This is a genomic window from Neobacillus cucumis (genome assembly GCF_023715505.1).
In genome coordinates this window covers 1-57671 of sequence record NZ_JAMBOH010000020.1, presented here as the reverse complement: position 1 = coordinate 57671, position 57671 = coordinate 1, and the positions used below count along the sequence as shown (strand labels likewise).

Annotated in this window: 55 protein-coding genes and 5 pseudogenes; 51 read left to right on the top strand and 9 right to left on the bottom strand. The window is 36.6% G+C overall.

The window, feature by feature from the left end:
* The first annotated feature begins 502 nt into the window (after positions 1 to 502).
* From M3226_RS22500 to ssuE, 5 genes are all read left to right on the top strand, one after another.
* Positions 503 to 1492, top strand: coding sequence for a sulfonate ABC transporter substrate-binding protein (locus M3226_RS22500; RefSeq protein ID WP_251570855.1), 990 nt, complete (start codon positions 503 to 505; stop codon positions 1490 to 1492).
* 17 nt (positions 1493 to 1509) lie between these two features.
* A complete protein-coding gene (gene ssuD, locus M3226_RS22495) occupies positions 1510 to 2649 on the top strand; it encodes an FMNH2-dependent alkanesulfonate monooxygenase (protein ID WP_251570854.1) in 1140 nt (379 codons plus the stop codon).
* A 13-nt stretch (positions 2650 to 2662) separates the two neighbouring features.
* Entirely contained in the window at positions 2663 to 3421 is a 759-nt protein-coding gene (ssuC, locus tag M3226_RS22490; protein WP_251570853.1) for an aliphatic sulfonate ABC transporter permease SsuC, read from the top strand.
* A 15-nt stretch (positions 3422 to 3436) separates the two neighbouring features.
* Complete coding sequence (locus M3226_RS22485; RefSeq protein WP_251570852.1) at positions 3437 to 4213, top strand: ATP-binding cassette domain-containing protein; 777 nt, start codon at positions 3437 to 3439, stop codon at positions 4211 to 4213.
* Between the two features lie 126 nt (positions 4214 to 4339).
* Entirely contained in the window at positions 4340 to 4897 is a 558-nt protein-coding gene (ssuE, locus tag M3226_RS22480) for an NADPH-dependent FMN reductase (RefSeq protein ID WP_251570851.1), read from the top strand.
* Between the two features lie 123 nt (positions 4898 to 5020).
* Here ssuE and M3226_RS22475 read toward each other — a convergent pair whose 3' ends face one another.
* The 3 genes from M3226_RS22475 to M3226_RS22465 all read right to left on the bottom strand — a co-directional run bounded on the left by M3226_RS22475 (position 5021) and on the right by M3226_RS22465 (position 8623).
* A complete protein-coding gene (locus tag M3226_RS22475; protein WP_251570850.1) occupies positions 5021 to 6259 on the bottom strand; it encodes an endo-1,4-beta-xylanase in 1239 nt (412 codons plus the stop codon).
* A 1149-nt stretch (positions 6260 to 7408) separates the two neighbouring features.
* A complete protein-coding gene (locus M3226_RS22470; protein WP_251570847.1) occupies positions 7409 to 8065 on the bottom strand; it encodes an NAD(P)H-binding protein in 657 nt (218 codons plus the stop codon).
* Positions 8066 to 8206: 141 nt separating this feature from the next.
* Complete coding sequence (locus tag M3226_RS22465; RefSeq protein ID WP_251570910.1) at positions 8207 to 8623, bottom strand: MerR family transcriptional regulator; 417 nt, start codon at positions 8621 to 8623, stop codon at positions 8207 to 8209.
* Between the two features lie 369 nt (positions 8624 to 8992).
* On the opposite strand from M3226_RS22465, the gene M3226_RS22460 reads away from it, so the two are divergent.
* The 4 genes from M3226_RS22460 to M3226_RS22445 all read left to right on the top strand — a co-directional run bounded on the left by M3226_RS22460 (position 8993) and on the right by M3226_RS22445 (position 13470).
* Positions 8993 to 10033: an NAD(P)-dependent alcohol dehydrogenase gene (locus M3226_RS22460; protein WP_251570845.1), complete on the top strand. Its 1041-nt coding sequence runs from the start codon at positions 8993 to 8995 to the stop codon at positions 10031 to 10033.
* 354 nt (positions 10034 to 10387) lie between these two features.
* On the top strand, positions 10388 to 11437 hold the full coding sequence (locus M3226_RS22455; protein WP_251570843.1) for an NAD(P)-dependent alcohol dehydrogenase: 1050 nt from the start codon (positions 10388 to 10390) through the stop codon (positions 11435 to 11437).
* An 86-nt stretch (positions 11438 to 11523) separates the two neighbouring features.
* Positions 11524 to 12231 (top strand): SDR family oxidoreductase, encoded by a 708-nt coding sequence (locus M3226_RS22450; protein ID WP_251570841.1) that lies wholly within the window; start codon positions 11524 to 11526, stop codon positions 12229 to 12231.
* 30 nt (positions 12232 to 12261) lie between these two features.
* On the top strand, positions 12262 to 13470 hold the full coding sequence (locus M3226_RS22445) for a multidrug effflux MFS transporter (RefSeq protein ID WP_251570839.1): 1209 nt from the start codon (positions 12262 to 12264) through the stop codon (positions 13468 to 13470).
* A 134-nt stretch (positions 13471 to 13604) separates the two neighbouring features.
* Here the strand turns inward: M3226_RS22445 and M3226_RS22440 are convergent, their stop codons facing one another.
* On the bottom strand, positions 13605 to 14153 hold the full coding sequence (locus M3226_RS22440; RefSeq protein WP_251570837.1) for a TetR/AcrR family transcriptional regulator: 549 nt from the start codon (positions 14151 to 14153) through the stop codon (positions 13605 to 13607).
* A 218-nt stretch (positions 14154 to 14371) separates the two neighbouring features.
* On the opposite strand from M3226_RS22440, the gene M3226_RS22435 reads away from it, so the two are divergent.
* The 7 genes and pseudogenes from M3226_RS22435 to M3226_RS22400 all read left to right on the top strand — a co-directional run bounded on the left by M3226_RS22435 (position 14372) and on the right by M3226_RS22400 (position 20299).
* Positions 14372 to 15127 (top strand): carboxymuconolactone decarboxylase family protein, encoded by a 756-nt coding sequence (locus tag M3226_RS22435; RefSeq protein ID WP_251570835.1) that lies wholly within the window; start codon positions 14372 to 14374, stop codon positions 15125 to 15127.
* A gap of 229 nt (positions 15128 to 15356) precedes the next feature.
* On the top strand, positions 15357 to 16220 hold the full coding sequence (locus tag M3226_RS22430; RefSeq protein WP_251570833.1) for an aldo/keto reductase: 864 nt from the start codon (positions 15357 to 15359) through the stop codon (positions 16218 to 16220).
* Positions 16221 to 16349: 129 nt separating this feature from the next.
* Positions 16350 to 17531, top strand: a complete 1182-nt coding sequence (locus M3226_RS22425) for an MFS transporter (RefSeq protein ID WP_251570832.1) — start codon at positions 16350 to 16352, stop codon at positions 17529 to 17531.
* A pseudogene (locus M3226_RS22415) lies at positions 17528 to 17967 on the top strand (cyclophilin-like fold protein). The gene M3226_RS22425 and the pseudogene M3226_RS22415 overlap by 4 nt, the downstream one beginning before the upstream one ends.
* Entirely contained in the window at positions 17954 to 18169 is a 216-nt protein-coding gene (locus M3226_RS22410) for a hypothetical protein (protein WP_251570826.1), read from the top strand. Before M3226_RS22415 ends, M3226_RS22410 begins: the two are co-directional and overlap by 14 nt.
* A gap of 89 nt (positions 18170 to 18258) precedes the next feature.
* The gene (locus M3226_RS22405) at positions 18259 to 19236 is read left to right on the top strand and encodes an aldo/keto reductase (protein WP_251570824.1); all 978 of its coding nucleotides are present in this window, start codon (positions 18259 to 18261) and stop codon (positions 19234 to 19236) included.
* 877 nt (positions 19237 to 20113) lie between these two features.
* Positions 20114 to 20299: a Fur-regulated basic protein FbpA gene (locus M3226_RS22400; RefSeq protein WP_251570822.1), complete on the top strand. Its 186-nt coding sequence runs from the start codon at positions 20114 to 20116 to the stop codon at positions 20297 to 20299.
* Between the two features lie 478 nt (positions 20300 to 20777).
* On the opposite strand, the gene M3226_RS22395 is transcribed toward M3226_RS22400, so the two are convergent.
* Positions 20778 to 22019, bottom strand: coding sequence for a helix-turn-helix domain-containing protein (locus M3226_RS22395; protein ID WP_251570819.1), 1242 nt, complete (start codon positions 22017 to 22019; stop codon positions 20778 to 20780).
* Between the two features lie 375 nt (positions 22020 to 22394).
* On the opposite strand from M3226_RS22395, the gene M3226_RS22390 reads away from it, so the two are divergent.
* The 19 genes and pseudogenes from M3226_RS22390 (at position 22395) to M3226_RS22310 (ending at position 38235) form a co-directional block, all read left to right on the top strand.
* Positions 22395 to 23768 (top strand): MFS transporter, encoded by a 1374-nt coding sequence (locus M3226_RS22390; protein ID WP_251570817.1) that lies wholly within the window; start codon positions 22395 to 22397, stop codon positions 23766 to 23768.
* A 132-nt stretch (positions 23769 to 23900) separates the two neighbouring features.
* Positions 23901 to 25688 carry a beta-glucuronidase gene (uidA, locus tag M3226_RS22385; RefSeq protein ID WP_251570815.1) on the top strand — a complete coding sequence of 596 codons (1788 nt, stop codon included), beginning with the start codon at positions 23901 to 23903 and terminating at the stop codon, positions 25686 to 25688.
* Between the two features lie 207 nt (positions 25689 to 25895).
* Positions 25896 to 26810, top strand: coding sequence for an ROK family protein (locus M3226_RS22380; RefSeq protein ID WP_251570813.1), 915 nt, complete (start codon positions 25896 to 25898; stop codon positions 26808 to 26810).
* A 427-nt stretch (positions 26811 to 27237) separates the two neighbouring features.
* Entirely contained in the window at positions 27238 to 27609 is a 372-nt protein-coding gene (locus tag M3226_RS22375) for a hypothetical protein (RefSeq protein WP_251570812.1), read from the top strand.
* Positions 27602 to 27877, top strand: coding sequence for a hypothetical protein (locus M3226_RS22370; RefSeq protein ID WP_251570810.1), 276 nt, complete (start codon positions 27602 to 27604; stop codon positions 27875 to 27877). The genes M3226_RS22375 and M3226_RS22370 overlap by 8 nt, the downstream gene beginning before the upstream one ends.
* A gap of 7 nt (positions 27878 to 27884) precedes the next feature.
* Positions 27885 to 28019 (top strand): hypothetical protein, encoded by a 135-nt coding sequence (locus tag M3226_RS32300; protein WP_285857948.1) that lies wholly within the window; start codon positions 27885 to 27887, stop codon positions 28017 to 28019.
* Entirely contained in the window at positions 28020 to 28187 is a 168-nt protein-coding gene (locus M3226_RS32815; protein WP_374110669.1) for a DAPG hydrolase family protein, read from the top strand.
* Positions 28188 to 29050: 863 nt separating this feature from the next.
* Positions 29051 to 30100 carry a DUF3231 family protein gene (locus tag M3226_RS22365; RefSeq protein WP_251570808.1) on the top strand — a complete coding sequence of 350 codons (1050 nt, stop codon included), beginning with the start codon at positions 29051 to 29053 and terminating at the stop codon, positions 30098 to 30100.
* A 506-nt stretch (positions 30101 to 30606) separates the two neighbouring features.
* Entirely contained in the window at positions 30607 to 31035 is a 429-nt protein-coding gene (locus M3226_RS22360) for a MarR family winged helix-turn-helix transcriptional regulator (protein WP_251570806.1), read from the top strand.
* A gap of 54 nt (positions 31036 to 31089) precedes the next feature.
* Positions 31090 to 31488 (top strand): DoxX family protein, encoded by a 399-nt coding sequence (locus tag M3226_RS22355; RefSeq protein WP_251570804.1) that lies wholly within the window; start codon positions 31090 to 31092, stop codon positions 31486 to 31488.
* Positions 31489 to 31615: 127 nt separating this feature from the next.
* A complete protein-coding gene (locus tag M3226_RS22350; RefSeq protein WP_251570802.1) occupies positions 31616 to 32554 on the top strand; it encodes a ring-cleaving dioxygenase in 939 nt (312 codons plus the stop codon).
* 23 nt (positions 32555 to 32577) lie between these two features.
* Positions 32578 to 33186 carry a flavin reductase family protein gene (locus tag M3226_RS22345; RefSeq protein WP_251570801.1) on the top strand — a complete coding sequence of 203 codons (609 nt, stop codon included), beginning with the start codon at positions 32578 to 32580 and terminating at the stop codon, positions 33184 to 33186.
* A 41-nt stretch (positions 33187 to 33227) separates the two neighbouring features.
* Positions 33228 to 34132 (top strand): annotated as a pseudogene (locus M3226_RS22340) (ring-cleaving dioxygenase); the annotation flags it as partial.
* Positions 34133 to 34567: pseudogene (locus M3226_RS22335) on the top strand (alpha/beta hydrolase); the annotation flags it as partial. It abuts the pseudogene before it with no gap.
* A gap of 30 nt (positions 34568 to 34597) precedes the next feature.
* Positions 34598 to 35023, top strand: a complete 426-nt coding sequence (locus M3226_RS22330; RefSeq protein ID WP_251570799.1) for a DoxX family protein — start codon at positions 34598 to 34600, stop codon at positions 35021 to 35023.
* 273 nt (positions 35024 to 35296) lie between these two features.
* A complete protein-coding gene (locus M3226_RS22325; protein WP_251570797.1) occupies positions 35297 to 36010 on the top strand; it encodes a pirin family protein in 714 nt (237 codons plus the stop codon).
* Positions 36010 to 36282 (top strand): hypothetical protein, encoded by a 273-nt coding sequence (locus M3226_RS22320; RefSeq protein WP_251570795.1) that lies wholly within the window; start codon positions 36010 to 36012, stop codon positions 36280 to 36282. The genes M3226_RS22325 and M3226_RS22320 overlap by 1 nt, the downstream gene beginning before the upstream one ends.
* A 205-nt stretch (positions 36283 to 36487) precedes the next feature.
* On the top strand, positions 36488 to 37087 hold the full coding sequence (locus M3226_RS22315; protein ID WP_251570794.1) for a nitroreductase family protein: 600 nt from the start codon (positions 36488 to 36490) through the stop codon (positions 37085 to 37087).
* Between the two features lie 659 nt (positions 37088 to 37746).
* Positions 37747 to 38235, top strand: coding sequence for a CBO0543 family protein (locus M3226_RS22310; RefSeq protein ID WP_251570792.1), 489 nt, complete (start codon positions 37747 to 37749; stop codon positions 38233 to 38235).
* A gap of 52 nt (positions 38236 to 38287) precedes the next feature.
* On the opposite strand, the gene M3226_RS22305 is transcribed toward M3226_RS22310, so the two are convergent.
* Positions 38288 to 38758, bottom strand: a complete 471-nt coding sequence (locus tag M3226_RS22305; RefSeq protein ID WP_251570790.1) for a DinB family protein — start codon at positions 38756 to 38758, stop codon at positions 38288 to 38290.
* Between the two features lie 174 nt (positions 38759 to 38932).
* On the opposite strand from M3226_RS22305, the gene M3226_RS22300 reads away from it, so the two are divergent.
* From M3226_RS22300 to M3226_RS22275, 7 genes are all read left to right on the top strand, one after another.
* On the top strand, positions 38933 to 40048 hold the full coding sequence (locus tag M3226_RS22300) for an IS4 family transposase (protein WP_251570788.1): 1116 nt from the start codon (positions 38933 to 38935) through the stop codon (positions 40046 to 40048).
* Positions 40049 to 40685: 637 nt separating this feature from the next.
* The gene (locus M3226_RS22295) at positions 40686 to 40955 is read left to right on the top strand and encodes a CD3324 family protein (RefSeq protein WP_251570786.1); all 270 of its coding nucleotides are present in this window, start codon (positions 40686 to 40688) and stop codon (positions 40953 to 40955) included.
* A gap of 139 nt (positions 40956 to 41094) precedes the next feature.
* Positions 41095 to 41745 carry a FusB/FusC family EF-G-binding protein gene (locus M3226_RS22290; protein ID WP_251570784.1) on the top strand — a complete coding sequence of 217 codons (651 nt, stop codon included), beginning with the start codon at positions 41095 to 41097 and terminating at the stop codon, positions 41743 to 41745.
* A 165-nt stretch (positions 41746 to 41910) separates the two neighbouring features.
* Positions 41911 to 42525 carry a nucleotidyltransferase family protein gene (locus M3226_RS22285; protein WP_251570783.1) on the top strand — a complete coding sequence of 205 codons (615 nt, stop codon included), beginning with the start codon at positions 41911 to 41913 and terminating at the stop codon, positions 42523 to 42525.
* A 219-nt stretch (positions 42526 to 42744) separates the two neighbouring features.
* Positions 42745 to 43218, top strand: coding sequence for a hypothetical protein (locus M3226_RS22280; protein ID WP_251570781.1), 474 nt, complete (start codon positions 42745 to 42747; stop codon positions 43216 to 43218).
* Between the two features lie 341 nt (positions 43219 to 43559).
* A complete protein-coding gene (locus M3226_RS32810) occupies positions 43560 to 43814 on the top strand; it encodes a helix-turn-helix domain-containing protein (protein ID WP_374110667.1) in 255 nt (84 codons plus the stop codon).
* A gap of 73 nt (positions 43815 to 43887) precedes the next feature.
* Positions 43888 to 44355, top strand: a complete 468-nt coding sequence (locus M3226_RS22275) for a UPF0158 family protein (protein ID WP_251570778.1) — start codon at positions 43888 to 43890, stop codon at positions 44353 to 44355.
* A gap of 206 nt (positions 44356 to 44561) precedes the next feature.
* Here M3226_RS22275 and M3226_RS22270 read toward each other — a convergent pair whose 3' ends face one another.
* Together M3226_RS22270 and M3226_RS22265 are read right to left on the bottom strand one after the other, a co-directional pair.
* Positions 44562 to 44963, bottom strand: a complete 402-nt coding sequence (locus tag M3226_RS22270) for a YkvA family protein (RefSeq protein ID WP_251570776.1) — start codon at positions 44961 to 44963, stop codon at positions 44562 to 44564.
* A gap of 183 nt (positions 44964 to 45146) precedes the next feature.
* Entirely contained in the window at positions 45147 to 48275 is a 3129-nt protein-coding gene (locus tag M3226_RS22265) for an efflux RND transporter permease subunit (RefSeq protein WP_251570773.1), read from the bottom strand.
* A 248-nt stretch (positions 48276 to 48523) separates the two neighbouring features.
* Here M3226_RS22265 and pssA point away from each other — a divergent pair, with 248 nt between their 5' ends.
* The 4 genes from pssA to M3226_RS22245 all read left to right on the top strand — a co-directional run bounded on the left by pssA (position 48524) and on the right by M3226_RS22245 (position 52601).
* Positions 48524 to 49015 (top strand): CDP-diacylglycerol--serine O-phosphatidyltransferase, encoded by a 492-nt coding sequence (gene pssA / locus M3226_RS22260; RefSeq protein WP_251570771.1) that lies wholly within the window; start codon positions 48524 to 48526, stop codon positions 49013 to 49015.
* 196 nt (positions 49016 to 49211) lie between these two features.
* On the top strand, positions 49212 to 50489 hold the full coding sequence (locus tag M3226_RS22255) for a DedA family protein (protein ID WP_251570769.1): 1278 nt from the start codon (positions 49212 to 49214) through the stop codon (positions 50487 to 50489).
* A gap of 47 nt (positions 50490 to 50536) precedes the next feature.
* Complete coding sequence (locus M3226_RS22250; protein ID WP_285857946.1) at positions 50537 to 51250, top strand: response regulator transcription factor; 714 nt, start codon at positions 50537 to 50539, stop codon at positions 51248 to 51250.
* Positions 51228 to 52601, top strand: coding sequence for a sensor histidine kinase (locus tag M3226_RS22245; protein WP_251570767.1), 1374 nt, complete (start codon positions 51228 to 51230; stop codon positions 52599 to 52601). The genes M3226_RS22250 and M3226_RS22245 overlap by 23 nt, the downstream gene beginning before the upstream one ends.
* A gap of 243 nt (positions 52602 to 52844) precedes the next feature.
* Here M3226_RS22245 and trmL read toward each other — a convergent pair whose 3' ends face one another.
* A complete protein-coding gene (trmL, locus tag M3226_RS22240; protein ID WP_251570765.1) occupies positions 52845 to 53315 on the bottom strand; it encodes a tRNA (uridine(34)/cytosine(34)/5-carboxymethylaminomethyluridine(34)-2'-O)-methyltransferase TrmL in 471 nt (156 codons plus the stop codon).
* Positions 53316 to 53554: 239 nt separating this feature from the next.
* On the opposite strand from trmL, the gene M3226_RS22235 reads away from it, so the two are divergent.
* From M3226_RS22235 to M3226_RS22215, 5 genes and pseudogenes are all read left to right on the top strand, one after another.
* Entirely contained in the window at positions 53555 to 54007 is a 453-nt protein-coding gene (locus M3226_RS22235) for a MarR family winged helix-turn-helix transcriptional regulator (protein ID WP_251570763.1), read from the top strand.
* A gap of 24 nt (positions 54008 to 54031) precedes the next feature.
* Positions 54032 to 54550, top strand: coding sequence for a GNAT family N-acetyltransferase (locus M3226_RS22230; RefSeq protein ID WP_251570761.1), 519 nt, complete (start codon positions 54032 to 54034; stop codon positions 54548 to 54550).
* A gap of 23 nt (positions 54551 to 54573) precedes the next feature.
* Positions 54574 to 55197: an FMN-binding negative transcriptional regulator gene (locus tag M3226_RS22225; protein WP_251570906.1), complete on the top strand. Its 624-nt coding sequence runs from the start codon at positions 54574 to 54576 to the stop codon at positions 55195 to 55197.
* Positions 55198 to 55376: 179 nt separating this feature from the next.
* A pseudogene (locus M3226_RS22220) lies at positions 55377 to 56761 on the top strand (aminotransferase-like domain-containing protein).
* Positions 56762 to 57232: 471 nt separating this feature from the next.
* A pseudogene (locus M3226_RS22215) lies at positions 57233 to 57671 on the top strand (group II intron reverse transcriptase/maturase); the annotation flags it as partial.

The following is a 57671-nucleotide window of genomic DNA, read 5'->3' as shown; positions in this document are numbered from 1 at the left end:
TAAAAATATTTTAAAAAATGAGTTGACAATTGGTTGGTGAGAATATAAAGTTTAGTCATAGTTTTAAAACCAAGTAAACATGTTGGTAAAGTTGGATAATTGTTTTATTCGATTTTCAAACCAGTTTGCTGTTTAGGTTTTAAGTTTGATATATGGAATAAACAGCAATATTTTATTATTTTTAAAGAAAATATTTTTTCTCACTTGACAGGTCGGAAAAGTATGAATAAAATGATATTAAAATTTTCAATTAATTGAACTGATTTAAAAAGTTAACGAAAAAAACAAAAAATAGCTGATCGGACTACCGAAGGCTCCTTTTCTCGAATATATGAGATCAGGGGCCTTTTTTATTCACTTATTCCGACTAAATAAATAGGTTTAATGTGTTTAAATTTACATATTCGCTTATCAGTCCACTGAAAGGAAGTGATTTATTGTGTGTTAGTGAAACAATATTTCAGAATTTACCAGAATAATAGAGAAAATGGAGGAGTCATACGTGATTAAAAAAAATAAAAATCAATGGTGGATGGCATTCATCTTACTTTTATCCTTTCTTGTAAGTGGATGCAGTTCTTCCACTTCAGTAGAAAGCAAAGAAACTGCCTCAAGCAGTAAGGAATCAAAGGTCATTAATATTGGTTATCAAAAGTTCGGTACCTTAAACATCTTAAAGGCAAAAGGAAACTTGGATAAAGACTTAAAAACCCTTGGATATACGGTGAAATGGACTGAGTTCCCTGGAGGTCCTCAGTTGCTTGAGGCACTGAATGTAGGCAGTTTAGACTTTGGTCATACAGGAGAAGCGCCGCCAATTTTTGCTCAAGCCGCAGGAGCCCCGCTCGTGTATTATGCCAATGCAACCGCAAATCCAAAAGGAGAAGCGATAATCGTACCTGAAAATTCTCCAATTAAAACGCTGAAAGACTTAAAAGGAAAAAAAGTTGTGTTAAATAAAGGTTCAAATGTCCATTTTTTATTAGTGAAAGCATTGGAAAAAGCAGGTATCCCATACAGTGATATTAAGACAATCTTTCTAGCTCCCGCAGATGCGCGGGCAGCATTTGAAAAAGGAGATGTTGATGCCTGGGTCATTTGGGATCCCTTCTTAGCAGATGCCCAGCTGGGTACGAAAGCAAGGATCTTAGCAGATGGTGAAGGATTAGTAAGCAATCGCGAATTTTTCTTAGCTTCTAAACAATTTGCAAAAGACAATCCTAAAGTATTAGACGTCATCTATAAGGAACTGGAAAAGACAGATAAATGGGTTCAAGAGAATCCAAAAGAAGCAGCCAAATTCCTTGCACCTCAAATTGGAATGAGTGTGGATACATTAGAATTAACACTCAATCGAAGAACATTTGGATTAGAAAAAGTAAGTGACCAAACAGCAAAAGATCAACAACAAATTGCTGATGCATTTTACAAGCTTAAATTAATTCCAGACGATATTGATGTACAAGAAGCACTTTTAAAAACTAATAATTAATAAAGGGGATTAAAAAAATGAATGTATTCTGGTTTATTCCAACACACGGTGATTCAAGGTATTTAGGAGTGACAACGGGAGGAAGAGCAGTTACCTTCCCTTACCTAAAACAGGTGGCTCAAGCAGTGGATGAGTTAGGTTTTACTGGGGCTTTACTTCCAACAGGAAGATCTTGCGAAGATTCATGGGTGGTAGCTTCAAGTTTACTTTCTGTTACCCAACGTATGAAATTTCTAGTCGCCGTACGGCCTGGTCTAAGTTCGCCATCACAAGCCGCCAGAATGGCATCCACATTTGATCGCTTATCAAATGGCCGGTTATTAATCAATGTGGTAACTGGCGGTGATCCTGTTGAACTTGCGGGAGATGGTCTTCATTTAAGCCATACCGAACGCTATGAATTAACGGATGAATTTTTAACCATATGGAGGGACTTGTTAGAAAAAGGTGAGGCCAACTTTTCTGGAGACTACTTAAAAATAGATAATGGAAAATTGCTATATCCACCTGTACAACAACCTTATCCGCCTCTTTATTTCGGAGGATCTTCTGAAATTGGGCAAGAAATAGCTGCGAAGCATGTGGATTACTACCTAACATGGGGAGAACCGCCTGCGAAAGTGGCAGAAAAAATAAATGAGGTGAAAAAATTAGCGGAGAAGCAGGGCCGGACCATTCGTTTTGGGATTCGAATGCATGTCATTGTGAGAGAAACAGAGCAGGAAGCCTGGGCGGCAGCGAATGATTTGATTAAGTATGTAGATGAAGACTTAATTGCCTCTTCCCAAAAGATCTTTTCACGGTTTGATTCGGTTGGACAACGGAGAATGTCGGAATTACACAATGGCAGTAAGGACCATTTAGAAATCAGCCCGAATTTATGGGCAGGAGTTGGGCTTGTAAGAGGAGGAGCGGGGACAGCCTTAGTAGGAGATCCTGAAACGGTCGCACAAAGAATGAAGGATTACGCTGACCTTGGCATTGAAACCTTTATCCTTTCGGGATATCCACACTTGGAAGAAGCTTACCGTGTATCTGAATTATTATTCCCGCATCTTCCATTAGCAAAGGATGCTGCTCAATCGGATTCAACTAGTATTATCAGTCCATTTGGAGAAATTGTGGCAAATACCGAATTGCCGAAAGTCTTAAAGTAAGGGGAGAATGAACATGAATAGAAAACAGATTGTTCCGTGGATTGTCCCCATTTTATTACTAGCTTCCTGGCAGCTTTCAAGCCAATTTGGGCTATTATCTTCACGTGTACTGCCAAACCCTGTAGATGTATTCAAGTCTGCGGTTGAGCTAACCCAATCCGGTCAGCTTTTTGAATACATTGGTGCAAGCAGTAAACGAGCTATCATCGGGTTTTTGATCGGTGGGGGAATAGGATTTGCTTTAGGTCTGTTGAACGGCCTGTCGAGAATTTCAGAAAGTCTATTGGATAGTTCCTTACAAATGATTCGGAATATTCCGCATCTTGCGTTGATTCCCATTGTGATTTTATGGTTCGGAATTGAAGAAGAGGCAAAGCTGTTTCTAGTTGCGTTAGGTACTTTTTTTCCAATTTACTTAAACACCTTTCACGGAATCCGTTCGATCGACAAATCTCTTATCGAAATGGGAAATGTTTATGGCCTTAAAGGATTTTCGTTATTCTGGAACATTATTTTGCCCGGTGCTCTTCCTTCTATTTTAGTGGGGGTTCGGTATGCAATAGGCATTACCTGGGTCACCCTTATTGTCGCTGAAACGATTGCATCGAATTCAGGTATAGGGTATATGGCCATGAACGCTAGAGAATTTATGAGGCTGGATATCGTTGTATTAAGTATTATCCTTTATGCACTTCTAGGAAAACTATCAGACCTTATAGCGAAAATAGCTGAGAAGAGATTCTTACAATGGAATCCGTCTTATCGAAAATAGGGAGGAGGAAAATCAATGACTGAAAAAAAAGAACGTGAATCAACTATATTAGAACTTTCTAACCTGCAAAAATCATTTGGCAATCAAAAAGTACTCCGAAACATTAATCTAAAGGTTAGAAAAGGAGAATTTATTGCGATTGTAGGGAAAAGCGGATGTGGTAAAAGTACGTTATTACGCTTACTTGCTGGATTAGAGCCGGCTAGTGATGGAGAGATCTATACTGATGGTGAGCGTTTAGAAGGTAGAAATCAATTAGCAAAAATTATGTTTCAGGATGGCAGACTCCTCCCTTGGAAAAGAGTGGTCCAAAACGTCGGTTTAGGTTTAAAAACAGACTGGCGGCAGCGTGCTGAAAAGGTATTGGAACAAGTCGGATTAGCTGACCGCGGAAATGATTGGCCATCTGTATTATCAGGAGGACAGCGCCAGAGAGTCGCACTTGCAAGAGCATTAGTTCATGAGCCAAATATACTTTTATTAGACGAACCACTTGGGGCACTTGATGCATTGACACGGATTGAAATGCATCAGCTCATTGAAGATTTATGGATGGATAAAAAATTTACTGCCGTTTTAGTGACGCATGATGTCGAAGAAGCGGTTGCTCTTGCGAATAGAGTCATCTTAATTGAAGATGGGGAAATTGTGATGAACCAGCCTATTAAACTACCATATCCCCGGCAGAGAGAACATCCTTTATTTTCTCCAACCGTCAGCCAAATATTGAATCGGATTTTGGGAAAAGACAAAATGTCAACGAGTGATTTAAGACTAACAAAAATTGATTAACGGTTTTCTAGGAATGGGGGAATGACCATTCAATTTACAGATAGATAAAGATAGTATAAGCCTAGTCTATATTATGAAAAAACCCGTGAAAGGATATAAAGTCCACTTAAGAAAGGGAGTTACATGATGAGTAAAATTACTATTATTTCTGGAAGTCCGTCTGAACATTCGAGATTAAATGGGGTATTGAAAGAAGTTGTAACGCATATAGAAGGTGTAAATATTAATCCCGAAATCATCCATGTTCGAAATCTTCCAGCTGAGGATTTAATTCAAGCGAAATTTGATAGTGAAAAAATTGTTAGGGCCAATAAAAAGGTCGAGGATTCAACCATCATTGTCATTCTGACACCTGTCTATAAAGCTTCTTTTACTGGTGTTTTAAAAACCTATCTAGATCTATTACCGCAAAATGGTCTCGAAGGGAAGACCGTTTTACCTATTGCGATTGGGGGAACCTTTGGCCATCTATTAATGCTAGATTATGCCTTGAAGCCAGTGCTATCTGCGCTTGGAGCAACCCATATATTAAAAGGTGCTTTTATTTTGGATAGTCAAATAAAGAAAATAGAAAATAATCAATATGAAATAGATGAAGCAGCTAAAAATCGCTTAGAAACTTCCTTGAATTTCTTAAAAAATTCTTTATCTCCAGAAATGAATGTGATCGGCTCTATCGGTTAAAAAAGGTTCATGGAAAAATGTACTTATGCTAAACAGAGAGCAAGTCTTTAAAAATATGATTTTACGCATGTGAAAGCTTCCGGTCAAAATTTGGCCGGAAGCTTTACAACTATACAGCCCCGATTAGATTACAAACTGTACAGTATCAGAATCTTTATCTAATTTAAAGCTTACCTTCTTATCTCCACAAACAAGATCATAATCACCAAGGTATCCTTCAAATGAAACCTTTCCGTTGTCATCTGTCAGGCATGTTACATTTGTATACCAGTCATTTTTAATTAGTTTCTTTACAACTTCATATGATGGTTTTGGGCTATTATCTGTTCTGATAAATCCAGCAGGAGCACCAAGCCATGCCCCATCATCACTGAAGGACCAGGCTGTAATGGCTTCTACCAGAGGATGTTTAAACAGAATAGAGTACATTTCTTCTACTTCTCTTGCCTGACGTTCTTCAAATTCTGGTGTTGATGGCCATTCGGGAATCTGATAATCGTTCAGGTCCTCAATTTGAGATGGCATAAGATGACCAGATGTTAATGTGTTCTCTTTCTCTGTAAAGTGAAGGGGAAGACCAAAGTGTGAGAAACGGTCTAAGACTTCTTCTAATTTCTCACGTCCCCAATATCCTTGATGCTGATGTGACTGTATACCAATCGCATCGATGGGAACACCTGCCTGTAAACAACCATCAATTAAGATTTCATAGTTAATAGATGTATTAAAGTCATTTAATAATAGGGTTGCACCAGGATTAAATTCACGTGTTTTTGCAAACATTTCTTTAATAATCCCAACACGGCCTAGCTCTTTACTAATTCTAGTAATACCATTGTCATATTTATCAAAGATAGGCATGATCACCACTTCATTGATCACATCCCACATATCGATTATTCCTTTAAAATCTGATACTTCCCGTTCAATTCTAGCAAATTGTGCGTTTAAAATTTCTTCATTACTCATTTCGAGAAGCCATGGAGCAGTTACGGTGTGCCAGCAAAGAGGATGCCCTTTCACGGTTACATTTCTTTCTTTTAACCACTTCGCAGCGGCCTTCAATTCTTTCGTCAGTGGTTTTCCTTTTTCAGGCTCGAATGTTCCCCAATAGAAAGGTAATGTTGCAGAGTTAAATACATCTAAGAACTTATCAAGTTTTTGCTCTAAAAAGGAAAGTCTGTCTGCTGTTACATTTTTATTGGCTACTTGGATTGCATCAAAAATACCGCAGCCAAATAAGAACTTATGGTTTGTCTGTTTAAGTGCTACTTCCTTTCCTGCAACAGGATTACCTGATACATCTACAAGTCTGATTGTCTTGTTGGCCATACGGTGTGCAAATTCATTTGTCTGTCCCATTAGATTGCCTCCGTTTCATAACCGTTTCGTATTGTTTTGTTAAAGAAAACGCTTTCGCGTATCTCAACTACATTCTATCAAACTTTGTTTGGTCAGACAACGAACTATTAGGATCTATAGTAACTTTTTTTAAATTGCCTAATGTTAATGAATTTGAACGTGGTATACCCAGAACACCTTTTCTTTGCACAGATTGAAAAAGATGAAGCCCAATTAGCCTTATTTATAGCTAATCTAATCTAGACTTCACCTTTATTAAGGTAAATACAAATTAAACCGGAATGGCAGCCGTGTCATATATTATGACGATTGTAAGTAATGGTAGGAATAGGCGCAATTTCATGTCTTTGATAGCTGCTAGTTAAAAATCGATATGTTTTTTCGGGAGTGAACGGGCCGATCCCCTTTAACTCATAGTCAAAAAATGTAAGGATTAGTTCATTCTCAGTTTCAATAGAGTAATATTGATCAATGTCAGCTTTTCCACCTTGCAGATAAATTGCAAGAATAGGAGGAAAAAGGGGAAATCGGTCAAGCTTAAATGTTTTGCCCCTTGAAAATGAGTTGTATATACCTTTAAATTGTTTCATTATCGGATTTGTTCGCTACATAGTGCGATCAAGCTGTCCCCAAACATCGTCAGAATAAATGTTAAGAAGTGGGGTCGGGCAGGCCTTGCAACTTGCTACAAAAGCATCAGTTTCTTTCTGATAAACTAAAGAATGGGGCATCAATATTTACAACTGTACGAACAACATAACATCATGTTGTCTGCCTAGCAAAACACTTGCGGCGCCGCCCATGGAGTGCCCGAACACACCTATTTTCTGTGTATCGATATGTTGATAAATGGGATTATGTCACTTTCGGCTTTATTAAGGATTGTATCAATGATCAAATTCATATCGTCTGTTCGCAGTTTCATTCATTTTTGAATGAGGTCACAGAGTTCTTCACTCGTGTAAATGCCTTCTTTATTGAGATTGTTGACTTCACGGTTATAATCTGCATTGATCATAGCAACCGTTTCATCCTCAATATATGTATAAGTAGCATGGCAAAGGGAACGGTTTCTCTTATCCGTAATGATATGTTCTGCAAGCTTTTTTAATTAACACTAATTCACTATTGGTAGATTTACCAAAATATTTATTGATAATTTGCTTCGGCACATTTCCAAATCGCTTTGCCTTTTAGCATAAAAATGCCGTTTTCCTTTGTTTTAGCGGAATTGATCATGGCCTGAGCCAATATTTCTGTGGGCAAAGGTTTTTGAGAGCGAAGAATTCCTATTTTATTAAAAAACTGTATGGCCTTCATCCCGGCAACTTCCATTGTTCTATCACTATTTTTTCGTATCAATACAGGCGGGTTAAGGATGGACAACTTTGGAAACCCCAAAACCTTTACAGCTTCTTCTAACTGCCCTTTCATCTTGGTATAAAAGAAGAGAGAATTAGGCGAAGAAAAACCGGAAGATACCAATACATAATTATTCACATTGTTTTCTCTGGCAAATTTAGCAAACTGGTATTGATAACCATAGTCAACTATCCATTGAGCTTCTTTACTACCTGCCGCTTTAAGAGTGGTTCCCAAACACGAAAACAAAACATCGCCCTTAACTAAATGCCTCCATTGTTCTGATTGATCAAAGTCAATAACATGTATCTTTAATTTTTCATGTTGGACATCAAGATCACGCCTAACAAAAATATCTACCTGATGAAAAGAATTGTCTTTTAACAATAAATCCAGCAAGTCTTTACCTGTGGCTCCCGTTGCTCCTATTAATAATGCGTGCATATTCTTCTCCTTAATTTTTTATTCATTCTGAAATAAATTTCGCGTTAGTTCTATCATAGTAGTAAAGAAGGGGCTTTATTCCATGGCTCTTCATATTAAGATACTAGTATGCTTCGTCTATGTTCGTAGTGTATCTATACTTTAATTAGAAATGGAAATTCCTATTTTAGTATTTTTGTGAATCTCTTCCGTTCTAGCCTCTAATGCAGTCTTGTAATATAAGCATTTATGCTCGATGACTTCCATTGTTTTTTTAAGTTCTACCATCTGTGCTTCAACATGAGCTTTTCGGTCTAAAAACATGTCATATCGTTGTTGCAACGTGGCATCCCCATCAGAACACCAATCAATGAAAGTTTTAATTTCTTTAATAGGCATCCCGGTAGCTTTCAGACATTCAATTACTTTTAAGGCCTCGATATCGGATTCTTTAAACACTCGAGTTCCGCTGGTTGTCCGTTCTACATAAGGAATTAGACCCTCTTTGTCGTAGTAACGCAAGGTATAAACTGTAAGATTTAATTCTTTTGCAACTTCACTTATAGAATATGTCTTCATCATTTTTCTCCTATTCTAATGATAGACGTAGAGTTAACTCTATGAATTTAGGAGATTTTATCACGGTATTTGCCGAATGTCAAAGTAACCTTACAGGGAAAGTAGAACTTGGCTCTGTTTAACGGTGATATACAATATAGGTAGCTTTAGGGTATGCCATATCGTTTAAAATCATTATGGTCATGAGATCTTAAAAAAGAATTCTATACTAATCTCTTGACCTAGAGTTAACTATAGGGATTAATATGGTTTTGCAAGAGAAAAAAGAAAGGATAGAAGGAAATGAAGGGGAATTTTAACCTGATTCTTTCATTTAAATCCGGTACAAGCTTTTTCTCTTGAAAACTATAAATTATTGGAGGTTTTTTTATGATAACTGCTAAAGCACGAGCTGTAGACGGTCCAGACAAACCTTTTCGAGCGGCTGAAATTAAAAGACGAGATCTTGATTTGCATGATGTTCTGATTGAAATTAAATATGCGGGCATTTGCCATTCTGACATCCATACTGCTCACGGCGAATGGGGTCCCGTGAACTATCCGCTCGTACCTGGACATGAGATTGCGGGAATTGTCACCGAAGTAGGCAGAGAGGTCTCAAAATACAAGGTCGGTGACCGGGTAGGAGTCGGCTGTATGGTTGATTCCTGTGGCGAATGTGAAAATTGCCGTAAAGGAGAAGAACAATACTGTCTTAATGGAAATATTCCTACATACGCTGGTGTTGATAAATACGGTGAGCCAACCCAAGGTGGCTATTCAACCCACATTGTCGTAACGGAGGACTTCGTAGTCAGGATTCCTGATAGTATTGAGCTTGATGCTGCAGCACCATTACTTTGCGCAGGTATTACGACATATTCGCCATTAAACCACTGGGGGGCTGGTCCAGGTAAGAAAGTAGCGGTTGTTGGTATGGGCGGACTTGGTCATATGGCTGTCCAAATTGCACACGCCATGGGTGCCGAGGTTACCGTTCTGTCACAAACATTGAAGAAAAAGGAAGATGGTTTGCAATTAGGAGCAGACAATTACTATGCAACAAGCGATCCAGAGACGTTTAAGAATCTTGCGGGTACGTTCGACCTTATCATTAATACAGTAAGCGCTAAGATTGATATTAGTGCCTACCTTTCGTTGCTGGCACTGGATGGTGCATTGGTCAACGTCGGTGCGCCAGCAGAGCCACTGTCACTAAATGTGTTCTCTCTCATCGGTCATCGCCGTTCATTTGCAGGTTCAATGATTGGAGGTATCCGTGAGACTCAGGAGATGTTAGATTTCTGTGCAGAACATAACCTTCTTCCTAAGATTGAAGTCATTTCAGCCGACCAAATTGATGAAGCCTACGAACGCGTATTAGCTTCGGATGTGAAGTATCGATTCGTGATTGACATCAGCACAATGTAATTTGCAATAGATGATAAATTCTAATGGTAAGTTCGAGGTTGTTTAAAATTATTAAAAAAAGGCCAGGTATGCTCACAACCTGGCCTTATTATTAGATTTAAAAGGTTTAAAAAAATACCATAAAATACTCAACAATTTTCATTAATTTGTTGAATAAACAACGAATTACGTTTTTTTAACCATTGAAAGCATCTTGGTTCTATTTATAATAATAAACAGATGTTGATTAATCTTGCTAAGAGGGCTAATACATACTATCTAATTGATGTTGTGTTACTTGACAGAAATTGTCCGAGATCCCAACCAACAGGATTGTAAAGAATCAATGTTATTTGTATTACAGGAGGGTTTTATATGATTAACGCTAAAGCACGCGCTGTATTTAATCCAGAAGGTTCGTTCAAACCGGCCACGATCGAGCGCAGGGATCTACAGCCGCATGATGTCCTCATTGAGATTAAGTACGCTGGTATTTGCCACTCTGACATTCATGCAACTCGAGGCGAGTGGGGTCCGGTAAACTATCCTTTCGTTCCAGGCCACGAGATTGCCGGAATTGTCACCCAAGTAGGTTCGGAAGTCACAAAATTTACCGTTGGTGACCGAGTCGGGGTAGGCTGTATGGTTGACTCCTGTGGAGAATGTGTTCACTGCCATAACGGAGAGGAGCAGTATTGCCTTAATGGAATGACAGGCACCTATGGATCTATCGACAAGTATGGGCAATACACGCAGGGCGGTTATTCCTCTCACATCGTCGTTACGGAAGGTTTCGTCGTTCGAATCCCAGACAGCATTGAGCTTGACGTCGCCGCTCCACTCTTGTGTGCAGGCATCACAACGTACTCTCCGCTGCGCCATTGGGGGGCTGCACCTGGCAAAAAGGTAGCGATTGTTGGACTTGGCGGGCTTGGACACATGGCGGTGAAGCTTGCTCATGCCATGGGGGCAGAGGTTACTGTTTTATCACAAACATTGAAGAAGAAAGAAGACGGTTTGCAGCTTGGTGCGGACCATTATTATGCTACGAGCGATCCAGAGACGTTTCAGAAACTGGCTGGTTCGTTTGACCTCATCGTGAATACAGTGAGCGCTAAGATCGATATTAGTGCCTACCTTTCGTTGCTCTCGCTAGATGGAACAATGGTCAACGTCGGTGCGCCAGCGGAACCGCTTGACGTTAACGTATTCTCACTTATTGGTCATCGCCGGTCGTTTGCCGGATCGTCAATTGGTGGAATTCGCGAAACACAGGAAATGCTCGACTTTTGTGCTGAACACCACATTGCTCCGGAGATCGAGGTTATTTCCGCCAATGAGATTGATGAAGCCTGGGAGCGCGTCCTAGCTTCAGATGTCCGCTATCGATTTGTGATTGACATCAACACAATGGATAATGAATAACAAGTATTCCTAGCAACATAATAGGGGGCACTCTACACGGAGTGCCTCATTTGGTATTTTAATAGCCGAAAAATGGGGGATAAAAAATGTCAAAGGATTTAAACATTGCACTTGTTACCGGTGGGAATCGAGGAATTGGATACGAATTGGTCAAACAATTGTCTTTGAAAGGTTTTAAAGTCATTTTGGCATGTCGCGATCCGGAAATAGGTCATAAAGCAGTGCAAAAACTGAAGGAGTCAAATCTGGATGTTTCGTTTGTGGCGATGGATGTAAATGATCAAGAAAGCATCCGTCAAGCTGCTGTTACAGTAAATGAGCTGTATGGAAGATTAGACGTATTGATTAATAATGCCGGTGTTTATTTGGATGAGAATAAAAAGTTAGTGGCTATGGACCCTTCTATTTTGAAGAGAACGATGGAAACAAATTTCTTCGGAGCTTACTATTGTCTCCGTTCGTTTATTCCTCTCATGGAAAAACACGGATATGGGAGAATTATTAATATTTCCTCTGAATATGGGGCGATGAGCGAAATGTCTTATCAAGGTGCAGGCGCTTATAAGTTGTCTAAACTTGCCCTAAATGGTTTGACTCAATTGGCAGCGGCAGAAACCAAAGGTGATATTAAAATAAATGCGGTTGATCCTGGATGGGTGAGCTCAGATATGGGTGGACCATCTGCTCCAAGAACCCCTAAACAAGCAGCAGAGTCAATCCTTTGGTTAGCTACGATAGGACCTGAAGGACCTAATGGGGGATTCTTCCTAGATGGAAAACGAATCGATTGGTAACAAATCAAGTACGGGTAAGGAGGAATATGAATGAAGGTTAAGACCACTAACCGTCCAGTTCTATTTGCCTTGATGCTTTCCGCTTTTTCTGCATTGGGACCCTTTACGGTCGATATGTATCTTTCATCGCTGCCGCAAATGATGAATGATTTTAATACAACGGCATCTTCCATTCAAGCGAGCCTAACGGCCAGTTTGTTAGGGTTAGGTGTGGGGCAGCTCGTTGCAGGTCCTTTAAGCGATGCTCATGGCAGGCGGAAGCCTTTGCTGATTTCGATGCTGCTTTATTTTCTCATTTCTATAGTGTGTGCGTTCTCGCCAAGCGTCGGTATCTTTATTATTTTCCGCTTTATTCAAGGATTTGTCGCTGCCGCAGGACTTGTTATTTCTCGTGCGATCGTTCGTGATCGCTACAGTGGAGTAGAAATGGTAAAATTCATGGCATTGTTGACGATGATTAGTAATGTCGCTCCATTGATTTCCCCTACTGCCGGGAGCGTAGTGACTACGTTCACTTCATGGATCGGTGTGTTTATTTTTCTAGGTTTATTAGGGCTTTTTTTAACATGCATAACCATATGGGGAATAAAAGAAAGCTTGCCTGCTCGTCAGCGTGTTCCCAGCAATTTCAGGGAAGTAGTTGGAAACTACAGTTCCTTACTTCGAGATCGGAGTTTTATGGGGTATGCGCTTGTAAATGGCATATTGTTCGCTGGTGTATTTGCGTATGTGGCCGGTACTCCGTTTATTTATCAAAATATGTATGGAATATCGCCTCAACTGTTTTCCGTTCTTTTTGCATTAAATGGGGTTGGGATTATTTTGGGATCACAGCTTGTCAAACGACTGGCCGGGCGGATGGACGAACATCGTATATTTCGGATCGGGCTGCTGTTAGCTTTCATCACTACCGCTGCCATTTTAATGGTCGTGCTAGTTCACGGACCTTTCGTTGCGTTGTTCCTTGCCATCTTCTTATTCGCAGCAGCTATTGGAATCATCGGACCGGTTTCATTTACACTGGCAATGGAATCACAAGGGCATATTGCCGGGAGTGCGGCCGCCGTATTAGGTACTCTTCAATTTGCATTAGGGGCTGTCACTTCTCCTTTAGTAGGAATGGCTGGAGAAAATTCTGCCGTTCCATTTGGATTCACCATTTTTATGACAAGTATACTGGCTGTTATCTCCTACGTAATCTTGGTGAGAAGGTCATCAACAGTATCACAATACAGGTAACTATCAACATTCATTCTGTTTTATCTATTTCTCAATGCCTATGCAAGATGTCAAATAGACCTTAATAGTAAATAACCTGAGTCCCGTAGTGATAGAGACTCAGGTTATTTCATTTCTTTAAAAATGTTGTTCCATTATTCTAGGTTCCTATCTAACAATGCTCCCGTTTGTTCTGCCATCACACGAGCTGGCAATGGCATTCCATTCTTGAACCACCATTCCACTGCACCAACGACCGCTGAACCAAAAAATTGAAGAATAACATCTTCACTTAATCCTTGATTTTTTCCTTCGGTTGTATCCACTTCCACTTTAGTCTCTTCGACGACTAAATCGAGAAAACGACTACGGAAAGAGGGTGCCCCTTTACTCGCTAACATGGTTGAAAAAAATAAATAATTACGTTCAAAGTATTCATACCAGACATAATTTCCTTCCTCAAAAGTCATCTCAGATGCCGATTGGCATAGTTCTCGGAGATTGTCCATATGTTCTTCAATCATCTTATCCAATAGATCGTATTTATCCGTGTAATGAAGATATATGGTTCCTCGATTCACATCTGCTCTGTCAGCAATATCCTGAATGGTAATGTCATCAAAACTTTTTTCAGACATCAGTTCAATGACAGCATTTTTTATAGCTACTTGGCTTTTGACTATTCTTCTATCTATTTTAGACATTTTCTTTCACCAATCTTTCTAAAGATAATCAACAATTTTACTTGATTTGTTTAGTAATCAACGAATTGAGTTGATTTAACCATTGAAAGTAAGCAGGGCTTTTTTATAATTATAAACAGACGTTGATTAATCAATCAATATTAATTTTTTATAACATTATGTCGCTGCTAACTACTGGAATAATAAAAGTAAATGAACTTCAAACAGGAGGCTTTTTTATGGATCGCATTGAAAAGAGCAAAGAAAAATACAAACAGCTATTTGGAAATGGAGTACCAGCGGCATACGCTACTGATCCTGATTTTCAGGACATCCTTAGTCGCTTCATTTTTGGGGAGGTATTCTATCAAGGGAATCTGGATGACAAGCAACGTGAGTTAATCACTTTGGTAGTGCTTACCACGAACCAGACGTTGCCTCAGCTCAAGGCACATGTAGTTGCCGCACTGAACGTCGGCCTTACACCTGTAGAAATCAAAGAGGCCGTTTACCAATGTGCTCCATACATCGGATTTCCCAAAACATTAAACTCTATCAATGAAGTCAATGAGGTTTTCAAATCCATGAATATCTCCTTACCAATTGAGAGTCAAAAACAGGTAGATGAAGAAAATCGCTTTTACAAGGGACTATCAGTTCAGGTGGGAATTTTTGGTGAGAAAATTGCAAAAATGCGTGAGGCTGCCCCAGCAAATCAAAAGCATATACAGGACTATCTTTCCTCCTTTTGCTTTGGAGACTTTTACACTCGCGAGGGACTTGATTTGAAAACACGGGAGTTGTTGACACTTTGTATTATCAGTACGCTGGGCGGTTGTGAAAGCCAAGTAAAGTCACATGTGCTTGGCAACAAAAATGTAGGCAATGACAAGGAAACGTTGATCACCGCCATTACTCACTGCCTCCCATATATGGGCTTTCCGAGAACACTGAACTCATTAGCTTGCATTAATGAAATTATTCCTGAAAATTAAGAAAGTAGAATAGGGGATACCACATATTATTGTAAAACTTTTACCATGCAGGACTGAAGAACAATAGAAAAATTTCAGATAACATTGTTCAAGCTGTTAGATATACAGTTAATGCTGGAGAGTCTAGTATCTCTGTTTTATTTGAAGAAATTCCTAATGAGATTTGGGAAAACCAAGTATATAAGACAAGGTGCTATAAAAAATATAACTATGTAAAGGAGACAAAAGCATGTTTAACGAAACTTACAAATTATCAAATGGTGTAGAAATTCCAAAATTAGGTCTTGGTACCTGGCTGCTTAACGATGCACAAACAGCACAGGCAGTGCGTGATGCGGTATCTATCGGATATCGTCATATTGATACTGCTCAGGCTTATATGAATGAAGCTGGTGTAGGCGAAGGAATCCGTTCCTGCGGTGTTGCAAGAGAAGAACTTTTCATCACGACAAAGGTTGCTGCAGAAGCAAAGGCCTATGATGCAGTTACGAATTCCATTGATGAGTCTCTAGCAAAGATGGGACTAGATTACATTGACCTTCTGATTATCCACAGCCCACAGCCTTGGATGGAGTTCCGTGAAGAGAACCGTTACTTCGAGGAAAACAAAGAAGTATGGAAATCTTTGGAGGATGCTTATAAGACAGGCAAGATAAAGGCAATCGGTCTTTCTAACTTCCTGCAGGATGATGTAGAGAATATTCTTGCAAGCTGTGAGATCAAGCCGATGGTGAATCAGATATTGGCACATGTGAGCAATACACCTTTGGAACTAATTGAATTCTGCCAGGAAAATGACATCCTGGTAGAGGCATATTCACCAATTGCACACGGTGCAGTTCTCAATAATAGAGAGGTAAAGGTAATAGCTGATAAGTATGGAGTATCAGTTGCTCAAGCTTGCCTACGATATGATATCCAGCTTGGTCTTGTAGTAATTCCTAAAACGGCAAATCCGGATCACATGAGAAACAATGCAGAGCTTGATTTTGTTATCAGCGATGAAGATATGGAGACGTTGAAGAATGTAAAGCACATCCAGAATTATGGTGAGCATAGCTTCTTCCCGGTATTTGGCGGGAAATTAAAATAAAAAAGTCCAAGTTTTCTAATAGATTAGCTGGTTTTTCGCCCAACCCTAGTCCTGATGTAATGCTAAATTTGATCTTGCTCAATAAAATGAGTGGAATCTGGAATTTCATAAGGGGTGAAAAGCAAACATATGAAAAATACTTGGAAAATTTACTTGCTGGCCCTTATTACTTTCATGGTCAGTACATCGGAGTATGTCATTGCAGGCATTCTGGATAAAATCGCTGACTCCAATAACGTTTCCGTATCCGCAGCAGGACAACTGATAACCGTATTTGCGATTGCTAATGCGGTTGGTTCTCCCCTCGTCGTGATGGCAACGACAAAACTGAATCAGCGTATGTTATTAATGTTTTCTCTAGTTTTAATGGTGCTCGGCAGTATAATGACCATCACCATACCTGGCTTCGGTTTTCTAGTTATCTCTCGCATTATACTTGCTCTAGGAAGTGGAGTTTTTGCTATTGCTGCGAAGACTGCTGCGGCAAAATTAGCACCACCCGAAAAACAAGCAGGTGCTATCGGTACCGTTATTCTTGGGTTTAGTGCTGCCATCATCATCGGTGTACCAATTGGTCGTCTTGTAGCGCTCGTCTATGATTGGAAGCTAATTTTTGTGGGAATCGGTGTACTCAGTCTACTAGCAATCTTCGTTATTATGCGTATGATTCCTGCTACTAATAACGGGGCTGCTGTCCCTCTTGGCAAGCAACTCTCCTATTTAAAGAACCCGAAAATCTTAATGGGCATTGGTGCAACGTTCTTTTGGCAGTTAGGATATGGGTTAATGTATTCCTATATTACACCATTCCTGCTGACCGTTACATCCATGAACGGACGAGAAATAAGCGGTGCTCTGTTTGCCTTCGGTATCGCTACCTTAATAGGTTCAAAGTTTGGTGGCTTCATGACGGATCGGATTGGTAACCCTAGAACTCTTGTTGGTGGTTTGGTTGTCCATTGTTTAGCTTTAGTGTTGCTATCGACTATTGCTAGTTCATCCTTTGTCGCCATTCCTTTGCTTATGCTATGGTCCTTTTCGGCTTGGTCGTCTGGACCAGGTATGCAGTATAACCTGGTTTGGCTTGCTCCAGAAGCTACAGGAATCATGCTAAGTTTATATGGCTCTATTATACAGTTAGGCATAGCGACAGCCGCTGGAATTGGGGGTATTGCCGTAAAGAGCACATCAGTACAAGCAGTCAGTTGGATCGGTGCCGCATCAGTGGCAATTGCTGCAATAATTGCGGCGGTATCATTTAGTTTTAATAGTAGAGTAGCGAGGAAGTCGTTTAATAAGGAGATACTATGAGCAATATAAAAATGACATTTAGCACCGAGGAAGTAATAGTCAACATGGATGATAAACCAACTTGCAAAGATTTTTTACTATTACTTCCATTAACTGAAACATTAGAAGATTATGCAGGAAATGAAAAAATTAGCAATCTGCCAAAAAAATGACTAAAGATGATGCACCATTAGGCTGTAATGTTTCAGTAGTAGATTTCATGTATTATTCTCCTTGGGGGAATTCGGCTATATTTTATCGGGTTTTCGCTATTGCAAGTGGACTTATTATATTAGGGATGATTGAATCTGGAATTGAAAAGATTGCAATTATGAAAGGTAATCATATCATTAATATCTTATATTTTCGGTGGAAAAGAACAATTGGATTTGTAGTAGAAAAGCTAAAATATCTATTTTCAATCAATGAAGGAATGCTAGAAGGTGAGGAGTGTTAAATCGCTTCTTTTTAATGAAGGATTAATAGATGAATTGAGCTTAATTTTAGTTTCAATTGCAGATGGTGAATCCAACTCTGTGACACTATTTGAAACGGGTTCTTATCTAAACCAACCGAAACCCGTAGATTTCTTTTTAAAAGAAGTCGAAAAACTGGACGATGATGGGCTATGGATGAGGTATGTAACAATACAAGACTAATCATCATTAAATTGGCTTTCTTTGTAAAAGGAACTCTAGGAATTAAAGTGGAAATGTGGGAATCTAAAGCAAATTAAGGAGGATTTATTATGGAATACCGCACAGTCGGAAAAACAGGAATTCAAGTTTCAAATTTATGTTTTGGTGCCATGTCTTTTGGCGGAGACGCTGACGAGGAAACATCTAAAGCTATGTATAGACGTTGTCGGGAAGCTGGTATCAACTTCTTCGATACTGCTGATGTTTATGGGCGTTCTGAGGAAATCCTAGGAGAGTGTATCTCACATGAAAGAGACGAAATCGTTTTAACGTCAAAGGTGTTCTGGAACACGGGTGCTGATGTGAATGCTAGAGGATTGTCTCGAAAACACATGATGCAAGGTATTGAAAATAGCCTGCGTCGTTTAAAGACAGGGTATATTGATTTTTATTTCGTCCATGATTTTGACGAACAAACTCCTATGGAGGAAACGCTGCGGACACTCGGTGACTTACAGCGACAAGGAAAGATTCTCTATCCAGCAGTAAGCAATTGGGCCGCATGGCAAATCACAAAGGCATTAGGAATTTCTGCAAAAGAGCAGCTTGCTCGTTTTGAATTAATCCAACCGATGTATAACCTTGTTAAACGCCAAGCGGAGGTTGAAATTTTACCAATGGCTGCATCCGAACAAATGGGCGTCATTACTTACAGCCCACTTGGTGCTGGACTTCTTTCAGGAAAATATGGAGTAAATAAACGCCCCGAGCAGGGCCGCCTTGTCCAGAATGCCCGCTATGGTGACCGTTACGGTGCTGATGAAGATTTTATCACGGCTGAACAGTTCACCAAATATGCACAAGTGCATGATGTGAAACCTGCAACTTTAGCCGTTGCGTGGGTTATGGCTAATCCTGCTGTTACTGCCCCTATCATTGGTGCACGAAATTTAGACCAATTAGAAGATTCATTAGCAGCGGCTGATTTTATTATGACAGAAGAAATGTACGCTGACATTACCAATTTATCAAGGACGCCTTCACCTGCAACAGATCGAACAGAGGTATTAACTGGTAAATGGAAGTAAGGGTAACAAACTCTTGATGAAGAGGGTTAAGAAGGATGTATTTTACTAACGAGCTCTGTAAATATGGCGATTAATAAAAATGTAAATAAAAATGACTATCAAAATGTAATCTAACTTGATAGTCATTTTTTATTGGTGTATAGCTATTTCTACCGGGTTATCTCTGGAATCTGAATTAGAAAATGTACATCAAATTGTTCGGGTACAATGGCTGGTGTACCTCTACAAATTAATATACATTTTTACTTACAAATGGTGGTACAAAATGGTTATTGACTACTCTGATGGTTCATTTTATTGGTTGACGGTCGTCAATAAATCAGTTTATTCAACGAACAAGTTCTTCCTGAATTAAAAAATAAGTAATAAGTTAATAGCCGAGCCTTACCTAAACAAATAGCACCGCAAAATGCGATAACTATTAGTCAAGCATTTTCTATTACATTTCATAATGTGATAGAAAATTTTGCAAAGGAAACGGAACTCATTAGTAGTCTACACCCTTTTTATTAATTGCATAAAGTGAGCTGTAAGCATGTTTGAAAGCGATTGGAGGAGTCTTCCCTCGAACATAAACCGCTTGAGACCTGGGTGCCAGGGGGTCTGGTATGTTCGATTCCCACAACTTCTGGAATATTTTTGTTTGCGATTGGCACAGAAGATCGATCGATAAGGTTTAAAGATTTTACAGATTGGTCTATACTGCTTGTCATTGAAAATCGCGAAGACACTGTCATGATGATAGTGTCTTCTTTAATTGTTTTTAATTCATACTTTACAGATAGGAATTATAGGTTTATAATAAAATCAATCTAATAAACGAAATTAAAAGTGGTTGTATTCAAGGGAAAGTTTTTGTAAAACTGAAGGAGTGTTTATGATGAGAAATAATGTTGAAAAAAGGCGACAAAAACTTATCAATAAATTAATTTTTTTAAACGTATATAACAATGACGATCAAAAGCTTTATGAATTGCCACTCTCAAAATTAGAATATGAGTATAGAAGATTTAAATTACAAAACCATCCGCATGGTGAGTTTGGGTCTATTCAGTGGGTATAAAATAAATATGGTTACGTTTACATTAGACTGTAGGGTGTTTCCACACCTGCGGTCTTTTTTTTGGCAAGGAATTCTATAAATTTTCCAAACACGTGGTAAGTGGCGAGGGCCAATTTCGGGGGGAGAATTAACAATATTCACCTGGAGGTTGTTACTAATTCTTACGGACATAGGCCCGAGTACACTGGGTATATGTTCGTAACCAAGTGTTGAAAAAAAAGCCATTTGATATCTAGTAGAACAAGCGATGAAATTTTTGAGCAGAATTTTTAATTGTCTCCTAGAATTTAAATGAATAGCAGCTCCGGTATTGGAGCTGTATTTCGTTTCTTAGCGTAGGAACGGCGAGCTTCTTCTTCAAGGAACTATCTTGGCGAAAATAATGTTTCTACGGTAAAACATATAGACACTATTACCGATTTTACAAGGTGTGCGGCCAATAAAAGTTTAGTGTAATTATTTACAATCTCTCAAATTTTTAAGAACCATTCAAATTTCTATTGATAAATTTTTTCGGTGTAATTCCAACAAATTTTTTAAAGACCTTGGCAAAATAACTTTGATCATGAAAGTTCAGAAGGGTAGAAATCTCCGCCAAAGTATAGCTAGAATAACTTAATAAGCTTTTTGCTTCCTCTATTTTAGTTTGCTGGATAAATTGAAGAATTGAGATACCAACTTCCTTCTTAAAAAGATTAGATAAATAATTTGGATTCAAGGATGTTAATTCAGCTAGTTCTGAAAGAGTTATATTATCGTAAAGATGATTGAAAATAAAATTTTGGCACACGTTTATGGGCTTGGAATATTTATGTTTTTTACTATTTTCCACTCGTTCAGCGAATTCTAATAAGGCATTTTCTATTAATTGATCGACTGCTTTACTTTCAGTTAGTTCCTCGAGTTTCTGTATATACGAATCACTTAAGTTGTAGGCTATTTCTTGATAAAGTCCACCTTCCACTGCTGCTCTTGTTGCGAGTGTGATAATTGAAATAGCTAGATTTTTTTGGCTTCGCAAATAACTTGTCTTCGAAAGTACTCCTTTTTTTCCTTGTTTTTGATTAGTATGGAAAGTTTCTATTAATTTATCTTTTTTCCCCATCTTTATATAATTTAAGAATTTCTTTTCAATTGATATGTCCGTATGAACAATTTTAGTTTGGCGCCCTTCGGTTATTTGGAAATGCGGAGACTCTATCTCAATTCTTTTCTTATTTACTTCCTCATTATTTTTCAAGATATCTACCAATTCTAATTTTTGTTGATAAACCATGTAATAAATGACCATGCTCATATTAATAAAATTAAAATTACTTATAATGGGAAGTTCAGTATAATACCGAACCATCTCTTCTTTATTTATACTAATTTGCAGGTCTCTTAAGGTACCATTGATGGTTTCCTCAGTCATCCTAAAATTAATAACAGGGCCAACGATTATATTTCCGCTAAATTGATGATTTGAATGTATACTAATTGAAAAAAATTTCTCTAGGTATTTTGTTTCCTTTAGTACGGGAAAATCATGAAGTCCTGTTCCCGAAAACAGTTCGGCTATAATAGCAAAATTTGAAGGATACAAGGGATTATGCAGAGAATTAGGGGCTGTATCATAGACTAAATCCCCGCGATTATTATAAAAGTAAACTGGTATTCTATACATGTTAAAAGCTAATTTACAAATATATTCGATATCCTCTTGTTTAAAGATATGCAATCTTATTCCCCCAATCTTGAATAAAAAGAGAATGTAAATTAATGTGTAATTTTTACTTTTTATCTGTAAAATATACCATAATATATTAAAAATAAAAACTATAATCTTTTTAAGAAATCGATTTCAAAAGTTTAATGAGGGGGTAGAGCTAAGAAACCAGAGTGAAGAGATTATCTCGCAAGCAATGCTAATTAAGCGTACCTATTTAAATTAATGCAACTTATAATTGGCAAACGGGATAAATGCATGTAATAATAATTCCAATTTCTTTAGTAAAACTAAACAAAATGTAAGCGAATTCAAAAGTAAGTGTAAGCAATCAATTATTTATTATTCGCAATCTATCGAAAATCAAAATTTTTTGAGGTGACTTGTATGCGTCCATTTGGTTTCAGAGATAAGATCGGGTACTTGTTTGGTGATTTTGGAAATGATTTCTTTTTTGGCCTCGTAGCATCATTTTTAATGGTCTATTATACTGACGTTTTTCATCTTAATCCTGCAGGCGTGGGGGGATTATTCTTGTTAGCTCGTTTGTGGGATGCAGTTGCAGACGTTTCATGGGGTCGCTTTATTGATACAAAAAAAGCAGGGAAAAACGGGAAATTCAAGCCCTGGATTTATAGAATGTCATTCCCGCTTGTGATTTCAGGTATATTAATGTTTATTCATATTCCAGGGATGTCAAATGGATTTTATACAGCATATGCCTATGTAACCTACATCCTTTGGGGAACATTGTATAGTACAGTCAATATTCCGTACGGCTCAATGGCTTCCGTAATTACAGCGGACCCAGTAGAACGTACAACTTTATCAACTTGGAGATCTCTTGGAGCAACTTTGGCGCAATTAATTGTCGGAGTAGTCGGACCATTGCTCATGTTCGTAAATAATAAAGCTGATGCTAATCACTTTTTAATGGGAGCCATTATTTTCGGAATTTTATCAATCTCAAGTTATATGGCTTGTTATAAATTAAGTGTTGAACGAGTAGTAATGAATGAAACCACAAAACCAAATGTTAATTTGGCAAAAACCCTAAAAGGTATTTCAAAAAATAAGCCATTAATCGTTTATCTTATTGGATCCCTTATATTCTTAATTAGTTTAATGTTAATTGGAACTGTGAATACTTATTTGTTTAAGGATTATTTCGGAAATGCAAAAATATTAAGTATGCTCAGCCTTGTTCAATCAGCAACGATATTTATTGGGATGCCGCTTGTTAAACCCTTGGTATCAAAGTTTGGGAAAAAAGAAGTAGCTTCGGCAGGGTTCTTGCTTTCAGCAATGGTCTACTTCATTTTATACCTATTGCCAAATTTGTCAGCGATACAATATATTGCGATTTTATCAATCGGCATGTTTGGTTATGCCCTATTTAACTTAGTTAGTTGGGCGTTCATTACGGACTTAGTTGATTACCATGAATATTTAACTGGTTTACGTGAGGACGGAACCATTTATTCTCTATACTCTTTTGCCCGTAAAGTAGGACAGGCTGTTGCCGGCGGTATAGGTGGTGCAGCGGTTGCAGCGGTTGGCTATAATCCAGCACTTCAGTCACAAACTCAAAGTACACTCGATGGAATCCATACACTTGGCACTTTAGTACCAGCTATAGGTCTATTGTTGGTTTTTGCATTTATTGCCTTCTTATACCCATTAAACAAAAAACGTACAGCCCAACTTGTAATTGATTTAGAAGTAAAAAGAAATGAAATGAATTCTGGTAAAACTGCATAAAAAGGGAGATAGTTATCTTACACTATTAACTATCTCCTTTAAAAATAAAATAAATTTATTAGAAAAGTTACTTTCTTTGCCATTCGATCAAAGTACACTGAATCTATTATTCTATTAAGAGGAGATTTAGAGATGTTATATCCTATCATTACTGAAACACGTAGCATAATTGATTTAAATGGGATTTGGAATTTTAAGCTCGATCCAGGAATTGGATTTCAAGAAAATTGGCAAAATGCCAAATTATCCGATACTAGAAGCATGGCTGTTCCCTCATCTTTCAATGATATTGGGGTGAATTCAAATATACGTGACCATGTTGGTTGGGTTTGGTATGATCGAGAACTTACACTTCCGAATATTCTTGCCGCTGAACGAGTGGTTTTGCGATTTGGTTCTGCCACACATTTAGCAAAGGTATATGTAAATGGAGAACTCGTTGTTGAGCATAAAGGTGGTTTCTTACCATTTGAGGCGGAAATAAATAATTTTTTACAAAAAGGGAAAAATCGATTAACTGTTGCAGTCAATAATATTGTGGATGAAACGACCTTACCGGTTGGCTTTGTAACGGAAAAGGATATTCCCGGCGGTGGAAAGGTTATTCGCAACCAGCCTAATTTCGACTTTTTCAACTACGCTGGTTTGCACCGCCCAGTGAAAATTTATACAACACCGGCTACTTATGTTAAGGATGTAACGGTTGTAACTGAATTAGATGGAAAGGTTCATTATTCTATTGATGTAGCTGGTTCGGCACAAGTAAAAGTAAAGGCTGTAGACGATTTAGGTGTTGTCGTTGGAGAGGCTGAAGGAGTTTCCGGGACAATTACAATCCCAAACGTAAAGCTGTGGGAGCCATTAAATGCCTATTTGTATACACTTCGGGTAGAGCTGGAAAAGCATGGAGAAATCATTGATGTTTATGAACAGCCATTTGGTGTCAGGACAGTAGAGATAAAAGAAGGGAAGTTCCTTATCAATAATAAGCCTTTTTATTTCAAAGGCTTTGGCAAGCACGAAGATACGCCTATTCATGGAAGAGGATTTGATGAAGCAGCCAATGTTATGGATTTCAACCTAATGAAATGGACTGGGGCAAACTCGTTCAGGACGGCCCATTATCCGTATTCGGAAGAAATCATGCGTCTTGCTGATCGTGAAGGGTTTGTCGTCATTGATGAAGTGCCAGCAGTCGGTTTGCACTTGAACATGATGGTCATGTACAACGGAGGTAACCTTCGAAATACTTGGAAGGAGCTCAAAACCTTCGAGCATCATCAACAGGTTATCAAGGAATTAATTGAACGTGATAAAAACCATCCGTCGGTCGTTATGTGGAATATAGCAAATGAACCTGCATCAGAAGAAGAGGGGGCATATGAATACTTTAAGCCGCTAGTTGAACAGGCAAAAGAACTTGACCCGCAAAAACGACCTATTACTCTCGTAACTCAAATTGAATCTTCACCAGAAAAAGACCAAGTTGCGGAACTACTGGATATCCTTACTTTTAATAGATACTACGGTTGGTATGTTGATGGCGGTGATTTCGTGTCAGCTAAAGAAAAGCTTCGTACAGAATTTAATGGCTGGCTTAAACGATGCCCTAACAAACCGTTCATGATGACCGAATATGGTGCTGATACGGTTGCGGGATTGCACGATGTAGAGCCTGTTATGTTTACAGAAGAATATCAAGTAGAGTTCTATAGGGCAAATCACGAAGTGTTTGATGAATATAACCAGTTTGTTGGGGAGCAGGTGTGGAACTTTGCTGATTTCGCAACAAGTCAAGGAATTATCCGTGTTCAGGGAAATAAAAAAGGAATCTTTACCCGTGACCGAAAGCCTAAGTATGTCGCACATGAGCTGCGAAGACGCTGGACAATCATTCCTGATTTTAACTATAAGGGCTAAGTCTTAATATAGTAACTTTTTTAATTTTCTAGAATGTAAAGGAATTCTATTGACTATTAATAAAAGCAAAACTCACAGGAGTCATTGCGGGTTTTGCTTTTTTCATTTCTAATGGCTAGGTCAAAGTCGTGGTGAAATATGGAAGGCCTTTTTGTGTCAGAACAACAAGAGTGCCCCCGGAAGAATTCAGTAGAGAGGAGATTAATAATGTATTTAGTAATTGATATAGGAGGAACTTTTGCCAAATATGCATTGATGGATGCAGCAGCAAATATTGTGATAAAAGGAAAACGGCTGACTCCAAGAACAAATTTAACTGATTTTGAGAATGTGATTTTTTCTATTGTTGAGGAGCATGTTTTATCAGATATAAAAGGGATTGCAATCAGTTGCCCAGGAACAATTGATGTAGACACAGGTATGATTTATTTTGGTGGTTCATTTCCATTTTTACACGAAGTAAATCTGAAAAATAAAATTGAAAAGAAATATGGTAAAGAAGTGTTTATCGAAAACGATGCAAATTGTGCTGCCTTAGCTGAATTATGGCTTGGTAGTGTGAAGGGTACTAAGAATTCGGTGGTGCTCGTACTAGGAAGTGCAGTTGGAGCAGGAATCATTATTGATGGAAAACTTCATCGTGGGGTCCATCTTTCTGCTGGTGAAGTAAGCTATATATTGAATCAAATCAACCCACAAACAGGAGCAGCAGAATATTTTGGATTGATTTGTTCTGCTGTTGACATGGTACGCAGGATTGCCGAAATAAAGAAACTTGACGATTCAACAGATGGAGAACAGGTTTTTAAATACATTAACAACAACGATGTAGAAGCCAATGCCATCTTCAATGAATATTGCATTAACTTAGCAGCGCAAATATTAAACCTACATTATATTTTAGATCCGGAAGTTTTTGCGATTGGCGGCGGAATTAGTGTTCAGCCAATTTTGCTCGAAAGAATTCAATGGGCTATTAATGAAATCAAAAATGCCAATCCTTTGCATACAGCAAACCCTAAAGTTGTTGCTTGTAAGTTTCATAATGATGCCAACCTTTATGGGGCACTCTATCATTTCTTTGTCAGCAAAGAACACACATTTTCTCTTAGTCACCTATGATAATTAATAGGGGCTTTTTTTTATGCATAACGGTGCTAAGCGTGGAGTCAGGATTGGAGCTATCATATGTAATAAAAAAACCTTTTCGACTATATTAAAGTTCCTCTTTATAATGATACATTTGATTTTATGATTGATACAAAAATTTATCAACCTAACTCCTTGTATATCAAGGCTTTCCCTAAATCAATTCGACAGTTGATACATTTCGTTATCAGTTTGTATGGTTCCATTATTCTATAAATACCGTAGAGATAGCATAAAACCAATCAATTCTTAGAGGCGCTCTGTTGGCATAATATTTGCAATATTTAAATTAAAAATACATCACTTTTGTATTAAAGTTGGAAGGAGGTTAGGATAAACAATTTTGTAAGCGATCTCTTAGTTGGTTAATATTAAAAAAATTACAAAGGGGAAATATCACATGATAAAAATTGATTTTGAAAATCATTTTTACGATCAAAGTTTACTAGAGGAATTTTCTAAAAGACAACAGCCGCCATTTTACAGAAAAAAAAATAATGTGATTACTTGGACAGATGCCATTACAATGCCTCAAGATGCTATACTGCCGCAGCTGTTGGAGGTTGCCGAAAAGCGAAATCAGCTGATGAAAGAGCAAGGGGTAGATCTGGTTATTTTAAGCAGTTCTCCGGGTCCGGAGCAATTGGATGAAGAGAGTAGTATTAAGATTTGTAGGAAGACTAATTATGCACTGGCGGAGATTACCAAAAAAGGACGTTGTACGGTTAGTTTTTGTTGGATACAGCGAAAGTTTCGCACTTTCCATGCTTAGCACTGCAGCGATTTTCTGTTTAATTGGCAGTTATTTATGGGGCTGGCTTGATCAAAAAGTGGGGACAAAAAAGGCGAGTATGATCTATGTTTTGTCCTACATAGTAACCATCATTTTGCTGCTCCTTGAGGGAAATGTGATCCTGACCTTTATCACGGCTATTGCTGTCGGTTCTGGTCTAGCCGGTATTAAAAACTTTATTACCTCTATGACGGGTACTGTTTACGGACGTTATGACTTCGCTGCTATCTATGAAGTACACTGGTGATTTTAATTTGGCTTACATGATCTTTATTGGAATCGATATTTTAGGATTAATCCTTATTAGCAGAATAACAACTGAATGTAAAGGGACAGCTAGTTTAGAAGATATGGACCAAAACATTATTATAGAAGAAATTGCTAAGTAAATTGTCTGTGCAAATTGTACCTTTGAAAATAAATTAGATGTTGTTATGACACATTTTGTGCGAGAAGCTGAAGGTGGAGTTGAATTAAGATCACGATTTTGGAGTGGATATCAAATTGATGAGAACAAGAACCAATATTACCAAACTTGTTTGAAGAAGAAAAGTTGAATTTTTAAATATATAAATAAAAAAGTAAAAATGTTACAAAAAGTTGTTGAGGTAAATAACTGTAAGCTTCTTCCTATTTATGACGGAGGGCTTTTTTCAATTTTGCAAATAAGGGTGAGAATATCCACAATTTTACTGAAATTTACGACGACTTTTAGTACATCCTGGTTGTATTTTTTTATATTGACTAAGACCTTAAATTAATTATCAAATAGTATCCGCTTTCAAAGATTTCGCTTAGTATTTAATATTATAGGCGATGATTATGCAATCAGGTGCATTTACAGGTATTTTAATATTTGGCCGGTTAGTGAGACAAATGGCACTTTAAAAAGTTCTTGTTCCGCTTTTTTTCTGTGGAGCTATGGCACTATCATTTATCGGGCTTACCATAATTGATGCTTTTGAAAAATTTGGGTCTAAGAGTCCAGTAATTTAAAGATTTGGAAGAACAAAGGAAAGGCAAACAATTATTGAAGTGACCCCATAATGTTAAACTGTTGTTCCATCAAGCAGTTTGTTGGGGAATGAGCCTGGTAGTAGAATCATGCCTTTTACTTTTGCCTTTATTTCTTTTGTGAAGATAGTATCATACCTGATTTTTTTAAGTTAAAACGAAATTTTCATGGTAAACGTGCAGATTGTTTTGTTAAATTTTTCTTTATATTGTCATATATTTAATGCCTTTGGAGAAATTAACTATTAACTACCTTAATTTTTATAAAATAAACGGGTTTAAAAGGAACTGAACTACACCTGAGTACCAAAAGTATTCCTTCATTTTAAAAAGAGGAATTAACTTAATCAATTTTAAGGATGAATCTGAATGATTTTATCCTTTATTTTACAAAGGGAGATTAAAGATGACCACAGAGAAAGATTTAAATCCAATGAATGTTATGAAACCTCTAAATATAATTTCAAAAGATTTAGATGAGACCCAACCTTTAACGTCTTTTGAAATGGGTAAACTTTGGGCTACCTATATGGGAAACAGTATGTCAATCCAAATATTAAGCTATTTTCTTCAACACTGCGAGGATGAAGAAATTAAGACGCTGTTGGAAAATGGTTTAGCCTTATCAAAGGATTTCATAAAGAGGATAGAAGAATTCTTTAATAAAGAACATTTCCCTATACCAGTTGGATTTACGAAAGATGATGTAAATCTTGGTTCTCCCCGTTTATACGCAGATGAATTTTACGCTCATTATTTAAAATATGCTGCAAAAGCAGGTATGAGCCTTTACGCAGTAGCGGTTCCCTTAATGATGAGAGAAGATATAAGAGAGTTTTTTATTTATTGTAACCAATGTACTACCGTCCTTTTAGGGCAAATTAATAGTGTTTTAATCGAAAAAAAATTAATTGCCAAACCTCCTATCATTCCAACACCAGAAGGAATTATTAAAATTCATAAACAAAGTTTCTTAAATGGATTTACGGGAGATGTCCGGCAATTACAGGCATTAGAAATTATTCATCTTTATGATAACATTGAGAATAACACAACAAGTAAGGCATTATTATTAGGATTTTATCAGATCGTTCAAGATGAGAAGATAAAGGCTTTGTTTAAGAGAGGACTAGATATGACTGATAAAGCTGTGAAACAGTATCAGGAGAAACTTCACCTGGAACATATGCTATCACCGTCGTACCTAGACCATTTGGTTACACCGTCTACCTATCCTCCTTTTTCCGATAAAATCATGCTGTTTCATAAAGTGGACATGTTCGCAATGAAGATTAGGGCATTTGGAAATTCACTAGCGGTCACGGCAAGAAGAGATATAGACCTGTTATATGCAAGGACTCTTATGAACATTGGCTTTTTTGTTGACGACGGTACGAATCTCTTAATTGAAAAAGGGTGGATGGAATCACCGCCACAAGCGTTTGACAGAGTTTAGGGTACAATTGGATTCTCCTTATGGTTTAGTTACATATTATTCATATTAAAAAAATGGATGAAAAAGCGGTCATCTGAGAGTTCAGCAATACATTAGTTAAATTCTTATTTGACAACCGGCTCGAATAATCTGGGGAATATATATGTTTATTAAAAACGCGATGCATGGAGGAAGACTCCGCATCGCGTTTTGCACGTTTCAATATCATTGAACTCTTATATAAACAAAAGTTCATCTGTTCTGAAAGCTAGCGATGTATCGTTGGAAAGTGATTGGTCGACATTAAAGGCACTTATTTATGTTCCCTGAAATTCAACTAATTAGCCCGCAGCACGCTCAAGCACAGCTCATGCCAATATGCACCTGGTTCTTAATTAAATAGAAGCTTATCAAGAAAAAAAAAGATGTAAGTTTTGAAAAATATTATTGACAAGGAGGTCTTAAAGTTTTATTATTATCTAATATTCAAGATATTTAAATTTGAGATTTTTGTAGGAGGTGAATAAATGGATACAACATGCACTAATTTACCCTATCTTGTTTTAATGGAAACATCTAAAGCAGTACAGGATTGTATGAGAGTGGCAATGAGTCAGTATAACCTTAGTATTACTGAATTTTCCGTTCTAGAAGTGCTTTACAATAAGGGAAAACAAACCATTCATCAAATCGGTAAAAGCATTTTAATTTCAAGTGGCACAATGACTTACGTTATAGATAAATTAGAACAGAGAGAATTATTAAGTCGTCAGGCATGTGTGGAAGATCGAAGAGTCATCCATGTTAAGTTAACAGACGCAGGAAAAGAATTGATGGGCAGAATCATGCCAAAACATCAAGAATTTGTAGATTCCATGTTTTGCTCTTTAAATAAACAGGAGAAAGAAATATTTGTTAAACTCTTGAAAAAGATAAATAGGAAAGAACAAAGTTGATTTTTTGTCTTATATCTCGAAGTCGAGATAAATAATATATTAGGAGGATTTGAGATGATAAACCTTGGTTTATTAATAATTCGTTTAGTAGTGGGTATTTTATTTATTGGTCATGGAGCTCAAAAATTGTTTGGATGGTTCGGCGGTTATGGTTTAAAGGGTACGGGAGGCTGGTTTGATTCCATTGGCATGAAACCTGGTATAACCATGGCTCTATTGGCAGGATTGGCAGAACTCGTTGGAGGCGTTTTGTTTGCTCTAGGTCTTTTAACTCCACTTGCTGGAATTATGATTGCGGGAACCATGGTAATGGCTATTCTGAAAGTTCACGGTCCAAACGGATTATGGGCAACGGTAAATGGATATGAATATAACCTTACCCTGCTTGCAATTGCTATTGGTGTAGCTTTAATTGGACCAGGTCAATATGCTGTAGATGCTTTTTTGTTCTAATTATCTCGATTTAGAGATAATTGAATTAAAGTAAAAAGTTTAAGATTTTATTTTCATCCTGGGAACAAAATAGGTAAGAGTGGATTTTTAAATAATTGAATTTTAAATCAGAAATGGAGTGTTGAAAATGAGTAAGAAAACAATGGGTATTCACCATATCACAGCCATCGTCGGTCATCCTCAAGAGAATGTAGACTTTTACGCAGGAGTTTTGGGGTTACGTTTGGTAAAACAAACTGTCAATTTTGATGACCCAGGTACTTATCACCTTTATTTCGGGAATGAAGGCGGAAAGCCAGGAACCATTATTACATTCTTTCCATGGGCGGGAGCTCATCAAGGAATTATTGGGGACGGTCAAGTCGGTGTTACTTCATATGTCGTTCCAAAAGGTGCGATGGAATTTTGGGAAAAAAGACTGGAAAAATTCAATGTTTCTTTTAAAAAAATGGAACGCTTTGGAGAGCATTATTTAGAATTCGATGATCCACATGGTCTTCACCTGGAAATTGTCGAAAGAGAAGAAGGAGAAAACAATACTTGGACTTTTGGTGAGGTAACACCTGAAGCTGCTATCAAAGGTTTTGGAGGAGCAACTCTTTTATCAACCCAACCTGACAAAACGGGAGAATTATTAGAAAAAGTAATGGGCCTTGAATCAGTCGGTAAAGAGGGAGATTTCGCACGTTTCCGTTCTACTGGGGATATCGGAAACATTATAGATCTAAAATTGACTCCAATTGGACGGGGACAAATGGGTGTTGGAACCGTTCACCATATTGCATGGCGGGCAATTGATGACCAAGATCAATTGGATTGGCAAAAGTATGTAGCAGCCAATGGCTACGGAGTAACTCCTGTTCAGGATCGAAATTACTTCAATGCTATTTATTTCAGAGAACATGGAGAAATACTGTTTGAAATTGCAACGGATCCTCCAGGATTTGCTCATGATGAATCACAAGCGACAATGGGAGAAAAATTGATGTTGCCATCACAGTATGAGCCGCACCGAGCAAAGATTGAACGAGTGTTATTACCGTTTGAAGTAAGAGAACTAGACTGATTTTTTGAAAAGGAATGATATCTTTGCTTTCAATTGACCCAGCCTCAATGTCAGAAAGAGAAAATTATAAATTTCTAATAGGAAGCATCATACCCAGACCAATAGCATTCGTAACATCAATTTCAAAAGATGGTGTATTGAATGGAGCGCCATTTAGTTATTTTAACATCGTGTCATCCAATCCTCCGATGATTTCATTATCTATTCAACGCTCAGCTGGGGGACAAAAAGATACAGCAAGAAATATTACTGAGTCCAAGCAATTTGTAGTTCATATGGTTGATGAACATAACGTTGAAAAAATAAATAAAACAGCGGCAAACCTTCCTCCTAATCAAAGTGAGATAGAGTTAGCTGACTTAACTTCGGTAGATAGTGTGAAAATTTCAGTTCCTGGAGTGAAGGAAGCAAAAATCAGAATGGAATGTGTATTAGAACATTCCTTAGAATTGGGAGGCTTGGATTCGCCGGGATGTGACCTAATGATAGGAAGAGTAGTTCATTTTCATATCGAAAATGACATTTATGAAAATGGAAGAATTAATCCAAGGGGCTTAGCAGCTGTCAGCCGCTTAGCTGGGAATAATTACGCAAAAATTGGTGAAGTATTTGAAATCGAAAGACCTAAATAAGTCCTTGTGAAATCCCATTTTGATGAAATGGAGAGGGTATAATGCAAAAAACAGCAGGCATTCATCATATTTCAGCTATGGTAAACGATGCACAAAGAAATATTGATTTCTATGCAGGTGTACTTGGGTTAAGGCTTGTCAAAAAAACCATTAATTTTGATCGTCCAGAAGTGTACCATCTCTATTTTGGGAATGAACTAGGTCAACCAGGTTCGGTAATAACGTTTTTTCCATGGGCTAAACAACTAAAAGGTCGAATAGGTATCGGTCAGGTTGGTGTGACTAGTTATATGATTCCGAAGGGTTCGGCTCCTTTTTGTAAAATCGATTTCGGAAATTTGGAATTGAATTTACTTCTTCCAATCGGTTTGGGGAAAGATATTTACAATTTCATGATCCAGACGGACTCCTATTGGAATTGACAGAACGAGACGAAGGTTCATTTAATACTTGGAACTTTGGAGGAGTTCAAGCAGAAAATGCGATTAAAGGATTTGGTGGTGCTGTTCTATTTTCAGCACAGCCGCATAAGACAACGGATGTACTAGAAAATATTTTAGGGTTTGATTGCCTGGGCCAAGAAAATGAATTTCTAAGATTTAAATCTAAAGGAAATATTGGCAATACCATTGATATTCACTTAAATCCTTCAGTCCCAGGGCTAATGGGAGCAGGCACAGTTCACCATATAGCTTGGAGAGCAAAGGATGAGGAAGAGCATCAAAAGTGGAGATCCCTTCTCCTTGAAAAAGGGCATTATCCTACAGATATTCTTGACCGAAACTACTTTAAAGCTCTATATTTTCATGAACCAGGGGGTATCCTCTTCGAAATTGCGACCGACCCACTTGGTTTTGCGGCGGATGAACCTATAGAGGAACTCGGGAAAAAACTTATGCTGCCATCTTGGTTAGAGTCAAAAAGAGAAGAATTAGAAGAAACCTTATTCTTCCGAAGATTGGCTGAGGGAGTTTTTGATGAAGAAGACCTCGTTTTCCGAACAAAAGAATTAAATGAGTTTCTCGATGAAGCAGCTGAAAAGTATGGTTTGGACCGCGATCATATTATCGCTATTGGATACTCAAATGGAGCGAATATAGCAGCGAGTCTATTATTTCACTATCAAAATGCCTTAAAGGGTGCCATTCTTCTTCATCCTATGGTGCCGAGAAAAGGGATCGACCTTCCAGATTTATCGGGTAAGTCAGTGTTTATTTCAGCTGGGACAAATGATCCGATTTGCTCACCAATGGAATCGGCTGAACTTGAATCAGTATTAAAAAAGGCTAATGCGAATGTAGAACTTCATTGGGAAAATAGAGGTCATCAATTATCCGCCCAAGAGGTCGAAGCTGCTGCTCAATGGTATAGAAAGTTATAATAAAAAACTATGTTTGGGAGGAGAAAGAGAATGATGATAAAAAACGAAATAGGAGCATTTATTTTACGCGTGACATTAGGAGCATTATTTTTAATACATGGAATTGTTAAGTTTCAAGGTGGAATTGAAAATATTGTAGGATGGTTTGATAGTATCGGCTTGCCTGGATTTATGGCATATGGAGTTGCATTTCTTGAGATTATTGGTGGGATCGCCATAATCATTGGATTGGCAACTAGATTTTTTGCAGCATTGTTTGCATTAATGATGATTGGGGCAACAATAAAAGTAAAGCTTTCAGTTGGTTTATTAGGAAATGGTCAAATGGCTGGATATGAGTTAGATTTGGCATTCTTAGCAATTGCAATCTATCTCGCAATCAATGGAAGTAAGGTGTTATCCTTAAGCCAATTGGTTTTTCACAAAGATTCAAATGAGTTCAAAAGAGCTGCTTAATAAATCAATGGGTAAAAAGTCTTTATTTACCACTATTATTTTCCTTCTTCAGAAATTTATGCTTGAACCTGATACAATCGGTAAAAAAAGGGTATCTATAAAGTTAACAGGGCTAATTGAGAAGGTCGATTGGCTTTGTTAAGTAAATCATTAATTGTGATTTTGTTGCAAAAAATAATTATATGAATTTAAATAATCTTAATTAATAATATTCCAATTTGAGATAAATTTTATAATTAATTAAACAGAGATTTTATTTAGGGAGTGAAAGAATTGATTCAACTTTTTCCTGGAGATAAACGCTACACAGTAAAAAATGATTGGTTGGATAGTTCACTAGGTTTTTCATTTGGAGAGTATTATGATCCGAATAATTTACGATTCGGTCCACTGCGAGTTTTTAATGATGATACCGTTCAGGCGGGACACGGCTTTGGGATCCATCCGCATCGAGAAGCGGAAATAGTCTCAATTATCTTAAAGGGACAGCTTAAACATGAAGACAACTTAGGGAACTCTGGAATCCTTGGTCATGGTAGTATTCAGCGAATAACCGCTGGAACTGGAGTGCTTCATTCTGAATTTAACGCATCAAACGATGAAGAAGTACAATTTTTACAGTTATGGTTTTCACCAAATGAAAAAGGGCTACAACCGTCATATGAAGACATTTCATATGATATTTCAAAATTACACAATCAGCTACTACCAGTCATTTCGCATACATCGTCTGATCAGGTAGCTAGAATCCATCAAGATTTAACACTTTATTTGTCAAGATTGGATGGAAAGAAGATTTTGAGCTTTGAACAGGAATCAGGTCGGAAGATTTACGTCTTTAATATTGAGGGAGAAATTTCAATCAACAATGATTTTATTTTAAAGTCCAGAGACGCTGCCCGTATAACGGACATTCATGAAATAACTATTCAGGGAAATCAAGATAGTTTCTTTTTATTAATCGATTTACCTGGGGGTGACTTTTAATGTTGATGATACGTCACTCTATTGGCAGCAGATTGCTGTGCCAAACGAATAGTTACAACATTGAAAAACAGGACGATCGTTGGTTAATCTCCGTCCCTGTTGATGAAGAAACGGCTTCGACAGTTTTATACTTTCAGGATGAGTTAAACATATTCGAAATAAAGGAAAATGAAAAGGCTTGGTTTTATTCCTCTGATGCACAAATTAATTTTCAACGAAACGATAAAGAATTGATTATTCTTGCTGACCATAAAACTGTATATCCAACATAAAGAAGTCTTTTTTGTAATAAAACTGATTATAGTTTCTCATAATATAAAACAGTGCGTTGGGAACATAAATAAATTATTGTTAATTTTACCAAAAGTAGAAGTCAAAAATATTTTAAAACAAATGAATTGATTTTAATCTCCAAGTCAATTACTGTGAATTTGAGATGCCTTGCTTCAAACCATAATTACTGGAGGGTATAATGTTATGACCAAAGATTTTTATTCTGTACTAAAAGAAAGACGTTCATTCTATGGAATCAATAAAGACGTACAAGTTTCGGATGAGAGAATTAAAGAAATTGTAGAATTTGCAGTAAAATACACACCTTCTGCTTTTAACTCGCAAACAGCACGTCTTGTAGTATTGACTGGTGAATCTCATGATAAATTATGGGATATTATTACTGAGACCTTAAGAGAGTTAGTTGGAAATGGAGACTTTTCTGGAACTCAACAAAAAATGGAATCATTTAAGGCGGGGTACGGAACTGTACTATTTTTTGAGGACCAAGATATTATTAAATCTCTTCAAGAACAATTCAGTACATATGCTGACAATTTTCCCGTTTGGTCAAATCAAGCATCAGGTATGCACCAATTAGTTGTTTGGACAGCATTAGAATCAGAAGGGCTAGGAGCATCGTTACAACACTATAACCCACTTATTGATGAAGAAGTGAAAAATGAATGGAATATTCCTTCTAATTGGAAGTTGATTGCCCAGATGCCATTTGGTAATCCAACAGCTCGACCAGGTGAGAAAGAATTTAAGCCAGTAGAAAATCGTGTGAAATTTTATAAATAAGATAGTCGAAGAGTTTTTTCATTAATGAAGCCTGATGGTAATTTCCATCAGGTTTTTTGATGAAAATGCGGGGCAGTCAATAGCGTGTGAGCCAGAACTGCCGCGTTTGGAAGCAGCGCATACGATGGTGGGAGAAGGGGTGGTTTACCCCCTCCGTATTTATTAAGTGTATTTCCTTCAAATTTTAAGAGGTTCCCATCTTTACTTTTTTAAGCTTGTTTGTTTTTTCTAATATTATATACGTTTTATCATTTCTACAATTTCTTTTCGTTCATCTTCCTTTTTCATTTCTATATTTGCTCGTTTCTTGCAAAATTCACATTCGCAATCCTTATTATGCTGATCCAATTTTTTATTGTTTTTGTCCATCTTTGTACTAGACTCCTTTCAAACTAATGACAGCTATCTTAAACCAGATTACAACAGGGGATAGAATCATCTGTCTGAATTAAGCATTCCCAAAATTACAGAGACAATACTTGAATATAAGGATTTAGGTACATTCAAATAGGATAAGCAAAATTAAAGTGAACGAACTTTTTTATTGTATTGTTTAAAGGGTATTTATTAAAAATTTAATTAAATAACGATAGAGTATTAATGGTAAATTTAGGGCATTTTAAGGATATCATTATGAAAGTGCGAGAGGGTGTTAATTAGTGGAGAAAAAGTTGTTAAAGTTACTATTAGCAGGATGTGTTTTATCTTTTCCATTTTTATTTAGAGGTTCAAAAATGAGAGAAAATCTTTTGATTTTTTTCTCAAAAGGAGTTATTGCGACTCTTATTGATGCTTATGTTGTTGGCACCAAAAGAATTGAATACCCAGTTCGCCCTTTTTCAAAAATTTTTAAAACAAATATTATTTATGATATGTTATTTTTCCCAATTCTAAGTGTTATCTGGGTGAAAATATCGTATAATGATAAATTCAGTAAAATTCTAATGAAAAGTTTGCTTTTTAGTGTTCCTATGAGTCTGGGTCAATGGTTTATGGAAAAGAACTCGAGATTATTTAAATGGAACAAATGGTCAGTCTTCCATACTTTTGCAAGTGTTAATTCTACTTTGTTTATCATTAGAGGGTTTGTTGGTTTATTAAAAATGTTAGATAAGTTAAAAGGTAAACAAAATATAACCGAATATTAAAGTTTGATTCTAAGAAAGGTGCATCACTATTGTGATAGCACCAATATCATGGCTAATCCCAGATACGAATTCTTGGAACCCCTGCTGTTCTTAAATAATCTAATAACTGACCAGTATGAACTGATTCATGATAGGCCACTCGTAACAGCATGTCACCTAAATCTCTTATGTACCCTGAATCGGAGCGGTCAATCTTTATATTTGCCAAGTCTTCTTCAGTAAAAGACTTGATTGTATCAATGAAATCATTTCGATAAGGTTCTGCAAATTCCAATTCTGCATTGACAGAAGTAAAAGGTCTATTTTCGAAAGGGGAATCGAAAACGGATAAACTCCCTCGATTTTTAATGGCCAGGTGGTAATAATGCTCGCTTTCCAATACGTGTCTAATCATTTCTATGCAATTCAGTGCTTCATCATCTGGTCTCCATTCGAGTTTTTCTCTAGGTATAGATATCCAAACCTTTATGCTTCTTCTTCTAACTTCATTAAAGTTAAAAATCAATAAATCAATTGAGTTCATAAATGTTCCTCCTTTGATAAACATATTATAATTCACTAGTGTTGCATTAATTTAATTGGACTATTAAAAATACTCAAAATGTTCAATTTTATTATTTTGTGCAAAGAAAAAGTCCTTTATAATGGAAAAGTCGGGTGGTAAACCGTCCAAATCCATTAAAAAAGGACCAATCTCATGGACAAGAATACACCAAAAACTTCATTTGGACAATGGTTTTCACCAATAAACCTTCAATTATTCGAAGAAAAGGTGAAAACGATGAAATTAGATTACTATACAAAAAAATTAACGACAGAGTCATTCCTAAAATTACTGCTTTTTGCGCAGCTAGAAGAAATTGAAAGTCTGCATGCGCTGGGCGATGGTCTGTTTGATGATCAACTTCAAAAAGGGGTCGACCTTGATTCTATCAGTATTTCTCAGCTGTCACGGCGATTAAATGGTATGAATCCAGATTTATTCCAAAGCATTTTCCTTGATTTAGTCGCACAAATTCATGCCAAAACACACTATACAAAGCTTATCATGCCGTTAAAAATCATTGATTCAAGCACCTTGTCACTAAATTTGATTAATCATAAGTGGGCAAAGTTTCGTAAAACAAAAGCAGGTGTAAAATTGCATTTGCGTCTCGTGTTTATGGAAAAGGGTATCTCCTATCCTGAAAAGGCCGTTATGACAACGGCTAAAGAACATGACCGTGGTCAACTGGAAGTCATGGTAGATGACAAGGAATGCATGTATGTGTTTGACCGTGGCTATTTAGACTACGAGCGCTTTGATCGCATGACTGATGATGGCTACTTTTTTCTTTCTAGGCTACGTAAAAACGCAGTCATACGGGGAGTTTACGTTTTTAAACTACCCGAGGAAACAGCTATTTTGTCAGATAAAATGGTGTTGATTGGTACCACTCAAAACCATGCTGAAAATTACTTTCCCCTTCTAAAAGTGATTGATTCAAAGGGAAACGAACTCGATTTAATCACAAATGGTTTTGATTTGAGTGCCGAAGAAATCTCAGAGATGTCTAAATCACGGTGGGCAATTGAACTGTTCTTTAAATGGATCAAACAGCATCTTAGCATCAAAAAGTTCTACGGTCAGAGTGAATGGGCGATACAAAATCAAGTGTTTATCGCACTTATCGTTTTTTGCCTTCATGTTCTTGTACAAATCGAAACAAGAAGCAAGCGAAAAACCTTACAAATTAGTCGTTATTTAAGGGCTGCGTTGTGGAAACCAGCGAATATCTGGCTTCGCAAGATTGAAGGAAAAGCCATCCCTTAATAAGCAAATTGTCGTCATCCCAAAGGTCTAATTGTAAATAATTTTCCAAATGAATGGAGTCACCTTTATTGGACATTTACTTTTTTGGTTCTAAACAAGGAAGATAATTAAACTGAAAATTGAGATATTATTTATGCAACACTAGTGATTATAATTATATACACGAATGAACGTTCGTTCCAATATGTTGGAGGGAACCTTTACATATTCTTGGTTTTATTCGTCGTTAGTCGTAGCAATAAAAGCACTAAACAGCAAATTAAAGAATATCTACTACATCATTTGTATTTCAAATGACAGAGACTTATCAAATTCAATGTGTAATCCTTGTTCAACGAGCAGATTGATGTGGTGGTGGACACTAACAAGTGAAGTCTATCGGAAAACCCCATAAAAAAACAAAGCTAAATTGATTCATTCGGATAGTAAATTTCGATATAATTACATATTAAAGGGGGTGTTAACAGATGGAGAATCATTTAAGATTGTCTGGTACTTCTTCCACTCATGCAAAGCCTATTATTGGAAAGGCGATACTTTGCGTGGGGCGAAACATTTAATTATCGCTAAACAGCTTTTCTAATATTTTGGCTTTGCACCTTATTTTTTAAAAATTCAAAATAAGGGGCGGGCAAAATTGAAATATCTTAATGCAGCAAAAGTTTTACCCGAAAAGCTAATTGTGGAAATCCAAAAGTATGTACAGGGGGAAACTCTTTATATTCCTAAGCCGGAAACGGAGCATCGGAAATGGGGAACCTCAAGTGGCGGGAGACGGATGCTTGATCACCGTAATGCCGCTATTAAAAATTCCTTCAATAGTGGCAGCAGTATTCAGCAGCTAGCTAAGGAATATTACCTCTCAACCGAAACCATTAAGAAAATTGTTTATTCGCATAAAAAGTAGGCAAACAGCACTGGTGAAATCCTTCATCAGTGTTTTTTATGTAAAAAACGGTTCTAAGTCATTTTCTCCATTTTAGTATTTTGCCGCATTTTTTAAAATAAGTGTAAGAGAAGTCAGCAAATAATAGGAGAGAAATGTAATGACAGAAAAATTTATTATAAATGAGCAGTTGAATTTTATAAAAAAACAGATTGCTATGATTAAGGAAAGTACTAAAAAGAATGTACCCCCAAACGTGTTGGCTGCTGTGATCGACTTAGCCAATGCCAAAATCTTAGATCTCATTCCAAATGCATCATTGGATCAACAAGAAATGCTGGATCTTTCCAGACTAAAAACAGATGTTGAGTATGAGCAATATATCAAGCGTCTTTCAGACTATTTGCTTCCCTTTCCAAAAATCACCGAAGAGCAGCTGAAAAAGATGTTTCCGAAGAATAAAAAATTAAAGCTTCCTGATTTATCAAAAATTGACCACAGCCAGCTGACCTATTTAAGCTGGAACGATCTAAGATCTAATAAAAAATTTATTGTATATGAACTGGATGGAAAAATGGTAGGCATCGAATGTAGTATTACACCGACTAGTAAAAATAATATTTGTTCTTTCTGTAATTGTTTTGGAGAGGTTGCCTATTTTTCCACCGTCACAAAAGCGAAAAAATCTAAAAATCCGGATTATTACAAGGCCATCGGCAATTTTATTTGTGCCAATAGCAGCGAATGTAATAAAAAAATAACCAGTGTCGAATATTTAACAACTTTTCTAAAAGACTCATTAGGTATGTGAATACTTGACACGGTGTCATACTTTTTAGCTCGGAGAGGTGTGTTTTTAGCAAGGAAGTGTGGACCAAGATGAACATGATCCAATTTTAGATCATATTCAAGATAATGTAGGAATAACCTTACAATAAATAGATGAATTTTTAACGGAATACAGAGGGTGACTAAAATGGAAGCGATCGTCTTAGCTGCTGGATATTCAAGTCGAGCGAATGCATTTAAAATGACATTGCCACTCGGGCAAATGTCTGTGTTGGAGCAAACGATTTCTAAATTTGAAGGGCTATGCAGCAGAGTCATTGTCGTAGCCGGGTTTAAAGCGGAACTCATTCAAGAGGAAATCGCAAAAATCTGCCATGAAAATGCCTATTCATTTCAGATAAGGTTTGTTTATAATGAAAACTTTCATCAAGGAATGTTTTCTTCCATTCAAAAGGGCTGCAACGAAATAAGTGCCTCATCCTTCTTTTTAACACCTGGAGATTGTCCGCTTGTAAAAAAAGAGACGGTTCAGCTACTAGCAGAACACAAAGGAAACGTAGTGATTCCCAGCTTTCAATATAAAGGCGGTCACCCCATCCAATTATCAAAGCAAGTGAAACAGGATATTCTCGAAACCAAGCCAGAAAGTAATTTGCGTGCAATCCTTAATTGTTATGAAAAGGAATACTTGAATGTAGAGGATCCGGGAGTAATCATGGATGTTGATACGACGGAGGATTACGAGACAGCTATTCATTATTGTGTGCGTTTAACCAAGCAAAACCCCTTCAGATACAATTGATAGGGTTTTTTTATAGGATTTAATACAGCAGAAATTCATATTAATAAGATGTTTCGAAATTCAATTATAAGAATTTAGAAGACGGGGCTTTCCTTATAGAACTGGCGGAAAAAAGCAGCACGGGGAAGTAGTTTGAATAACGATTATTTTCATCCGACAACTCATTTTTTCCAAGAGAGAGGTTGATAATATACCTAAACACGTTTTTAGGGGTGAGTTATGATAGATAAAAAAAAAGTATTCTCTTTAGCTCAGTTAATCATTCCGTGGCTAACTGTTCCTTTGATGGGAAAACGTTCCTTTTTTAGATTTTTGCCTGTAGCTAGTCTTGTTAATTTATGCCTAAGTGCAACAAGTGTGATTGCTAATAAGAAACAATGGTGGATAAATAAAAATCCTATATCTCCGGGTCCTATTGATTTTACATACTTTCTAGGTCCTTATTTTGTTGGCACATTGTGGATATTTAAGCTAACATATGGTAATTTCTCTAAATACTTAGTTACAAATGTAGTTATAGATTGGATTAATGCTTTCCCTTATTTCTTTATCTCTCAAAAAGTTGGATTATTTAAATTTAAAAAGTGGAGTAATCGTACATGGGGTTTTATGAGTTTAGTTTGGGCAATTTTAATATATGGGATTCAGTATTTAGTGGAACAATCAATTAAGCAATACAATTCAGATAATTAGTCTTTTCATAACAATGTTATTAAGGTAAATTAAATGATGAAATACTTCATTATGGATGATCCCTTTAACTTTTTCCAAGTAATGGGAGAGTTTTATTTTAATAAGTACAATATTTCTGTATGGAGAATCGTAACAAAAAATCTTCCAAAATGAAATGACCCCCTTAAGGCGGACTAATCATCCAATTTAAGGGGATTTTTAGTATGTAAAGTTTTTAAGTGAATATAGAAAAAAGGTTGTATCAGAGTATTTAGAAGGAGGGGTGAGGAAAGAACTGACAAAAAAGTATGGCATTAGTAGTCATCTAACTGTAATAGATTGGGTAAATCGATACAAAAAATATGGGGATAAAGCGTTCAATATACGAAGTCCTAAAAGTGTTTAGTGGTAAGTTTAAGTTGGAAGTACTAGATTGGATGTGGAGTAACAGGGCATCATTACCCGAAACTGCTCTTCATTTTGACATATCTGCACCTAGTACAATTTGGTCGTGGGAAAAGAAATACAACGAGAAAGGTGTCGAAGCTCTGTTCAATCGGAGTTGTAAGCATTATTATTTATTTAGGGATGGTGAAGAGAAAAATGAAAGAGGATAATAGTTTAGATTGTGAAGAAATTTCTTAAAGTTACGAGTGCATAAATATAAAATTATCAAAAGGTGATCTAATAATGAGTATTCAAGTTAAATTGAAAGATATTATTGAGGAAATGGAAGTGCAGTTTGAAGACTCATGTTCATTCTTAAATAGTAAAACCGGTGAGATATTGTTAGTGACATCGGAGAACTTAAGAGCTGCTGAAGACGAACAATCGTTGGATCATTTACCTGAATGGGAACGTGAGAATAGAATGGTTGCAATCGATGTGGTTGAAAACTTTGAAAATTATATAGAATTACCTACTAAATATGATGTGAATGAATATGAGATAATGGAAAACTTTTGCCTAACTGTAAGTGATCAACGAAAGCAAGAATCCTTATCTAGGGCAATTAATGGAAAGGGTGCCTTTAGGAGATTTAAGGAAAAAATTATAGAGTTTGGAATAGAAACCAAATGGTATACATACCGGGACGAGTGTTTTAAACAAATTGCCATTAAATGGTGTCTGGAAAATGAGGTAGACTTTATTGAATAGAAAGACAGGAGGTGGTTTCTAAACAAAGGGCAAACACCTTTTCTTATGAACTAAAGGCAGGTTAGTGGAAGAAGGGGAAAGCGAAAAGTGTATAGATTAATGATTAATATTGGCTACTAACGCAATTATTTAAATAAAAAAGTGAGATTAGTGAAAAAGGATATGAAAAAAAGCATATCCTAGAACGTCCATACCTAACCATTTTATTAATAACGAAATATTTCAAATAATGCCTTACCAACCCAATAAGCAAGTAAAACCCATATCAGAATAAATATAATACCAACAAACCAATTTTTAGGTTTTCCTTTTTTCCTGATTTCTTCAGCATTAACCCTATTTTCTTCAATAACTTGTGGTGGTATTAATTTCAATGCCAATGAAATGCCAAGAGGAACGATAATAAGGTCATCCAGATAACCTAAAACAGGAATGAAATCAGGGATTAAATCAATTGGACTAAAAGCATAGGCAACAACACAAATAGCAACTAACTTAGCATACCAAGGAACTCTGCTATCTTTATAGGATAAATAAAGTACAAATAAATTTTGTTTCAATTTTTTGGCGTAACTTTTTAACTTTGTTAAAGCATTTTGCTTTTCCATCTAATTCCCCCTTAATGGTACAACATTATAATGTAAAGTTGGAATGATATGAAGTATATAGGATTAGGTATTACCTTGTTGCTATAACTATTAGTGTTAACAATTGTATTTTAAATATATAAATTAAGCGTAAAAAAACAAGGCATCTATATAATTAGGGTGCCTTGTTTTGTGGGCCTTACATTAGTTAATACTGCTTTGACTAGCAGCAATATTCACGTTTTCGGTTACAGACTTTCGATGCAACCATTGATAAATAATTGGAATGATAATAAAGCTGTTAATTGTTGATGTTACCATACCGCCAATTACGACAATACCGAGCGTTTGAGAAATGACCGTATCCGCATTATGAGAAAATGCAAGTGGTAACAACGTAAGAACTGTTGCTGCAGCTGTCATTAAAATTGGGCGAATCCTTGAAAGACTGCCATTTAATACAGCTTCTTTAACAGGCATTCCTACTTTTCGATTTCTTTCAATCTTGTCAATTAACACAATACCGTTGGTTACTACAATACCTGTAAGCATTAAAATACCGATTAAGGCAGCCAAATTCCATTCTCCGTGGAATAAAATTAAGGCGATAACCACACCACTTAAGGCTAGTGGAATGCTTAAAAGAACTGAGAAAGGTGCTCTCCATCCTTTGAAAATAGAAGAAGTGATAAGTAATACTAAAAGTATCGAGAATGCAACGGCAACAGACATATCGAAAATCATTTGTTTTACTTGTTCAGTAATTCCTCCCAATGAATAGGTTACATCTTTAGGAAGTTTTATACTGCTTAACGCTTTCTCTGCTTGGCTTGACACCTTACTAATATCATTTGATGTAATCTGTGCAGTTACAAGGGAGAATGGCTGACCATCCCGTTCGCTAATTGTTGAAGCAGTAGTATCCTTCGTAATTTTGGCAATTTGGTCAAGTCGAATCATTTCACCATTAGTTCCACTAAACGTTTCTGCCGAAAGAGATGCCAAAACATCGTTAGCAGAAGCATTTAAGGTAATACTTGAGTTTGCTCCTGTAGCAATTTGATCTAAATATTGGTCAACAGGAAATGCTTTATGGTCAACGATAACGGTGGCATCTTTTGATGATGACATATAACGATTAATGACCGTTAATATGTCTGCAACTTTTATTCCTTTATCTTGAATAGCTTTTTGATTAAAAGTTATTTTGTACTTTGGAGAGCCATTGGTTAAATCTACTTTTCCATCTACACTTAGGTCGGCTACTTTCGATAGCTCTGTTCTGACCTCTTGAGCTACTTGATCCAGTGTTGCTTGGTCCGAACCTGTAAACAGAATACGCATTTGTGAATCATCACCAGAGATGTTCTGGCTTGTTACCGTATAAGTAACATCTTTAGATAATGTAGGAAGCTGCTGTTGTAATTGTTTAATGACAGAATCAGCTTCTTTATCATTCTTCAATACAACGGATAGGTTAGCGACGTTTGGATAAGTGATAAAGCCTCCACCCTGGTCAAAAACATCATCACTTTGTGGTGTCATGGTTGAACCAAAATTAGATGAATACGCATCAACTTTCGGGTTAGACTTTAACGTTTTCTCGATTTTTTGTACTTCAGAATCTACTTGAATTAACGTACTTCCTTTTGGAAGCTCTGCCTTAATGGCAATTTGGTCGATTTTTCCGCTAGGCAATAAACTTACTGGAAGAAAGGCAGAATAGATGCCAGCTGCTAAAAAGACTAAGATAGAGCCAATTATCATTGCCTTTTTATGTTTAAAAGCAGATTGAAGAATTGGTTTCATTTTTGAATCGAGTTTAACCGTTTGTTTTTCTCCGTTTCCACTTTTCCATCCCATAAAAGCAAGTGCAGGAATGACAAGCATTGCCACAAAGAATGAAATGATTAAAGCAACTACAACCGACCACGCAAACCCGCTATAGGAGGCACTAATTACGCCGCCAACAAATGCAATTGGAATATAAACGGCGATCGTTGTAAGAGTTGAGCCTAAAATGGCTGGAATCATTTCAACAACAGATGATGCAAGAATAGAAAGTAATGGTTTCTCCTGCTGTTCTTCCCGTTTTCGGTACATGTTGTCCAAGATAACAATCGAGTCATCGACAATTCGACCCATCGCTACAATCAAGCCTGAAACGGTTAAAATGTTTAAAGTAATACCCATTGATTTTAAGAATGCCGTAGTTGCTAGTAATGAAATTGGCAGCGAAATAGCAATTAATAATGTGCTTCTTACATTTCGGAAGAAGAAGAATACACAAAACATAGAGAATAAACAACCGAGTAAACCTTCTCGAACCAAACCGAACAGTGAGCTGTTTAATTCTTTTTCACGGTCAAGTAAGACATGGAACGAAACATCCTTTGGATTCACGGTATCCAGGTGAAGATGTTCAACACGGTCCTTTACCTGGTCCGCCACATCGGTAATATTGGCCGATGGTGTCTTGATAACATTTAAAGTAACACTTGGTGCTCCATTTGTTCGAGACACTGTTTTTACGTCGTTTAAAGAATGAGTGATGGTACCGAACGCTGATACAGGAATCACTTTTCCTTCCTTATTCTTAATCGTAGCGTTTTCCATTTGCTGCTCGTTTAATGGTATTCCATCAAACGATACGGGTATTGATAATTGATTGTTTACAATATTCCCTTGTGGCATCGAAGGAACAGCTAAAGCAAATGATTTATTCACATCATCCAAAGTTAATCCGTTTTTCATAAGGTCTTTCATTCGTACTGTCAATACATATCCATCTTTTGCTCCCCCAATGACGGATACATCCGATACACCAGGAACAGATTTTAACTGCTTAACAATTTCCTGTGTTGCGGTGGAACGTAATGTTTGTTCATCCAATTTTGAACTTGTTACGCTGTAAGTCAAAATCGGGAATGAACTTGTTGTTAAACGCGTTACGGACGGCGTGTTTGTAATAGTTGATGGTAGATCAGCATTAGCTAGTGCTTTGTTTACTTGATCTTCTGCCATCTTCATGTCTGTATTCATAGGGAAATACAAACTCATAAATAATCCGCCATCATAAGATGTGCTTTCTACATTGGAAAGTCCGTCTACTACTTTGACAGCACTTGCCAGATTATCGGTCACTTGCTGTTTAACTTGTTCAGCTTGATAACCAGGAACTTTCATACTGACGGAAAGGGTTGTATTGTTAATCCCAGGCAAATAATCTCGTTGCATTTGGTAGGCTGAAATTCCTCCCCAAGCCAAAATGATAACAACACATACGATCATAAGAATGGCTCTTTGCATGGTTGCCTCTACTAATTTTTTCATTTATTTCCTCTCCAATCTCTTTTTATGACTAAACCCAAATAACCTTATAGTTTTCTGTCGAGAATTTAAATTTTGTATTGAAATTGAATTGGGCATTTCAAGTATATAAAACAACCTTTTGGGTTCCCTTAGTAAAACATTAAGATTTCATTAATATGGTCAATTAATTTACATCCCGTGCTATTTCATAAAATTGTGTGGGTATGATATATAAAAGCAGGAATTCTCGATGGTGAGGTGGGAGTAGTTTGTTTAATAAGATACTAAAAGCGGTACCTAATTTATTTACGCTTGGAAATTTATTGTGCGGTGTTCTTTCAATTACATGTAATATGAGTGGGCTTTTAGAGGTATCCGCCGTTTTAATATTCTTTTCCGCTGTTTTCGATCTATTTGACGGAAGGGTTGCTAGAAAACTAAAAGTGAACAGTGCATTTGGCGTACAATTGGATTCCTTAGCTGATATTGTGAGTTTCGGGGTGGCGCCTGCACTTTTATTTCATTCATTAGCAGCACCTTCCATTTTAACTTCATTGGCCTTTATCCTTTTCCCAATTATGGGGGCATTGAGACTGGCTAGATTCAATGTTAAACCAACCATTGGGTATTTCAAGGGGTTACCTATTCCTGCTGCTGGATTACCTTTGGCAGGCATGGGCTTCTTTTTATATAGCAATGCTTGGATTACCTTAGTCCTCGCTCTTCTAATGGTAAGTCCAATAAGGGTGAAAAAACTTTAATTTATTTTTCTGGTAAAAAGCTATTAACCATTCATATTGGGATAGCTTTTTTTCATAACCTTTTGGTTCCCTTAATACACGATTAAGAATTCATTAAATTAGAAAAAGTATGCCTTTATCGTGCTAAATTGTAAGTAGGTCTAAAGTTGAGGGAATATATTTTAGAGTTCTTTTTATTAAAAATGGGGGCATTTATATGTCATATTTAATAACTTTATTTGAACAGCATAGTTATCTAATATTATTCATAGGGATTTTTCTAGAACTCATGGCACTTCCCATTTCAGGTGAGTTTTTAATGAGCTACGCTGGTTACTTTGTATTCCAAGGAAAAATGAATTACATTTTAGCACTTTTGACAGTTTTCCTTTCAGCTGGTGTGGGAATTACCGTAACCTATTGGATTGGGAAAGCTGGGGGATATAGACTAATCGAAAAATACGGAAAGTTTATTCATATGGGCCCAGATAGATATAAAAAAACAGCCGCTTGGTTTGAGCGTTCAGGCAGTAAATTGCTTGTTTTTGCTTATTTCATACCAGGCATAAGGCATTTTACTGGTTATATTTCTGGCATTTCTAAAATGCCTTTTCGCAAATTTATCATTCCTGCTTATACAGGTGCTTTTTTATGGGGAATTTGTTTTATTACTTTGGGAAAAATATTGGGCCCACAATGGGAGAGCTTCCATCAAGCAGCTAGTAAATATTTAATCGTATTCATTATTGTTTTAGCTGTAATGTTAATAGGTTATGTTGCCTATCGGTATTATAAAGTTCAAGTCAAAGTATTTTTTATTCATTTATTACAACGCTTGATTCAGCGTCTAAAGACTATTAGAGCAACTGAGATTTTTCTTACTTTCCTTACTTTAATTTTAATTGGTATGGTCACATTGATGTTAGGAATGGCACAAGACTATTTATATAATGAGTTTACCCAGTTTAATAAAGTTACAGAATACATCATTCATTCGGCTATTTATACGAGTTGGATGAAAGGGTTAATCGTATTTGAATCCCCAATCGGACTTGGTTCCATAATAGCAGTAACGATGATCCGAATTTGGAGCAAGGGACATAACAGAGGGCTTGAATATCTTTTACTTGCAGTTTCAATAGCTGGAGCCAAACCTTTTCATGATACGGTGTTGAAAGTATTTGCTTATCTTCAATCCTTTGGGTTTGTTGGGAAATTTCATTCTGCAAATTTTCCTGATTTTAATGCTACTGTTTTGATCATTATTTATGGAACATGTTTATTTTTGCTTGTTCGTCATTCCCCGAAAAATTATATGGCTATATTTGGGCCATTATTCGTCTTAGTCCTATTAATAGGACTAGCCATTGTAAATATTGCATCTGCAAACGTACTTCCGAGTGATACTGTGGGCGGATATGTATATGGCGGGGTCTGGATATTTTTTAACTTCTTGTTTTTTGAAATGTTAAGACTTGTAGTAGCAAAGTATTGAATTGAAAATGTGTCATATGGAAGAACAATAGAAGGGCTTGATGGACGTTGAAAACACATATTCTTGTTATTGAGGATGAAGCTCAAATTGCACGTGTATTGAAAATGGAGCTTGAGTATGAAGGTTATCATGTAACAGTAGAACATAATGGTAAATCTGGATTAGAAACCGCCTTGAATTCGGACGTGGACATCATTTTATTGGATGTAATGTTGCCTGGAGTAAGTGGGATAGAAGTGTTAAGACGTTTTAGAAAGGATAACAGAAGAACACCTGTTATTCTCCTAACGGCTCGTAATACAACATATGATAAGGTAGCAGGATTGGACCATGGAGCTAATGATTATGTCACAAAGCCTTATGAAATTGAAGAATTGTTAGCTCGGATTCGTGCGTGTCTACGTAATTATCACGAAGATGTATCAATGGAAGAACAACCCTTATTGACGGTTGAGGACTTAGTTATTAACAAAGACACACGAGAAGTAAAAAGGAATGGACAATTTATTACCTTAACACCAAAGGAATATGATTTACTGGTTTATTTAGTTTTGAATAAAAACAAGGTTGTAACAAGAGATAGCATCATAATGAACGTGTGGGGATATGAGTACGAGGGTGAAACGAATGTCATTGATGTGTTTATAAGGCAATTAAGAAAGAAGATGGATGAGGGCTTTTCTATCCAATTAATTAATACGGTTAGAGGGATTGGTTACACCATCAAGGAGAAAAAAGATGAAGATCACAACAAAGATTAATCTGTTAACAACTGTGTGGATGCTTTGCATTTTAATGATCATTAATTTTGTGGTCTTCTTTTTATTTATGAAAACAACAGTAAATATGGAAGAGAAAGTTCTCCTTCAAAAAGCAGAAGATATTATAAAAGGATTCGATACTAATCAATCTTCCAGTAATATTGAACCAAAATTAAAAGATTATTTAACGGATCATACATTTATAAGAATTATTCAACCGAAAAATAAGGTCGTTCATGAAGTAACGAATGACCAATTACTCTCCAAAAAAATTAAAGGAAAATACACAACGACAAAGCAATCCCAAACACGATTAATTTCGGCGGAAAACGGAGAAGAAGAAGTTTTGATTGTACGTTTACCAATTAAACATGGAAATAATGAAAGTTTGGAAATTGGAGAACGGTTATCGGGTCTAGAAACGAGAAAAGAAATTCTTCGTGGAATATTAGGGTTTTGTACAATATTAGCAACGGTTTTATCCTTACTTGGAGGGAGATGGTTAGCGAACATGGTCATGAGACCCATATCCAATATGATAAACACAATGGAAGAAATTGAAAAGAGCGGTGTTCCAAAAAAGATAGTCATCCAAAATAAAACGAGAGATGAACTCTATACAATGGCGAGTACATTTAATCGTATGATTGATAGGCTCCAAGAAAATTTGGCCAAGCAAGCACAGTTTGTTTCTGATGCATCGCATGAACTAAAGACTCCATTAACCATCATCAAGAGCTATGCAAATCTCTTAAGAAGGCAAGGGTTAGAAAATCAAGATATAGCCGAAGAGGCCATCCATGCCATTCATACAGAAGCAACTAGAATACAAAAAATGACTGATACTTTTCTAGACCTAGCTAACTTAGAGAATGAAAATGTATTAGAAATAAATAAAATCAACTTGGTATCTTTATGCGAAAGTATCCTAAAACAACTTAAAGAGGTATATAAAAGAGAAATAACACTGCATTTTGAAGAAAATCCTATCACCATTTATGCTGATGAGTTAAAGATCAAGCAAGTTATTATCATCTTGCTTGATAATGCAATTAAATATAGCCAAGAAAATATTGAAGTTTTCTTGGATAAGAAAGAAAAACATGCCATGATACAAATCAAAGATTATGGGATTGGAATCCCAGTGGATGAGATAGATAATATTTTTGAACGGTTTTATAGAGTGGACAAAGCTAGAAGCCGAGAAACTGGAGGTTCTGGTTTGGGCCTGCATATTGCTAAAAGAATAATCAAACTACACAAAGGCCATCTTAAAATAAATAGCAAAGAAGGATCAGGAACGAAAGTGGAATTGTTTTTACCAATTTACAACGAACAAATTCAAGATTAGTGCGTTGGTCTATAAATACGAAGACTTGATTCATGTTAAAAATTTCAAGATTGCTTTTTCTTCTTGAAGTTTACTTTGAATAAGAACAATATTTCTGTATGGAGAAACAAACAAAAAATCTTCCAAGACGGAAGATTTTATTAAAAGATAATGTGTGAATTTCGAATTCGAGAATTGTCCAGCGCAAGGCGCTGCCTATCGGCTCGAGGTTATGAGCGGATAGGCAGGCGCCTTACGCTTTTTCTATTTTAAATTGGGAAATCCTTGTTGCCGTAAAGCCTCATATACCAATATAGCAGCTGTATTCGAAAGGTTCAGTGATCGAATATTATCATTCATTGGTATTCTCAAAAAGTGATCTTTATTTTTTTTTAGCAAATCTTTTGGCAAACCGGTTGTTTCTTTTCCAAACATAAAATAATGTTCTTTTGATACATCACTGAAATCAAAGGATGAATGTGGTTTTTCACCAAACGTCTCAATATAGTAAAACTCACCTTGATTTTTTGAAAAAAAGTCATCTAGTGAGTCATAATACGTTATGTTTACAAGCTTCCAGAAATCCAGACCAGCTTGTTTGATCATCTTTTCATCTGTTGAAAAGCCAAGTGGTCGAATTAAATGCAAGGCTGTTTCTGTTGCGGCGCAAGTACGTGCAATATTTCCAGTATTAGCCGGAATTTCTGGTTGATATAGTACAACATGTATTGCCAAGAATGGTCACCTCTATCTTTATTTTGCCCTCCAAATTATAGCATACAAATTGTGAAGATATGTACTTACGAAAACGGGAAAAGGAGTGAAAAAAGCAGCGCACCAACCGAACCCAATAATATATTAAATCGTTTTTAACTTTATCATTATTTTTATTGCAAATGCAACAAATTTAGATTAAATTAAATGTATGAAATGTTATTGTATTTGCAACAAAAATTAATAAGAAGGAGTGAATTATGAAGGAAATTCTACGTGAAATTGGATTGATTGCCAGGGCATTAGATTCTATAAGTAATATAGAATTTAAACAATATGACCTTACAAAGGGGCAGTATTTGTACCTTGTTCGAATATGCGAAAATCCAGGAATCATTCAAGAAAAGTTAGCTGAGATGATCAAAGTAGATCGTACAACAGCAGCTCGTGCTATAAAAAAACTTGAAATGAATGGCTTTATTGAAAAGAAAGAAGATCAACATAACAAAAAAATAAAGAGGCTTTTTCCAACAGAGAAAGGGAAAAATGTTTATCCTTCTATAAAAAGAGAAAATGATTATTCCAATACCGTTGCATTAGAGGGATTTTCCGAAAGTGAAGCAGAAACGATTTTCAATCTTCTTCAAAGAGTAAGAAAAAATATAGAAAAAGACTGGGAATTTGTAAAAAAGGGAAACAAGAGAGAGTATTGATTCTATAAAGGAGCGACATATTAAATGACTATCAATATAAAACAGTGTAACCATGGGGATTTACGGAAACTTCAAGAAATTTGTTATGAAACATTTAATGAGACATTTAAGGATCAGAATTCACCCGAAAATATGAATGCCTATTTGGAAAGTGCATTTAACTTAAAACAATTAGAAAAAGAATTATCCAATATTTCTTCGCAATTCTTTTATGTGTATTTTAATAATGAAGTTGCTGGATATTTAAAGGTCAATCTCAATGACGCCCAGTCTGAAGAAATGGGTGATGAATCGCTTGAAATCGAGAGGATTTATATAAGGAACAAATTTCAAAAACATGGTCTTGGTAAATATCTTCTAAATAAAGCAATGGAAATTGCGATGGAATGTAATAAAAAGAAAGTCTGGCTAGGCGTATGGGAAAAAAATGAAAACGCTATTGGCTTTTATAAGAAAATGGGGTTTGTTCAAACTGGAGCCCATTCCTTTTATATGGGAGATGAAGAACAAATAGATTTTATAATGACAAAAACGCTAAACTAAATCTATTTCAAAGGCGGGCTATGATGTATATTCCAAAATATTTTAAGGTCTCAAATGTTGATGAAATTTGGGATTTAGTTCAAAAAAACTCTTTTGGCACAATTGTTACAACAGAACAAGGGAAACCGATTGCTACTCACTTGCCTTTGGGGTTAACTAAAAAAGGTGATGATTCCTATATTACTGGGCATATGGCTTTTGGAAATCCTCAGTGGAGAACACTTGAAACCTGTGATGATGTGCTTGTAATGTTTCAGGGACCGAACGCTTACATTTCTTCTTCTTGGTATTCCCACGAAAATGTTCCGACGTGGAATTATCAGGCTATCCATATGTATGGAAAAGCAAGTTTATTAGAAAAAAATGAACTAATAGAAGAATTAACAGTAATGTTGGAAAAATATGAACAACATCGTGAAAATCCCGTTTTATGGGATCAACTTTCTCCTGAACTATTAGAAAATCAGCTAAAAGGGATTGTTGGTTTTAAGATTAAAGTGGCAGAAATCCAGGCTGCTTATAAATTAAGCCAAAACCGAAATGAAACCGATTATATTAACATCATTGATAAATTACAAAATGAAGGAAATCCAAATTCGAAACAGATAGCAGAACGGATGGAAAAGAGACTAAAAAATCACCAATAAATTGTCAGACATGAAAAAGGTGCATTTTTTTATATTGATTTTTTAAATTGATTGTTCACTAGCAAGAGAACCAACAACTAGAAAAGTTGGATATTCACTAAAAGGTATAATATTAAAGAAAATTATAATTGTTTTATAAACCGCCCAATCATATAATTGTGTGAAAAAGGATACGTATCATGCCTATTAATTCTTTTGAAAACTATCGATGAGCTGGAAGCCATCGATTGATAAAACTAAAAAGCCTATTTATCAAGCACTCGCTGGGCAATTGGAACAGGATATAGTAAACGGAGTTTTATTACCTGGAACAAAACTTTCTCCACAGAGAGAACTGGCTGATTATTTGGATTTAAATTTAAGTACCATTTCAAAAGCTTTTTAAGTTTGTGAGTTAAAGGGCTTGCTAAGTGCATCTGTTGGAAGTGGCACATATGTATCGTATGATGCGTTATCGAATGCGTATTTACTTGAAGATACAAAACCGGCATTTAATTGAAATGGGAGCAACACTACCAGATAATGCTTCTTACGAGCCATTGCTACTCCAACTAAAAGTATGCTGCAAGAGACAGATTATGAAAAATGGTTTGGTTATGGTCGGTCAGGGGGAAAGCCTTTGGCAAAAGGATGCAGCTATAAAGCTAATCCGAAGAGGTGGGTTTGAAACAACCGTTGATCACATTTTATTTGCAAATGGGGGTCAAAATGCGATTGCTACTACATTGGCAAGTCTTTGTATGCCTGGAGATCGCGTTGGTGTTGACCATCATACTTCCCCCGGCTTAAGAACTGTTGCAGCAATGTTTAGTGTACAACTAGTACCGATAAAATCAGAGAATTATGAAATGAGTCCCACGTCTTTTGAATATGAGTGTAAAAATGACAATATTAAAGGCATTTACTTAATTCCAGATTATCATAATCCGACAGCTTCCTTTATGTCTGTTGAAAATCGAAAAATGATTGCAGCAATTGCCAAAAAGTATAAACTGTTCGTTATTGAAGATGCATCGTACCATCTTCTGGGCGAAAAACCACTTCCAGCAGTCACATCATCTGCCCCAGAAACAGTCATCTATATTGCAAGTTTATCTAAATCATTAGCACCAGGGTTACGACTAGCCTATGTAGCAGTGCGGAGTCAATTTAAGGAGCTAATTTCAAAGGCACTTTATAATTTAAATATAACAGTTTCCCCGCTATTAGCAGAACTAGCAGCACGTACGATTGTATTGAATCAATTTGAAGTGTTAATTGAGGGTCATCGGGAACAAACCATTTGTAGAAACCAAATCGTAAATCGATATTTTGCAGACTATACGTATTTAGGTGTAGAAACAGGCATCTTTCGTTGGTTGTTATTACCAGGCCAAATTACAGGTGCTAAATTTGAAACGGTAGCTGCGGGGCAGGGAGTACAAGTTTATGCGGCTGAACGTTTTGTGGTTGGAAATAGATGTCCAGAAAGGGCGGTAAGAGTTTCTGTATGTCACCAAAAACGCTTGAAGAGCTTGAGCAAGGATTGATGATCCTAAAACGATTGCTAAACAGTCTTACCTAATATTGTTTACCATACAATTATAATATTGTATGGTTTTTTTGGTGCGCCCGGCATGGGCTATAACTTGGTGGTGAAAGTCCACTACAGGCTTGGCAGTAGGAACTGTTAGCCAATGGCAAGGGTGTCCACCGTGAGGTGGAATCTGAAGGAAGCCGGAGGCAAAATCCCGAACTGACGAACAGAAACTGTATACAAGGCTGAATTGGAATGGACGAGTTTGCCAAACAAAACAAAGTCCGATACTGCACGAGTTCCATACAGTAAATACAGCAGTTACATGGGAGGAAGGTTATAGCTCTTACCCGGGGAGGTCTTACAAGGGTTCCCGGCAAGAGAGATGGAACATCTCACAGGAACAAGTTTGTCAGTGATGGCAGACTGAATTGTAAGAAGTCAGCAGAGGTCATAGTAATTCTTAAAGAATGAAGGACCGAACAATAATAATCTTGAAGGAATATGGAGGTAAGGACAGTGCAAAGACCACAGAAAACATCGATAGATGGCTGCCCGCAAAGGGATAAGTTGGAAACTGAAGAGTATGCGGGAGCGTGTAGTTCTGTCTTTAAAGAAGTAGGACAACAAGATGGTATCGAATTAATTGACAAAGTGATTGATGATAATAATCTTTTCAGAGCATGTGAAAAAGTCAAAGCCAATAAAGGTGCACCGGGAATTGACGGGATGACTGTAGATGAACTCTATGGTCATGTCGGTAAATACCTATACCATCTTAAAAGGAAATTGAAAGAAGGCTCATATGAGCCCCTCCCAGTTAAAAGGGTTGAAATACCTAAACCGGACGGTTCCAAACGTAAGTTAGGTATTCCGTGTGTCCGGGACCGAATGGTCCAACAGGCTATTTACCAAATAATTGGTGAAATTATAGACCCACATTTCTCTGAATCAAGTT

Excerpts from the sequence above, each read along its gene's own strand:
- M3226_RS22430 (WP_251570833.1), top strand. The coding sequence starts at position 15,357 with ATGTTTAACGAAACTTACAAATTATCAAATGGTGTAGAAATTCCAAAA.
- M3226_RS22300 (WP_251570788.1), top strand. The coding sequence starts at position 38,933 with ATGGACAAGAATACACCAAAAACTTCATTTGGACAATGGTTTTCACCA.
- M3226_RS22455 (WP_251570843.1), top strand. The coding sequence starts at position 10,388 with ATGATTAACGCTAAAGCACGCGCTGTATTTAATCCAGAAGGTTCGTTC.
- M3226_RS22405 (WP_251570824.1), top strand. The coding sequence starts at position 18,259 with ATGGAATACCGCACAGTCGGAAAAACAGGAATTCAAGTTTCAAATTTA.
- M3226_RS22460 (WP_251570845.1), top strand. The coding sequence starts at position 8,993 with ATGATAACTGCTAAAGCACGAGCTGTAGACGGTCCAGACAAACCTTTT.
- M3226_RS22375 (WP_251570812.1), top strand. The coding sequence starts at position 27,238 with ATGATAAAAATTGATTTTGAAAATCATTTTTACGATCAAAGTTTACTA.
- M3226_RS22365 (WP_251570808.1), top strand. The coding sequence starts at position 29,051 with ATGACCACAGAGAAAGATTTAAATCCAATGAATGTTATGAAACCTCTA.
- M3226_RS22320 (WP_251570795.1), top strand. The coding sequence starts at position 36,010 with ATGTTGATGATACGTCACTCTATTGGCAGCAGATTGCTGTGCCAAACG.
- M3226_RS22355 (WP_251570804.1), top strand. The coding sequence starts at position 31,090 with ATGATAAACCTTGGTTTATTAATAATTCGTTTAGTAGTGGGTATTTTA.
- M3226_RS22400 (WP_251570822.1), top strand. The coding sequence starts at position 20,114 with ATGATGAGAAATAATGTTGAAAAAAGGCGACAAAAACTTATCAATAAA.
- M3226_RS22230 (WP_251570761.1), top strand. The coding sequence starts at position 54,032 with ATGACTATCAATATAAAACAGTGTAACCATGGGGATTTACGGAAACTT.
- M3226_RS22255 (WP_251570769.1), top strand. The coding sequence starts at position 49,212 with ATGTCATATTTAATAACTTTATTTGAACAGCATAGTTATCTAATATTA.
- ssuD (WP_251570854.1), top strand. The coding sequence starts at position 1,510 with ATGAATGTATTCTGGTTTATTCCAACACACGGTGATTCAAGGTATTTA.
- M3226_RS22370 (WP_251570810.1), top strand. The coding sequence starts at position 27,602 with ATGCTTAGCACTGCAGCGATTTTCTGTTTAATTGGCAGTTATTTATGG.
- M3226_RS22470 (WP_251570847.1), bottom strand. The coding sequence starts at position 8,065 with ATGCACGCATTATTAATAGGAGCAACGGGAGCCACAGGTAAAGACTTG.
- M3226_RS22390 (WP_251570817.1), top strand. The coding sequence starts at position 22,395 with ATGCGTCCATTTGGTTTCAGAGATAAGATCGGGTACTTGTTTGGTGAT.
- M3226_RS22445 (WP_251570839.1), top strand. The coding sequence starts at position 12,262 with ATGAAGGTTAAGACCACTAACCGTCCAGTTCTATTTGCCTTGATGCTT.
- M3226_RS22330 (WP_251570799.1), top strand. The coding sequence starts at position 34,598 with ATGATGATAAAAAACGAAATAGGAGCATTTATTTTACGCGTGACATTA.
- M3226_RS22290 (WP_251570784.1), top strand. The coding sequence starts at position 41,095 with ATGACAGAAAAATTTATTATAAATGAGCAGTTGAATTTTATAAAAAAA.
- M3226_RS22440 (WP_251570837.1), bottom strand. The coding sequence starts at position 14,153 with ATGTCTAAAATAGATAGAAGAATAGTCAAAAGCCAAGTAGCTATAAAA.
- M3226_RS22360 (WP_251570806.1), top strand. The coding sequence starts at position 30,607 with ATGGATACAACATGCACTAATTTACCCTATCTTGTTTTAATGGAAACA.
- M3226_RS22270 (WP_251570776.1), bottom strand. The coding sequence starts at position 44,963 with ATGGAAAAGCAAAATGCTTTAACAAAGTTAAAAAGTTACGCCAAAAAA.
- ssuC (WP_251570853.1), top strand. The coding sequence starts at position 2,663 with ATGAATAGAAAACAGATTGTTCCGTGGATTGTCCCCATTTTATTACTA.
- M3226_RS22225 (WP_251570906.1), top strand. The coding sequence starts at position 54,574 with ATGTATATTCCAAAATATTTTAAGGTCTCAAATGTTGATGAAATTTGG.
- M3226_RS22285 (WP_251570783.1), top strand. The coding sequence starts at position 41,911 with ATGGAAGCGATCGTCTTAGCTGCTGGATATTCAAGTCGAGCGAATGCA.
- M3226_RS22475 (WP_251570850.1), bottom strand. The coding sequence starts at position 6,259 with ATGGGACAGACAAATGAATTTGCACACCGTATGGCCAACAAGACAATC.
- M3226_RS22315 (WP_251570794.1), top strand. The coding sequence starts at position 36,488 with ATGACCAAAGATTTTTATTCTGTACTAAAAGAAAGACGTTCATTCTAT.
- M3226_RS22350 (WP_251570802.1), top strand. The coding sequence starts at position 31,616 with ATGAGTAAGAAAACAATGGGTATTCACCATATCACAGCCATCGTCGGT.
- M3226_RS22265 (WP_251570773.1), bottom strand. The coding sequence starts at position 48,275 with ATGAAAAAATTAGTAGAGGCAACCATGCAAAGAGCCATTCTTATGATC.
- M3226_RS22435 (WP_251570835.1), top strand. The coding sequence starts at position 14,372 with ATGGATCGCATTGAAAAGAGCAAAGAAAAATACAAACAGCTATTTGGA.
- M3226_RS22450 (WP_251570841.1), top strand. The coding sequence starts at position 11,524 with ATGTCAAAGGATTTAAACATTGCACTTGTTACCGGTGGGAATCGAGGA.
- M3226_RS32810 (WP_374110667.1), top strand. The coding sequence starts at position 43,560 with ATGGGGATAAAGCGTTCAATATACGAAGTCCTAAAAGTGTTTAGTGGT.
- M3226_RS22425 (WP_251570832.1), top strand. The coding sequence starts at position 16,350 with ATGAAAAATACTTGGAAAATTTACTTGCTGGCCCTTATTACTTTCATG.
- M3226_RS22465 (WP_251570910.1), bottom strand. The coding sequence starts at position 8,623 with ATGAAGACATATTCTATAAGTGAAGTTGCAAAAGAATTAAATCTTACA.
- ssuE (WP_251570851.1), top strand. The coding sequence starts at position 4,340 with ATGAGTAAAATTACTATTATTTCTGGAAGTCCGTCTGAACATTCGAGA.
- M3226_RS22245 (WP_251570767.1), top strand. The coding sequence starts at position 51,228 with ATGAAGATCACAACAAAGATTAATCTGTTAACAACTGTGTGGATGCTT.
- M3226_RS22380 (WP_251570813.1), top strand. The coding sequence starts at position 25,896 with ATGTATTTAGTAATTGATATAGGAGGAACTTTTGCCAAATATGCATTG.
- M3226_RS22485 (WP_251570852.1), top strand. The coding sequence starts at position 3,437 with ATGACTGAAAAAAAAGAACGTGAATCAACTATATTAGAACTTTCTAAC.
- M3226_RS22305 (WP_251570790.1), bottom strand. The coding sequence starts at position 38,758 with ATGAACTCAATTGATTTATTGATTTTTAACTTTAATGAAGTTAGAAGA.
- M3226_RS22275 (WP_251570778.1), top strand. The coding sequence starts at position 43,888 with ATGAGTATTCAAGTTAAATTGAAAGATATTATTGAGGAAATGGAAGTG.
- M3226_RS22280 (WP_251570781.1), top strand. The coding sequence starts at position 42,745 with ATGATAGATAAAAAAAAAGTATTCTCTTTAGCTCAGTTAATCATTCCG.
- M3226_RS22235 (WP_251570763.1), top strand. The coding sequence starts at position 53,555 with ATGAAGGAAATTCTACGTGAAATTGGATTGATTGCCAGGGCATTAGAT.
- uidA (WP_251570815.1), top strand. The coding sequence starts at position 23,901 with ATGTTATATCCTATCATTACTGAAACACGTAGCATAATTGATTTAAAT.